The following is a 57,671-nucleotide window of genomic DNA, read 5'->3' as shown; positions in this document are numbered from 1 at the left end:
CGCCGAAAAAGTCCGGCATGTAGCCGATCAGTTTGCGGACTTCCTTCGGGTGACTCGTCACCTCATAGCCGCCCACGTACGCTTTGCCGCTCGTGGGGGCAAGCAAGGTAGCCAAAATGGACATGGTCGTAGATTTTCCTGCCCCATTCGGACCGACGAAACCGAAAACCGTGCCCTTTTCAATGTCCATTGTCAGGCCCTTCAACGCCTGCATTTTCCCGTAGCTCTTTTGCAAATTGCGAATTTGGATCACTGCTGGCTCACCTTCCCTTCCACGCTCACATTCGGAATGCCGATATGGCGTTCATCAGGCAGCTGATGGGCAAACTTGATGCGCATCATGCCTTCTGCCGACACATACAGGGCAGCTTTGTCGCCTGACATGACGGTGTTGTTGAACGCTTTTTCAAACGGCTCGTAAGCTTTTGCCTTCCAGTTGTACACTTCCTTGGAAAATGGCGTGTTGTCATCCGACCAGGTGTACAAATACACGTTTGTGATCTTCAGCTTCTTGTTTTCCTGACTCAGATTGAAGTCAAAGGTAATGTCTCCTGCCGGCAAGCGGTAGCCGTCCCCTTCATCGCCAACCGGAACGGAGCTGCCCGACATCGTGACATCGAATGTACCTGTCGGATAGTAGACATGTCCGTCTTTGGAAGGCTGCACCTTCAGTTCGGAAGTAATTAGTGTAAGGCTCTCCAGCTTGGTGTTTTCGTTTTGCACGACAGCATCGACAACCGACTGATTGGTCCAGCCTGCGATTCTCACGATTTCGTTCTGATTGTTTCTGCGATCAGTCATTTCCAGCATTTCGATCATGACTTGCTCACGCGTCTGCTCTGTTTGAATGGAGCGCAGATGCGCAGGCAGCGCCGTCGTAGCGTACGATTGACGATTGCTCCATCTCGCCTGGGCTGCTGGCTGGAACGGCAGATTGACTTCAATGCTTGCTCCAGGTGCCAGCTCGCTAATTTCCTGCACTTGGTTACCGGAAAAAATCGTCAAATCGCGCAGGGCAAACTTGGTCTTGTTCGTAACCGTTCCTGTTAAGGCTCCTTCTTTGTAAGACAAGTTCGACTCAAAGCTGCCTGCATCGGAAATCGTATGCTCTGTCGCCACTTTGCGCGTCGACCAAAATTCTACGTCGCGGAACTGAATATCCGTTTGAACCGCCTGGGTGGAAGTCCAGATTTTAGGAATCACATCTGTCCGCTCCCGATCTGCAAGCGGTTGGGCTTGTCCTTGCCCTTTTACAGTCAGGCGATACTCACCGTTTCTTGGCACAAAAAAGGAGGTAAGCCCGTTTACTTTTGCCTGTCCATCGTTTTGCAGCTGGACGAAGCTCACTTGATGGACGAGGACGCCCGTACCACGCTGCAAAGCGCCAAACGAGAAAATCCCGATCCCCGTGAGAATCGCCAAAGCTGGCACGATGCCCCACATGTAGCTTTGTTTGCGCCATGCCCGCAAAATGAAAAACAAAATAGGTCCGGCAATCAGGGCATATATCCCGAACAACAGGGCAAACCAGCTTACTTCCGGAATTTTCAGGTCCGGATTCATATCTGATGCTTCGCGCAGCGGCCAAATGCCGTCAAGCGAAGACGACTTGAAGTCGCCGAGCGAGGAACCAAACGCTTTGATTAAAAGGTCAGACCAGAAGCGGCTGTTCCCGGCCCAGCTGGCGACAGGCTCCTCCGCCAGATCGTAGGCTGCGTACAGCACTTTGCCCTCCCCTACGTTATGTACGACAAACAGCGGGATTGTTCCCTCGCTGTACAGCACTTTCCCGGCTTTTACTGTACCGTTGCTGACCGTAAACGGAGCCGTCAGCTCAACGGGCTTCGTTTTATCCGTCTTCAAGTTGGCCAGCGAAGTCACGCTCGTAGTCCCGGTCACTTCCACAGGAGAAAGGTCAGCGAGCGCTCCTGCGGTTTTCTTGTACTGGGCACCACCTGCCAAAACGAGCTTGCCCCCGGCTTTTGTCCAGTCGCGTATCGCCTGAATTTGCTGCTCATTCAACGAATCCAGGGCAAAATTGTTCAGGATCAGCATGTTGAGCATTTGCAGCTGCACGCCCGAAGTCGGAACATTCTCCGGCTTCATCGGCACTGCTTTCGCCGAATTCGGAAACATATCCCGCGGCAGCGCCGAGAGGAAATTCGCGGTATCTGCGTTTTGCCCCAGCACCCCGATCATTACCATATCGTTACTGTAGCTTTGACCATTCAAGGGCGCTTGCGCTACGATCTTGTCGTTTACCATCATGGCTACATACGTACTGTTGTACAGCTCTGAACCAGGCACCATGATCGTTACTTGCTTGGTCACGCCTTTGGCTATCGACACTGGCTGGTAATAGGCGGCGGAATACTGGTTGTTCCCTCTGTTCCCCGTCGCTACCATCAGGTTGCCTTCCGTATCGGCGCCTCCATTTGTTACAGTCACCACAATCGGCACTTGCCCTGCTTCCTTGTACGCGCCATCGATCCCTGCGCTCACCCTCAGCTGGATCGTGCCCTCTGCCAGAGCGACCGCCCCTTGGTGCACAGGTCCCAACACCAGCAGCAACAGGAGCGCGAACATGGAAAGCAGCCATCGCTTGCCCTTCACCATTTTCATTCCCTCAATACCTCCATGGTCAATTCGTTTGCAGTCTATTCGTCTTTTTCATACAAATTAAGACGCGATTGACGGGAAAAAAGCTACAGTTAATTTTGCAAAGGGGAACGATTGGCCTTCATCGCAGGTGGAGTGTATGCAATAAGCTGCCCCGCACGGAAAGGAGGCAGCTTTTCGTCTCATGCTTCGACTCTGGTTGTGTCGTACTCGGAATCGCGAATCCGGGTCGGATCGAACATGTCCGCGATTGCCTGATGCACATGCGCCGGATGCTCGGCAAGCCTGTGGCACAAGTACAAGTACCACTCGGTTCCATACGTCAAATACACCCGCACGGGCAGCCCCTTTTTGCGCAGCTCGCGGGCCAATTCGGGCCGCACGCCGTAGAGCAGTTCCAGTTCCACATTCGGCCGCTGCAAGTAACCTCGCTCACAGAGGGCAGCCACAATCGCCTGGTCATGCGTTGCCAATGCGCACTCGTGACCAGCCTCCACGCACCGCTCAGCCAGTTGCAAATACCGCTCGTTCAGCTCCGGCGACCTCGGCAGCGCCAGTTGTTGCGGCTCCTGGAACGCTCCTTTGACGAGGCGAATTTTTCCCGGCAGATGCAGCAGTCGCTTGAGATCGTCCACGGAGCGGTGCAGATGGGCCTGAAGCGTGATGCCTACGTTAGCGTGGCGCTCTGTCAGGCGCTCGTACATTTGCAAAATCGCCTCGGTCTTCTCTGACTCTTCCATGCTGATCATCAAATACTGCCCGTGCGCTTTGGCGCATTCCGCCATTTCCTTTACGTGTTCCAGCGCGGTCTTCGGCTGAATCAACAGCCCCAGATGCGAGAGATCAAACGAAATGTTGGCAGCGGTGTCCAGCCGGGAACAGTCTTTCGCTACCTGCAAAAATTCCCGCTTGGCAAGCTGTGCCGTTGCTTCGTCCAGCGTATTTTCCCCGATGTACTCGATGGATGTCTGATAGCCCCACTGCTTTAATCTGGCGGCAACATGCATCGCTTCTTCACGAGTCTCGCCTGTTACATAGCGCTTCGCGGCGGATAAAAGCAGCTTGTACAACTGGGGTGTGCTTTGGACAAATTGCTTGATGCTCTCATCCCGGGCGATTGTTTTCAATACGTGGGCAGTCTGCTTTTCCTGGTTGTTCACATGCACTCTCTCCTTTGACTGGGCAATCTTCTCTTCCCTCACCCTAACATGATAAGCTGGAGACGATCAGATCCAGTTTGGGCCTGTTTGGACAGGACCAGTTGGAAAGGAGGCGCATTCGCCATGCTATGGGTGCCCATCGATCGGGACAAGCCGATTCCTTTGACCCGGCAAATTTATACAGAATTTCGCGACAAAATATTGCGCGGCGACTGGGCAGCCGGCTTCAAGCTGCCTTCCACCCGAAAAATGGCGCAAGAGCTGCGCATTTCCCGAAATGTCGCGATCGAAGCCTACGACCAGCTTTTCGCTGAAGGATATATCGAAAGCAGACAAGGCTCGGGCTATTTTGTCGCCGCAGGCATTTATTTGGAGCAGTTCGCTCGCGGACAGGAACGCTCGCTCCCCTCGGCAGGCGATCAGCCGGAGCACCTCATTGATTTTCGTTCAGGCGTTCCCGCGCTCGAACAATTTCCCCGCAGCTTGTGGGGCAAAACCGTACAACAGGTGTGCCACGGTGCCCCCTTGTCGGCTTTCGGCTACAATCGGCCCGAGGGACGCGCTGAGCTACGCGATGTACTGAGCCGCTATCTGTACCGGACGCGCGGCGTGCAATGCACTCCTGAGCAAATCGTCATGACCTCCGGCGCGACTCAGGCGCTTACTTTGATTGCCAAAGTTTTGCTGAACCGCGAAAGCTGCGTGCTCATCGAAGACCCGATCACCCAGGATATCCAGTCGATCTTCACCTCGACAGGAGCCAGACTTTGTCCGGTTCCCGTTGACGAGTACGGCATGAACATGCACAGTCTGCCTTCGCCACTCGCTGGCAGCAGACCCCGTTTTGCCTTTGTGACGCCATCCCACCAGTTTCCGCTCGGCACTACGCTGACGATCCAGCGGCGAATCCAGCTGATCCAATACGCGCGCTCAGTCGATTGCTACATCGTCGAGGACGATTACGACAGCGAATTTCGCTATGAGAGCCCGCCCATCAGCTCGATCCAGGGGTTGGCCCCCGAGCGGGTAATCTACATCGGCTCCTTCAGCAAAATATTGTCGCCTGGCCTGCGCCTCGGCTACCTTGTCCTGCCGGAAACATTGGTCGAGCGGTATCACAAAGCCAAATGGCTGTCCGACCTGCACACGCCTTCGCTCGAACAGCTCGCTCTCGGTCGCTTCATCGAGGAAGGCCATCTGGAAAAGTACATCAGCAAAATGAAAAAGCTGTACAAAAAACGGCGCCAATGCCTGATAGAGGCGCTGCGCCGCACGTTTTCTGATCGCGCCACCATCTGGGGAGAAGCTGCCGGGCTGCACATCGTCGCTGCTTTTGACGGCATCTCTTTTACATCGGATGTCTTGACTGCACTGGAAGCTGCTGGCGTGCGCGTCTACCCTGTGGAGGAACATGCGATTGGGAAAGGCAGGCATGAAGACAAGATTGTGATTGGGTACGGCAATGTTTCCGAGGACGGCATAGAAGAAGGTGTCCGCAGAATGGGAATCGTTCTCAGCCGTTGACCTGCAACGGACCAAGCCATGCAGCCCCGCATTGAAAAAAGCCAATCTCCCGCTAATGTGGAAGATTGGCTCTTTTTAAGAGAGAAATTACCAATGACGACGGCCGCAGCATTGGGGCGGACAGTTGCGGCAACGGTCAGGACATCTGCGTCTGTGGTTCCAGCCTTGCGAGCTTCCTCCGCCGCGATGATCCCAGCCAGGAGGGCGTTGACCATCCCGCTGCCATGGATAATAGGAAGATTGCCCAGTCGAAGAAGAATACGAGGACTGCCATTGCGAACTTTGATAATTCATGCTGTCGCCTTCTTTCCTCTTGTTTTTGGATGACTATATGTATATATGCCAGAGGAGATAAAGCCGCATAGACAACTATCTTTCCCAGAGGAAAAATCAGGTATCTACCTATGTTTTCTACTACCTTTCCCAGCTGCATGCCTAAGACGTCTGTCGCGCCAAAAGGCAAAAAACCGGAACATTCCCCGCTTGGAATGTCCGGCTTTTTGCTGGATTCGCCCTTGTTATCCTATGATTTTGCCCACAGCTCTCTGCGGGAGGTAGTGACAGAGGTCGCACCTGCCTGCAAAGCCCGATCCACGTCTTCCTTCGTACGGATGAAGCCACCTGCGATGATCGGGATACGGGTCCGCTCCATGATCTCCTCGATCAAATGCGGGATGATCCCCGGCAGCACTTCCACGTAATCCGGTTTCGTCCGCTCCAGCTGCGTAAGGCTGCTGTCCAATGCCATCGTATCGATCAGGAAAAGACGCTGGATGGAAATCAGCCCTTTTTTCTTCGCGGCCAAAACCACACTGTTTCTCGTCGTGATGATTCCGTCAGGCTTCACTTCCTGCGCAAGAAATTCCATCGCATACTCATCCGACTTCAATCCGTCGATGAGGTCGGCGTGAATGAGCAGTTTTTTTCCAAACGCTCTCGCCCGCTTGCCCAAAGGCTTTACTTGCGCTACATGGGCGTTCAGCAAAATAATGCGTTCGTAGCACGTCTCCATCAGCTCGTCAAATTCTTTCAGTGTTCGGGCAGCCGGAAGAATAGGCTGATTAATCTGGTTGGCCAATCAGGAGTCACCCCTATTGAAATGTTTTGGCTAGATGGTATTCCTCGGCAAAAGCTTTCAAGTCCCGGTCTTTTTGCTCTGCGTCCGCATGCAGCTTGTTGGCCAGCTCGTCGGCCACCATCGGGTATATGCTTTCCAATGAATCGCGTTCAAAAAACAGTCGGCCTGTGCGACGGATCAAAAAGTCGCTGACAGTCATGACCATTTCTTCTTCCAGTGCGTAGTGCAGCTCAGCCAAAAGCAGCGCTTCCGCCGCCGACTGTGTCTCGTTGTTGGCAATGTATTCAAGACACGCTGTTACTATTTTTTCGCTATTGCTGCCGAACTTTCCTACAAGAACGCGAATTTGCTCTTCCGAGATGCCAAAATCGCGCACCCGCTCTGCTTGCTTTTTCACATAGGCAGGGATCATTTTCCCGGAGGCGAACTCGCCGCCCGACAGCACGATTGTGTCCGTTTGGCACGGCTTGAACGATCTTCCTTCTTCTGCCGTCAACTGTTTGGCGACTACGTCCACGATGCGCTCTGCCATCTTGCGGAATCCGGTCAGCTTGCCGCCCGCAATCGTAATCAGCCCGCTATTCGAATAAAAAATCTCGTCCTTGCGCGACAGCTCGGAAGGCGATTTGCCATCCTCGTGAATCAGCGGTCGCAGCCCTGCCCAACTGGAGCTGACATCCTGCTCGGTCAGTTTGGCAGTCGGGAACATTTCGTTGGCGGCGCGAAGCACGTACTCCATATCTTCACGCGTCACCGTCGGGCGCTCCAGCACTCCCTGGTAGTTCGTGTCTGTCGTGCCGATATACGTGCTGTTATTCCTTGGAATCGCAAACAGCATGCGTCCGTCCGAGACATCGAAGTAAACGGATTGTTTGAGCGGCAGTCGGTTGTACGGAACAACGAGGTGGACGCCTTTGGTCAGGTGCAGTCTTTTGCCGTACAAGGAACGGTCTTTTTCCCTGAGTTGATCGACCCATGGGCCTGCGGCGTTGACGATTTTTTTCGCGTACAGCTCGTATTCGCTGCCGGACAGCAAATCTTTCGCACGAATGCCTGTCACTTTGCCGTTCTCGTAAATAAACTCGGTTGCCTCCGTGTAGTTTGTGCACAAAGCCCCGTGCGCGCGCGCTGTCTTCATGACTTCGACCGTCAGACGGGCATCGTCGGTGCGGTATTCGAAGTACAGTCCGCCGCCTTTTAAAATATCCGTGCGCAAAAGCGGCTCTGCTTCCATCGTCCGCTGTTTGTTCAGCATGATGCGGCGCTCTTTGCGCTCGACGCCCGCCAACACGTCGTAAATGTACAAGCCGACGGACGTAGCCAGCTTGCCGTACGTCCCTTTTTCCACGATCGGCAAGATCATTTTTTCCGGAATGACGATGTGCGGAGCATTGCGATACAAAATGGCGCGCTCTCTGCCCACCTCGCGCACGAGCTGCACATCGCCCTGCTTCAAGTAACGCAATCCTCCGTGGACGAGCTTGGTCGAACGGCTGCTCGTACCTGCGGCAAAGTCTTGCTTTTCTACCAGTCCTACGGTAAGTCCGCGCGAAGCGGCGTCAAGGGCAATCCCCGCTCCGGTGACGCCTCCTCCGATGATTAAAAGATCGAGGCGCTTGCTCGCCATTTCTTCCAGACATGCCTGACGCGTAAATGATGACAATTTTCGTTGAGCGTTCATCGTTGATCTCATCCTTTCTGACGAAAAAACAAAAAACAGCCAATATCCAAAAGAAGCAACGACATTGTCCATTGCCCTTTTGATACTGGCTGTCTCCACGGTCTCCACAGCAAATGATTAACTTATCTTTACTCTATTCCTCTTTGGCGCAAAAATCAATGCCTAATCTTGTAACCCATCGTCGCCTTGACAGCCTGCTTCCAGCCCTCGTACAACTCCTGGCGTTTTTCCTCGGCCAGATCAGGCACAAACGAACGCTCGACGACTTTGTTGTGCACGATGTCTTCCTTGCTGTTCCAGTAGCCGACAGCAAGCCCTGCCAAGTAAGCAGCACCGAGTGCAGTCGTCTCGTTGACGCGCGGGCGCTCTACTTCTGTCGCCAAAATATCGGACTGGAACTGCATCAGGAAGTTGTTGGCTACCGCTCCGCCATCAACAGCCAGCTTTTGCAGCTTGATCCCGGAATCGGCTTCCATCGCTTCCAGCACGTCACGCGTTTGATACGCCAACGATTCCAGGGCAGCGCGAATCAGATGATCCTCGGTCGTACCGCGAGTCAAACCGAAGATCGCTCCTCTTGCCTCCATGTCCCAGTATGGCGCTCCCAAACCGACGAAGGCCGGAACCATGTATACTCCATCCGTGCTGTCTACTGCCATTGCATGCTTTTCCGAGTCGGATGACTTTTCGATCAGCTTCAGCCCGTCGCGCAGCCATTGAATCGCCGCGCCCGCCACGAAAATGCTGCCTTCCAGCGCATACTCGACTTTGCCGTCTACTCCCCAGGCAATCGTCGTCAACAGCCCGTTTTTCGAAGCAACCGCCTTTTCACCTGTGTTCATCAGCATGAAGCAACCTGTGCCGTACGTATTTTTCGCAGCGCCCTCGGAGAAGCACGCCTGCCCGAACAAGGCAGCCTGCTGATCGCCCGCGATTCCGGCAATCGGGATCTGCACCTGGAACACTTTTTCATCGGTGTAGCCGTACAACTCGCTGGATGGGCAGACGCGCGGCAGCATCGCTTTCGGAACGTGCAGCATGGCGAGCAGCTCGTCGTCCCACTCCAGCGTGTGAATGTTGAACATCAATGTGCGCGAAGCATTGGAATAGTCGGTCACGTGCACGTTGCCGTTTGTCAGCTTCCAGATCAGCCACGTATCGATCGTGCCGAACAGCAGGTCGCCGCGCTCTGCTTTTTCTCTCGCACCTTCCACGTGTTCGAGCATCCACGCTACTTTTGTTCCAGAAAAATACGCGTCGATCAACAGTCCGGTTTTTTCCCGCACGGTTTGCTCGTAACCTTGCTCCTTGAGCTGGTTGCAAATATCGATGGTCTGTCTGCTCTGCCAAACAATCGCATTGTAGATCGGCTTTCCGGTGTGACGATCCCAGACAACGGTCGTTTCCCGCTGGTTCGTGATCCCGATGCCCGCGATTTGCTCCGGCTTCACGTGATTTTCCAACAATACCGCTTTCAATACTTCCAATTGCGACTCCCAAATTTCCTCCGCGTTGTGCTCCACCCAACCCGGCTTCGGATAAATTTGCGTGAACTCTTTCTGGGCAACCCCGATGATTGCACCGGATTTATCGAATAAAATAGCGCGAGAGCTTGTCGTTCCTTGGTCGAGCGAAAGCATATATTTGTTGTCCATAGCGGCTATTCCTCCTTATAATAGAAGCATCGGATCTTTTCTATTTAGCTACAGGCAGGGTATTTTCCCTGCTTCTTTTTTTATGGGTGAAAACTTCTATATCGTCAATGCGATTGGGAACGCGCCCGGTCTGTCACCAGACGTTCTTTGCCAGTCGCACTTGCTGCATTCGATTTTTTGCTGGCAGCGCCTACGGCTATGGCGATGACCATAAATACAGCCAAGCCTACAACCCCTGTCAAGCTGTGATCAGTGAACGTCCATTTGTAAAAGAACGCGCCGCCCACTGCTCCGATGATCGGACCGACAACCGGAATCCACGCATATCCCCAGTTGGAATGACCTTTGCCATGAATCGGCAGCAGGGCGTGCGCGATGCGCGGCCCCAGGTCGCGGGCAGGGTTGATCGCGTAACCAGTCGTTCCGCCGAGAGACAAGCCGATTGCCACGATGAGGAAACCGACGACAAACGGATTCAATCCTTCTGCAAATTTATTCGCTCCAATCGCCAGAAGACCAAGCACGAGGAAGAAAGTACCTAAAATTTCGCTAAACAAGTTGGCTACTGTGTTTGGAATCGCTGGACCTGTGGCAAAAATCCCCAATTTGGCTGCTGCGTCATCTGTTTCGCGCCAATGCGGGTAGTAAAAAATCCAGACGAAAGTCGCTCCCATAAATGCCCCGATCAGTTGCGCGATGACGTAGCCCGGCACCTGCTCCCACGGAAATTGACCGATGCTGGCCAGTGCGATCGTAAGCGCCGGATTGAGATGCGCGCCGCTAATGCTGCCTACGGCGTAAGCACCGCATGCGACTGCAAGACCCCAGCCGAGCGTGATGACAATCCAGCCTCCATTTTGCGAGTATGCCTTTTTCAAGCTTTGGCCGGCGCATACACCTGCCCCCAAAATGATCAGGATCATCGTCCCGATCAACTCTCCTACGTAAACAGACATGTCCCTTACCCCCTTATTTGGAAAACACCTTGTTCCAAGAGACTGCACATCGCGTCGCGGGCAACCCAATTTCGAAGCGCTTACATTTCGCCCAACTCCTTTGCGTCGTTTATGGAGAAAACAAAAAAGCCAATACTCGCAAAAATGCAGGGCGCTGCCCTCTTTTTGCAAATATTAGCTGATCTCCCAATCTCCACAGCACTATTAACTTATGTCCTACTATATAGTGGACATATAAAATCTGTCAAGAATCCGTTTTCTTTTCAATCGCAGCTTTTTTGGTTCATGGCTGGCTTTGCGCTTCGCACTGCGGCTTGCAGCCTTTTCGCCCCACGCTTTCCGCCCTTAGAAAGCCCGGCAGAAAAAACAGGGGATAGATCAGCAAAAACAAGTTCGGCAACCACCACGACCAGTCGAAGTCAGCCTTGAACGCCCAAAAGGCGATCGCCTGCAAGCCGGAGCACGATGTGAGCACGAGCGAAACGATGGCGAGCGGCTTCCAGCTGTCGCTCCCCCTCCGGTAGCTGTAGAGGCTCGCGAACCCCGTGAGCGAAACCAGCATATCCAGAGGAAAAAAGGACAAGTTCCACGCCACTAGGTTCGGATCGCGATAATCCTGGTACATGTACTCCGCAGGCAACAGCCCGAAAAACACAATCGCCCAGTAGACGATGAAAGCCACATCCGTCAGCCAGAAAAACCAGAACAGCTTGGGCTTCGCTCTGCTCATTTAGCCGTCAATCCTCCGTCCTGCTGCGCTTTTGCAGGCTCTTGGGCATGTGCGCCGTCACCGAGATTCAGCAGGACGCAGCCCGCAATAATCAACCCGACCGCCACCATCTTTTTCACGGTAAAGGCATCCTTGAAGATGATGACACCGATCAGGGCAATAATCGCCGTGCCCAGCCCGGACCAGATCGCATAGGCAGTGCCCACCTCCATCTCTTTGAGCGCGAGGCTCAACGAGGAAAAGCACAGCACGTAAAAAACAAACATCAACACAGTAGGGATCGGCTTGCTCAGCCCTTCCGACAGCTTCATGGAAGTCGTTCCCGCTACCTCCAGCAAAATCGCCAGCAGCAAATACACCCAACTCATTCTCCCTGATCCCCTTTCTCCGCTGACGAAGCCAGCACACCGCCGAGCAAAATATCGATAATCGCGTCCAACGCTTCCGCGATTGTCATCTGGTAGCTGGCTGACAATTGTTGGTCAATCAACTGTTCGAGCGCACCTGTGTACATCAAAATCAGGATGGGCAGCTGAACGCGGCGGAACACGCCTGCCTCGATGCCTTGCTCCAAAAGCACGCGGACATGCTCCCACTCTTCTTGGTAAACCTCTTCAATCATTTGCCACTGCGCAGGATAATAGCGCTTCAACTCGTACCAGACGCGCAAGTCCGTCCTGGAAAATCCGCCCGGCACCAAAGCCAGCAGCTCGCGCATTTTTTCCTGCAAACCGAGGTTTGGATCGTACAAAATCCGGTCTTCTTCGGCCTTCAATTCCTCGATGCTATCCGCAATGATCCTCTCGATGAGCGCTTCCTTGGAGGGAAAACTTGCGTACAGCGTCTTTGTGCTGATTCCCGCCCGGCGAGCCAAATCGGCCATCGTAAAACGGATGCCTCTCGTTTCGATTTCCTGCTGGGCGCATTGTAAAATTCGCTCTTGCATGTTCAGGAAAGCTCCTCTCGAAAACTCAGGAAAATATTTTGTTTTCTATATTTTCCTGTGACTACAACAAGTAGCATACTTGCCTGCTTCCTTGTTGTCAACTTGTCAACTGTCGCCAAACCACGCCTGGCACAAAGCGGCAATTCCCGATCGAAATGAACTGTCACAGAAAAACATTCCAAATTTCCTACGAAAATGCGCTCTAGCTATTGCTTGAACACTAAGCAAATGATCGAGAGAAGTCTGAACTGATCCGCTAAGTGTAAAGAGTCTTACGAGAAGGCTTACTAAAACACATGTCTCCATTAGCCTAGGAACATATCAACTTCCTTAGAGAGTATGGTTTTGATCCGAAAGAAGTTACTACCTTAGAAACATTGAGACCATTGAACATTCGTATTTTGCAGCTCCCTCATGCGCTAGAAGACTGGAAAAACAAAAAACGCACAGGTACCTAAAGAGGTTTTCGCCCCTAGAACTGTACGCCATAACTGCACTATTGAATTTCCACTTAAAGATGGATCTAAACAGCTCATTACAATGCGCATATTTCGCTGTTTTATTAGTTGGGGTAGTACCAGCGTCGCTGACACCACCCTCAACTTCATCGATTAAACCGGAAATTTGCTACATTTTGATCGAGCCAGGCTTGCATACCACCGTAAAACTTCCAAGCTTAACACTAGAGTCAACTAGAAAAAAAAGTTATTAACGATTCATTACTTATATAGGTAATCATAGTCGACTACAGTACTATAAGTAGTGTCACCTAATTTGACTCTATCAACATCACCACTCCAAGTAGTCACCGGCCCATAAAATTTTCCGTATTTATTCTGCGTTACAGTAAACTTTACAGGACCACGCTCAGATCGATCCCGAATTTCAGTACCAAAATCACTATCGTAAATCGAAGTGAGTACTGCAATACCAGCCATGTACGGCCCCACAGTTGGAATTAAGCCCATGAGATATTCAGCAGCTGCCTCTGCATAGCCTGTATCGTAATTTTTTGCAAATTTACGCGCTTGTGGGGCCATCAAATAAAACTCATAATCTGTTTGCGACCAGTTAGCCTGACTCCATTGAGATTTATGATATATTTGCCTTTTTACTACTACACCAACAACATCTCCTTTTGCTGCTTGAGCAACATTTGAAGAAGCGCCGAATCCTGCAACCCCCACTAACATTAGAGCAAAAGTCATTACCATCGCTAAAAGTCTTTTCATTTTCAACATTTTTACAGTCCCTTCAATTAATTTAGTTTCGAAACAAAAAAGTTGTCATTCCTCCCCTTTCCCGGCAGAAATTAACCTCTTTTTTGTTGCAGTAAAAGGGACTTTTGTTGTTTAATTAAAAGGATGTAGCCCTTTTTCACAACAAGAAAGGGGTTCACGCTAAGCCGCTACCAAGGGTGACTCGCCAAAGTTCTACTTGGTACGGCTTTTTTCTACATTTCTACAGAAATAATTGTAATTCCTTCTAATTTTATCCTTTTTAGTTAATTTTTTGTATTATTTTTATATTTTTAACAATACACATATAATTTTCCATATAAATAAAAAAATGTAAGAGCAAATTAAAATACTCTTACATTTTTTGTCTCCGTTATTCTTTTAAACTTTTTTTATCCTGAAAAATCCAGTTACCCAATGAGTTACTATGTGAACTATTATGGAGATTAAATATATCTTAAGAAAACTATACTCTTTTAACCATTCAATATTTTGACTATACGCAAGAATAAAAAGAATTATCAGACATAATATTGAAGCGCACAAACTAATTAGATATCTTCTTTTCATATGGTTAGACATTAAAGCATACCCCCATAAAATTACTTTTAAGCTTTTGTAAATTCATTAAAAATTACAATTCCCGACTTTACCCTATCACTTAATTTATATCTCCAAAAAAGTGCTATTTCGATGGCGTTGATAAGCGCGTTCTACATTAGTGAGAGGCTTCTCTTTTAATTAGCCTTCAGAACGTTTTTTAAGCCATTCATTTACTAATTGAGGGCCAAACAAGTTTTACGTGCCGACAGTCTATAAACTGGCATACCTTGTTAAATGTACCTCGTCAGTGTTGCTTTAGAAATTCCCAAATAGTCCATGACCTCATTTGATTTGAGATACTTTTTTTCAATCATTTGCTATTTCATTTCCCCCTCCACGCCAAAGGGTTTTACATACACAAAAGGATTAAATTGGTATTGATTTAATTTTATGTGAAGGCTCAGTAAAAATCAACAAAGATCATAAACAATCAATCATTACCTCATTTTCACTCAACTCGTACCTGACGCGCAAATCCGTCCTGGAAAATCTGCCCGGCTGGCCAAATCGACCATCGTATCCCGCTTGCTTGTTGTCAACTGTCGCCAAACCACGCCTGGCACAAAGCTGCAATTCCCGGTTCGATCTGGTCGAGGGCAATGCCTGAGAAGCCGAGGAAAAATTCTTTGGGCATGTCCGCAGGCGGCTTGAGCCATGTAAAAGCCGCAGAAGACGCCCGCACTCCCGCCTGAATCGCCAGCCGTTTCAGCTCTTCTTCCGACCGCTCGCTGTAGACGCGCAGCAATACGTGGAATCCGGCATCTGCTCCGATCACAGCAGCCCGCTCGCCAAAATGCTTCTGAACGGCTGCCAGCAGGGCATCGTGCTTTTTCCGGTACAGGCTGCGCATTTTGCGGACGTGCTTTTCCAGATGGCCGTTTTGCATGAATGCTTCCATCGCGCGTTGATGCAGCCGCGACGCTGACTGCTCCAGCAAAGTGTCGCGCAGCAAGGTGTAGTAGACATCCAGCAAGGAGCTTGGCAAAACGATGTACCAGATGCCGAGCGCAGGCGCCATGACTTGCGCGAAGCCGCCCATGTAGATGACATTATTTTGCGGCAACAGCCCTTGCAGCGCAGGAATCGGCCTGCCGTGGTAGCGAAACTCGCCGTCGTAGTCGTCTTCGATGATGTACCCGTTGACGTTTTGCGCCCACTCCAACAGCTGCAACCGCTTGGAGACAGGCATGATCATCCCGCGCGGATATTGGTGCGAGGGAGAAACGACGGCGAGCCGCACCTGCGACTCGTACAGCTCGGAAACATCGATCCCGTCCTCCGTGAGTGAAATCGGCACCGTCTCATATCCATGCTGGCGGAATGTATTGGCATAGAGCAGGTAGCCCGGATTTTCCACGCCGATGCGCTCCAACTGCGGCTTGAGCATCAGACAGATGAGCGAAAGCAGCCCGAACTGATCGGCTCCAACGACGATTTGATCCGGCGAACAGGTTACTCCGCGATACCTGTGCAAATAATCGGCGATTTGCCGACGCAGCCCCGGCTCGCCCTGCGGATCTCCATAGAACAAATCTTCTTCCCGCGCCGGGCACAGTAGTTGATTGTACAATCGGCGCCAGAGCGTGTACGGAAAAAGAGAAAAATCGTTTTGCGACATATGAAAATCGTATTGGTAGTTTCGTGCATCACGCACAGTCGGTCGGTTCCATCCTAAGTGTTCATGCTGCCTTTTTTCTTTTGGCGAAAATTCGGGATCGGGCAGCTTTTCCACGAAGTAGCCGCTGCGCGGTCTGCTCTGAATGAATCCTTCGGCAAGCAACTGCTGGTAGGCCATTTCTACAGGTGTCGTGCTCAGGCCAAGCGAATCTGCCAGCTTGCGGACGGAAGGAAGGCGAACTTTTTCCGCCAGTCTGCCCGCAATGATTTCGTTTTTGATATACGTGTACAGCTGCACATATTGCGGCTCGTTTGTCGCTTCGTTCCATTTGGGTGTCAACAGCAGCATCGTGTATGCTCCCTCATCTGTCCTTTTGTTTTTTAGCAAACTGTGCATTTTCAAGTATACACTTGTCCACTATGCTGTTAAAAAGCGAATCTGGCAAGGAGGACAGCAAACATGTCTACTCATAACGAATACAGCGCCCCCGTCCGTTTTCTGGTGGGAAAACGCGTCTATCTCCGCCCTCTTGGACAGGACGATGTGGACTTTTACTATCATTCGCTCTACAGCAGCGATACACGCAAATTGACAGGCACGCAAAAGCACTTTACCCGCGAGCAAATCGAGCAATATTTTGAGAGCAAAAGGCACGATTCTACCAGCGTGCTGCTTGCGATCGCCTTGTGCGAAAACGATGAGGTGATTGGCGACGTTCAGCTCGGCGATATCGATCCTTTCAACCGCAACGCCTACATTCGCATTGCCATCCATCAACCCGCCTACCAGAGCAAAGGCTACGGCAGTGAGGCGCTGCTGTTGATGCTCGACTACGGGTTTGGCATTCTCAACCTGCACCGGATCGAGCTGAACGTATTCGCCTACAATGACCGGGCGATCCACACTTATGAAAAGCTCGGCTTCCAGCGCGAAGGCGTGCAGCGTCAAGCGCTCTATTACAACCACGCTTATCACGATTCGATCCTGATGTCCATGCTGGCTGAGGAGTATCGGGGGAGATATGTTAAATAAAACGGCAAGACCCTCCAATCAGAGGGTCTGTTTTTCATTAAACGGTCATGAGCGTTTTTTAGCGGCTGTTTTGTTTTGTGCAGGATTCATCTACTTGCTGTTGAAACGTGAAAAGATCGTAAATATTATAAAATCAAGCGTATCTGGCAGAAAAGGAGCTTTTATGAAAAGGAACTTCCTTGTCTCTATCTTTTTGACGCTGCTTCTTCTGACTCAACTGAGCGGATGCAGCAACGAAGCAGCCTCTTTTCAACAAACCGACAGCGCTGTGACGGAAGTGGGGGAAGCACTAACCTTTGTCTTTGACTCAAAAGAATATGATTTACCCGTCAATCAAATTCAAGGGCTGCAAAATTATTTGAACGAGTACACCCCCGAAGAGCAGAAGATTGAAATGGAACGAATCGTGGTTGAGCCATTCTGGTCTGGAAAAAATGGATTGCTTGCCGATGTGGCCTACGCCTGCGGCACCAAATTATGCAGTCATGTTCTGGTCCACCTGCAAGACGACCATGTCAAAAGTCTTCCGTTAGACCCTTCCAGCATCTTTCAGCAAGCGATTTTATCGCCTGACGAAAAGTACGCAGCGATCCTCCTTGGCAGAAATGAGGGGAATGAAGTGATTCGGCATCATCTGTCGATCATCGATTTGATGAAGCTGGAGCTGCTTCCGATCCACAATGCCGAGGAAAAGCTGCGGCCGCTGCTATCACCGGAGTCTTTTGAGCTGCCCATCACGGATTTGGCATGGGTCGACGCGCACACGCTGGAAATATCGGTACCAGTGCTGACTGATTCTTCGTACGAATCGGTCGCCAAATGGTTCAAGGAAGACGGGCCAGTAACGAAGCTTCGTTTTGACATAGAAGACTGAGAAAATGCCTCACCCGGTTTGGGAAGGAGGCTGTTTTTTTATCGGAAAGCTACACTTTTTAGCTAATGCTTCTGCTGATCCAATAGCTGCTGTTTTACCCAGTAGCTACTGCTTACCGATAGCTGCTGCTTTCCCGACAGAGCCTACCATTATTGCGCTATTTACATTTCTTCCTGCTCATCCGACCAATCCAAAAACCCGGACAAAAGGCTCTCCTGCTCCACCGCATTTCCCTGCATTTTCGCTTGCAGGCGGTGGATCCGTTTTTGGTAGGCGGCTGCTTCTGCTTGGGTACGGTTTCGCAGCAAGGTGCCCCGCTTTTTCCACTGCTCGTAAGCTTGCCGCGTATAGCGCAATGCTTTTTCCGCATCGCCCAGTTGATGCTCGCACAGCTTCGCCGCCTCGATGTACACCTCTTCCGGGACGTAGCCGGACGACGCTATGCACGCTTCCCAGACCGTCAACGCTTGCTGCCAGTTCTTTTGCTTTTTGTACAAATGGCCGATGGCGAGCTTGGCCCGGTTGCTCCAGACATGGTCGCTATCCGCAACCAGGCGGTAGCCCGCCATGGCCGCTTCCTGGTCCCCCAGTGCATCGTACCATCTGGCAATTTCAAATCGTTCCGCAACAGAAATGTCGTTGCCCGGCTGATCTGTCAACAGCCGGGTCATGTGAATGTACAGCGTGATCAGCGAAAGAACGTCTGTCTCGTTGTGCCGCAGCACCCCTTCGATCACGTCAGGGTCTTGCGAATGCAAAAAGTCAAAGTACCGTACAGGAGCCAAAAAGCCTGGCAAATCATCTTCGCGAAAAACGTCCAGCTTTTCCTGCTCGATGATTCCCAAGCGACACGATTCCAGCTCAGCCTTCCACAGCCTTCTGGCTCCGTGCAGCAAGTCGAGATGACCGAACGTCGGCAAGGCGGGAACCTGATCGCGCACCAGCGTATGCCTCGTCCGCACCTGCGGCCAGTCAAACGATTTCCCGTTGAACGTCACCAGATGCGAAGACTTTTGCGCCTGTTCGAGAAACGACTGGTACAGAGTCGCTTCCGCATACGGAGCCGGAAGGAAATGCTGGCGGACAATAACTTCTTCCCCTTCCAGACGACTGTAACCAAGCAAAAAGACGGCATTCCCGGCGCCGCCGGACAGCCCGGTTGTCTCCGTATCAAAAAACAGCAACTCGTCCGCTTTTTTGCCCGCTGCGGACAATGGATGCTCTCTGCCGGAAGCTTCCCAGATAGCGATTGCCTCGTTCAACTGGGAAAAAGTGTACGCCCCGTGGCGTTGCCCGATCGGATAGCGAACCTCGCGAATCATGACATGCTCGTCTTCCCAAAAGTAGGGGAACGCCTGCATTCTGCTCCATTTGTCTGCAAAAGGAATCGGCAGTTTCCCTGCTTGTGCGGGAATGGCAGAAAGTGATTCTGAGTCAGCGGGACTTGATGCGGTAACTTCTTCCTCTGCGGACATCTTAGTCGTTTTTGGTGCTCTGGCTGATTCTTCGGTCGTTTCGAACGCTCCAGCTACTTCAGCCGATGCCTTAGCCGCAACGGACACTCTGGTTGCCTCTGCTGACACCTCGGCTGTTTCGAGCACTCCGTCTGCTTTGGCCGACACCTCGGCTGTTTCGAGCACTCCGTCTGCTTTGGCCGCCAATCCCGCAGCCGACTGCCCCTGCGCTTCCTCAGCTGCCCTCGCTGCGGCGGACGACGCCCTTTTTTCCGAATCCAGCGCCATATGTCCCTTCATCCGTTGCAGCTTGGATTTAAGAGACATATGTGCTTCCTCCCTGAGCGATGCGCAGCAAGGTCATCGCCAGCTCCTTGCTGCCGTCATCAGTCGCCCCTACGCAGGAAGGACAGCCGGATGTACACGGACAAAAGCTGATCAGCTGCTGCGCCTGCGTGAGAATCGTCTCCATTTCCTTGTACACTTGCTCGGATAGCCCGATGCCGCCCGGATAGCGGTCGTACAGGAAAATCGTCGGCTCTTGAGAATGCACAGCCTTGCGCTGGGGAATCACATGCAAGTCCATCGGGTCACACATGACAAAAAGTGGCGCTACGTGCTGCAATACGTGGGCCAGTCCAACCAGCCCCCGCTCCACGTCCTCCGTCCCGATCTCTGCAAGCAGCGAGTCGGAAAAACCGATCCACGCTGCGTTCGTGTGCAGCTCCTCCTCAGGCAAATGAATCGGCCCCGAACCGATATTTTCATGCGTCTCAAACTTGATTTTCTTGAAAATCGTCGCCATGGCGTGCACCGAGACTTCGCCGTAGGCAACGACACTCTGCCCGTGGTGGCGCGTCTGGTCCTGCTCCAGCACTTTCAGCTGCACCGCCAGATTGGCGTCTGTATAATAGTCGACCTGCACTTCCCGGACGTACGCTTTCTTTTCCTCGTAGTCCAGCTTTTCCACCTGGTACTGCGTTCCCTGGTGCAAATAAATCGCTTCGTCATGCAAAAGCGTCATCGAGCTGAACCGGTCCATTTCCCCGATGACCCGCTCGTTGCCGCGTTCGCTAATATCGATGATGACCACGTTTTCCTGGGATGCCGAGCGCAGACTGATGTTGTGTGCTGGGAATGAATCGTTCATCCAGAACCATTTGCCGCGAGAGTAGTGCAGCACTTGCTCCTCAGTCAAAAATTCCAGCACTTCCGTGATTTCCGCGCGACCGAACGTATCCCCTTTGCTAAAAGGCAGCTCGTACGCCGCGCATTTCAGATGATCGACCAAAATAATCAGGTTGTCAGGGTTGATCCGTGCCGTCTCCGGACTCCGATCGAAAAAATACTCGGGGTGGGCGATCACGTATTGATCCAGCGGAGTCGAGCTGCCGACCATAATGACCGCCGACTCTCCTTGCCGTCTGCCTGCCCGTCCCGCCTGCTGCCACGTACTCGCCACCGAGCCTGGATACCCGGTAATGACGCACGCCTGGAGCTGCCCGATGTCCACCCCAAGCTCCAGCGCATTCGTGCTAACAACTCCCATGATGTCGCCATTGCGCAGGCCGCGCTCAATCTCCCTGCGCTGACTAGGCAAATAGCCGCCGCGATATCCTTGAATCGTTTTCGGGCCGAGCTTGCGCTTGATCAGCTCCTGCAAATACGTCAGCAAAATTTCCACCCGGACACGGCTGCGCGCAAACAAAATCGTCTGGATGCCATTGGTCAAAAACTGCTCGGTAATATCCCGCGCCTCCAATGTGGCGCTTCGCCGGATGTTCAGCTGACGGTTGACCACTGGCGGATTGTAGAACACAAAATGCTTGATTCCCGACGGCGCGCCGTTGTTATCGACCAGCTCTACCTGCTCCTCTGTCAACGCTTCCGCCAGCTCTCGCGGATTGGCGATCGTAGCCGACGTGCAGATGAATTGCGGCGTGCTGCCGTAAAAGGCGCAAATCCGTTTCAGGCGGCGAATCACGTTGGCGACGTGGCTTCCAAAGACGCCGCGGTATGTATGCAGTTCGTCGATGACGATGTATTTCAAATGCTCGAAAAAAGAAACCCATTTGGTGTGATGGGGCAAAATGGCTGAATGCAGCATGTCCGGGTTGGTGATGACGATGTTGCCCGCTTTGCGCACCATTTGCCGGATGTTGGCAGGAGTGTCGCCATCGTACGTCTCCGACTTGATGGCCAGCCCCATTTCGCCAATCAGCTCGTGCAGCTCCGCTTTCTGGTCCTGGGCGAGCGCTTTGGTCGGAAACAGGTAAAGCGCGCGGGCTTGTGTGTCTTCGGCCAGCGTCTGCAAAATCGGCAGATGGTAGCACATGCTTTTCCCCGATGCAGTCGGCGTGACAGCCACGATATGCTTGCCTCCGCGCACATGGCGAAACGACGTCTCCTGGTGCGTGTACAAAGAACTGATCCCTCTTCGCGTCAGCGCATCCTGAATACGCGCATCCATCTCCTGCGGAAACGGAACCGCTTTGGCCTCGCGTGCCGGAATCACCCGCCAGTGGGCGATATTGTCCCGAAAACGCTCGTCTGTTTTCAACTGCTCCAAAATACTTGCCATATCTTTTTTCATCTTCACCAGGCTCACCTTCTTGCCCTTATTCTACGAATGGACGTTCGGGATGTAAACCCCTATAGCTGTTTTGGCCGAAGCGACTTTCGCGAGAAACATGCAGGCAGGACGGGATGCTCTCCCCCTTGGCCCGCGCAAAAGAAAAAGCTGCCAGATAAGCCTGGCAGCTTCTGTTCTTGCATCCTTATTTCTTCGCCTTGCCGAGAATCTCGAAAATGACTTCGGCGTTGTGCGTATTGTCGATCAGTCCGGCAAATTGCTCTTTGCCTGGGCCGTAAGCGTATACGTTGACATCTTCTCCCGTATGTCCGCCTGTTGTCCAGCCAGTGAAGGTGCGCTTGTCAAAAATCGCTTCGATGGCGTTGTCGATATCCACCTGCTTTTTGGTGGCAGCCGCTTTGTTCACGGAAGCAATTTCTTCCGGAGTCAGTTGCAAATCAATGTACTTTTTCAGCGTTTCTTCTACGTTTGCGCCTTTGGCGATTTCGGCAGAAATGAAATCTGGGGTGCGCTTCGCCGCTTTGATCGGTCCTACCAGGAAGTTGTACTCCTCTTTCGCCCCTACAGACAAGCCGCCTGTGGAGTGGTCTGCCGTTGCGACAACCAGTGTGTTGCCGTCTTTTTTCGCGAAATCGATCGCTGCTTTGAACGCTTTTTCAAAGTCTTCCATCTCGCTCATCGCGGCAACGATGTCGTTGTCGTGACCAGCCCAGTCAATCTGGCTTCCTTCTACCATCAGGAAGAAGCCGTCCTTGTTTTTGTTCAGTCGCTCGATTGCCGCTTTCGTCATGTCCTCCAGCGAAGGAGACTTCTCCGTGCGGTCGATCATTTTGTCCATTCCGCCTGTTGCGAACAAGCCGAGAATTTTGTCATTTTTGTCGCTCAAAAGCTCTTGTTTGGTCGTGACGTAGCTGTAGCCGTCTTTCTTAAACTCTTCCGTCAAGTTGCGATCTTTGCGTACAAAGTTGTTCAGACCGCCGCCGAGCAACACGTCGACGGAATGCTTGCCGTCGATTCGCAGATCGTAGTAGTCGTTTGCGATCGCGTCCATGTTTTTGCGGCTCTCATCGTGCGCACCAAAAGCCGCAGGGGTCGCATGCGTAATCTCCGAGGTAGCTACCAGTCCAGTAGATTTCCCTACTTTTTTGGCCCGTTCCAGCACCGTCTCTACTTCCGATTTGTCGTTGTCGACCGCAATCGCGTTGTTGTACGTCTTCACGCCGGAAGACATGGCAGTCGCCGCAGAAGCCGAGTCGGTGATGTTTTGCTTTTCGTCCTCGGCATAAGTCATTTGCGCCCCGACCAAATATTTGTCAAACTCGGTCGGCTCCATCACAGTAGTCTTCGGGTCGTCTTTCATGTAGCGGTAAGCAGTTGTATAGGACGTACCCATGCCGTCACCGATCAGGAAGATAATGTTTTTAACTTGGGCGTTGCCCGCTTTATTTTCTGCCGCCTTGACCAGACCGGGAGTGCCGCCAAACAGCGCCGTCGTCAGGGCCAGAGAAGAGATGACAGCTACTGGGACAAGCTTTTTCGGGAATGTACGAAACATTTTGTACCTCCTGCAAATAGGAATGTTCATAAGCATGTCACCAATCATAGTCTTCTTCTATTGAGATAGGACGGGCTTTGTGTAAAGAAATGTAAGGGATTGGTAAAGGCTGCGTTAACAAATGGGTAGCGCCTGGCCTTGGCGAAAACGCCGCTGTTGTCCAGTCTGTCGGCAGACCCACGGCTTCCCGCGCCCCTTTTTATGCGTGGTCTACGGCAGCGAAAAAGCCTCCTCGAATGCCCGCTCGACCTGCCCGGACTCCCGGGAGACGGCGAACAGCGCGAATCTGTCTTTTGTTTTCCACACATGCTCTTCCACGAGAGTCGCCTCGTCCGGACGATAGTCTCTGAATTTGACCAGTTGCGCCTCGATGCGTTTTTGCACGTTTTCCTTGATCGCCCCGAGATCAGCCGCGTCCTTCACCTGCAAGACGAGAATTTCGTCTGCCCGCACATTCGACTGTGACGTTAGCAGCATAAAGCCCTCGACCTCCTCTGGCGCGATGTGGTAAAGCTTTTGCAGCTTGGCCGCATCGCCTTGCTTCAACTCGGATACGTTCACGGCTTGGCTGATATGTTCGGCGATTTCCTCTATCGTCGGGGCAGCTTCCTCGCGCTCCGCATCGGAGCATCCGGCAGTTGCCATCACCAGCGCGGCGCAGGCAAACAGTGCCGCCAGCCACTTCCGGGCGCCTTTGCCCCAGATCAAACTTGTCATTGCTTTTCCCTCCCGTTTATTGCCCTTGTCCTGCCAAAGCGAGGATGGACGGATCTTCCGCAAACGTCTGCACATTGTAGAGCAGCAGCATGTCGCTGTACTGCTGCTCGCGGGCGAGCCGGGAAACATCTCCCTCGTAATAGCGCAGGTCGACGACGGCGATTTCCGCAAAGTGCGGCACGAGAAACGGCAGCAGGCTGTTGGCATACGAGTCTTTGACGACGAGCAGCTTCCTTTTCGCCTGATTGTCCGAGCGAATGTGGAGCAGGCCGTGGTTGCCGCCGAGAAAGACGGCGTACTTGTCTTTGCGCTTGAGCTGATCCAGCTCGTACAACGAATGGGACTGCCGCTGTTCGTCCACGAACTCGACGCTGTACGTTTGCGCCGCGCGCGGAACATACAGTTCGATGCTGTCCGGCTGCACATGTCTGTAGCCGCTTTTGGAATAGAGCGAGCCGTAAAACGCGTCCGACCCTGTCTCTATCCGAAAGTCTTCCTCGTCCTGCGGTTCCAGGCCCATTTGCCTTGCCAACGTCTGGTAGGCATAAAAAGCGCCCTTCGTCGTCCAGTGATGGTCTGTCTTGTAAAAAATCGCCTGTTTTCGCTGCGCAGTCAGCGCCGGATACACATCTACAAACGCAATTCTTTCGTCCAGAAGCTGCCTGATCTCGTCCCGATAGGCAAGCTCTCCGCTGCCAGAGACGTAAGGCGGCAGCTTGTCGGTCAGCACGCTTTGCGCTGTCGGGACGAGCATCACGTATGTGCGCAGGCTGGGCACTGCATCAGCAAACGCCTGGATCGCCGCGGCTTTCGCCTCTGCGTCGCCGGGCGCGGGCGGCGTGAATTTTTGCAGCAAAAATCCGTCCCGCCCCAGGTAAACGCCATGCCGCTCCACTTTGCCCAGCGCGCTCTCCACTTCCGAGCGCAGCCCGACCCAAAACTCACGGGCCGCAAACTGGTCGGCGACGTACTTCTCCACCTCGGTCGCGAGCTTTCCTGTGACCAGACTGTGCACGGAAAACGCCGGGAGCTGCTTCAAGCTGCGATTTTCCGCTTCGGAAAACGACTGGTCGGGCGCGAGCAAGTTCCAGCCGAGAATCCCGCCGGTAAAAACGACCAATAGCAGGGCGACCAGAGGCCCTTCCCACGGATTGGCTTTGTTCACAATCACCACATCCTTCAAAAACGAAAATATAAGAAAGGATTGTACGTCTCATCGACCAAAAAAGCCGTAGACAGCAGCAACAGCCCGACATGCACAGCCGCCGCCACAGCCCCGCCCAGCAAGTGCCGCCTGTCTCTGAGCAGCGCTGCTGCCTTTTCTGGAAGCGGCGTCGAGCAAATTGCCAGCACAAGCAGCAAGAGCCAACTCGTCGACCAGTAGTAGAGCGCCTGGTCGTCCATGAAGCCTTGTCCCGCAAAGCCGAACATCGCCCGCAGGAACTGCCAGGCCACAGGCAGGCTCGCGCATTCGAAAAATACCCAGCCGATCAGCACGACCACAAGCGTGTAGACGTGCCCGACAGCGGCATGCGCCTTTTGCAGCAAGCGCAGGAGCAGCCATTTTTCCAGGATGATGAACAGCCCGAAATACAACCCCCAGATGACAAAGTTCCAGCTTGCTCCATGCCAAAGTCCGGTCAAAAACCAGACGGCCAGCAAATTCGCAGACTGCCGCAACAGCCCCGCGCGGTTGCCGCCAAGCGGAATGTACACGTACTCCCGGAACCAGCTCCCTAGCGAAATGTGCCATCTTCGCCAAAACTCCGAAATGCTTTTGGACATGTACGGATAGCGAAAGTTTTCCATAAAGTCAAAGCCGAACATTTTCCCCAGTCCGCGCGCCATATCCGAGTAGCCGCTGAAGTCAAAGTAAATCTGGAAGGCAAAGGCGACGATGCCGAGCCAGGCGAGAAAAGTCGTCAGCTCGTCGGGCGGCGTCACTTTCACGTCAGACCACAACAGCCCGATGTTATTGGCGAGCAGCACTTTTTTCGCCAGTCCTCTGACCAACAGCGCTGCCCCTTCGCCGAATTGCCCGAATGTCACCGTGCGGGCGACAAGCTGCCTGGCGATATCGCCGTATTGAATGATCGGTCCCGCCACGAGCTGCGGAAACATCGCCACGTACAGCCCGAAGGACAGCATGTTTTTTTGCGCGGCTACCTTGCCCCGGTACACGTCCACGATGTAGGACATTGTCTGAAACGTATAAAAGGAAATACCGACAGGCAGCGGCAGCTCTGGCACAGACAACGAAAGCCCCAGCCACTGGTTGAGGTTGTCTGCGACAAACCCGGCGTACTTGAAAAACCCGAGCACCCCCAAGCTCCCGGCGAGCGAGAACAAGAGAATCGCCCTGGCTACTCCCCTTCGCTCCCTGAACTTGTCGAGCAATAAACCATTGGCATAATCAAACGCCGTGGAAGCGAGCATGAGAAACACGTACACAGGCTCGCCCCACGCGTAAAACACCAGGCTTGCCACGAACAACACCGCATTTTTCAGCCGCGCAGGCGCTATATAATAAAGCAGCAATGTAAGCGGCAAAAAGTAAAAGAAAAACAACAGACTGCTAAAAACCAACGCTCGTTCCCTCCCTGCCCGCAACGCTCGGCAGACGCGCCTGTCAGTTCAGGCGGTCTTTCAAGTAATCGAGCAGCAGCCTGTAGTATTTGCCCTTGAAGTGAATCCCGTCTGTATCGTACAAGTCTTCGTTGCCAGCAACCAGCGGAGACACGTCGACGAACTCCACGCCGTACTTGGCCGCCAGCTCCTGCAACCCTTTGTTGTACGCTGCAATGTTGCGATAGCGCGGCTCCTGTTTCTCTGCCTCCGCCGTTACGGGAGTCACGGACAAGATCGTCAGCTTCGCCTGGGGCAGCTTTTCCTTGAGACTGTCGATCAGCTTGGCGTAATGCTTGTACGAATAGCTCACGGGATCGTCTGTCGGCCAGAGGATGTCATCTGATCCCAATTGGATGAAAATACGCTCAGGCTTGCGCTTGGCGATCTCCTCGACATCCTCCAGCGCAAATTCAGCCGTTTTGCCTGCCCCTGCCGCTACATTCGCCTCATCCAAAACATCGTGGAAGGACAAGCCTTCCGTGATCGAATCGCCGAGAAATACGCTTGTTTGAAACAACGACCGATACGTCGGCTCCGCTGTCTGCCCTGCGGCTGTTCCCGCGCTTCCTCGCTCGGCAGGCTTGGGCTGCTCTGCCTGTTGATTTCCGCATGCGGCAAGCGACAACCCGATGCTCCCTGCCAGCAACATGACCAAAGCTTGTTTTTTCATGATTCTCTCCCTCTCTTTTTGAAAATGACGCGCAATGCGCAATGCAATGCTTGCCTTGTCTACCCAAAGAGCGTACAGGGCCGAGATCAAGATCAGATGCAGAACAAATCGACGCGGCGTAAAAAATGGATAAAAACGACCAGAACAAAAAAGCGCAGAAACGTGTTCTGCGCTTGAATGCTATTCGTTTTTCGGGAGCAGGAAGAAAAACTCGACGCCTTCCTCCGTATTGCACACGCCGAACGGCACGTCATGCAGCTCCAATATTTTTTTGCAAATAGCCAGCCCGAGTCCGGTTCCTCCCGTGGAACGCTGGCGGGACGGCTCTCCGCGGTAAAAGCGATCCCAGATTTTTTCCAGTTGTTCCTCGGGAATACGGCTGCCTTTGTTTTCGATGCTGACCCGTGCCATCCTGCCCTCGTCGCGGATGGACACGACGACGACTTCCCCTTCCGGCGTATAGCGAATGGCATTGGTCAAAAAATTGACGACGACTTGCTCGATGCGCAGTTGATTGGCGACTGCCACAACAGGCACAAGCTGTTTGTGCAGATGCAGTTGTTTGCCCTCGATGTCCGGGCGCAGCTTGTCGCAAACCTGCTCGATCACCTCGTGCAGCGCAAACGGCTCCCGCTGCATCTTGTACGTTCCTGATTCGTACTTCGCCAGTTCCAGCATGTCGATGATCAGCAAGTCCATCCTGTTCACTTCTTTTTCCATCGCCTCGAAGTAGTAGTCTTTTTTATGGCTCGCGACCCCGTCCTTGACGATTGACAAACAGCTCTGGATTACCGACAATGGCGTTTTCAGCTCATGCGATACGCCTGCGATAAATTCCTTGCGCGTATGCTCCAGCTGCTTTTCTTTTTCGATATCCTGTTGAAGCTGCTCGATGTAGGCGTGCAGCCGCTCCGAGAGCTGGTTGATGCTGCGCGAGAGGTCGCCGATCTCGTCATGGGAGACGACGGGAATTTTCTCGGAGAAATCAAGGCTGGCCATCTTTTTCGTCGTCTGGTTGATCGCAAGCAGCGGACGGGCAATTTGCTTCGAATAGTAGAAGGAACTGAGCAGAATGAGCAGGAGCACAAACAGGATGAGATACACGTAGTAATCCTCGATCATGCTGATCGCCTCATCCACAGGCTGCAACGATGTCATGGCAAAAAGGTAAATCGGCTGCTCGTTCGCGTATTGCACAGGCTGGACGAACAATTGGTACGAGATCGCGTTTTCTGCGACCTGATACGTCAGCGGCCCTGCTGGCTTCGCCTTTTCCGGATTCACCAGCAAGTCCGCCTGAAACTGCTTGATCCGGTCGACAAAGGCCGGATTGCTGTACAAAAAGCGCGGCGTTTCCCCCTGGTCCGGGAGGTGCGCCTGCGTGATGGTCCCGTAGAGCAGCCTATTTGGAAATTCTTCGCTCTTCTCGGCTGGATTGGGGTTTTTCGAGATGATCTCGTGCTCTTTTTTCACAAAATATTTATTCTCGAACCAGACTTTGTCGTACTCCACTTCGAGCCGATACGGAACCAGCTCCTCGCCGCTCTGAAACACATCGATGGCGACCATCTCGCCCGGACGCAGGAAGCGGCTACGCTGGTACAGGTCTTCTGCGTTCAAGAGGCCGTACAGCGGAAGGACCAATGTCCGATTGGCAAAAGGGTTGCCCTTTTCCGGGAACAGCCTGACTTCGACGGAAAAATCGGCCGCATCGCGAATGTTGCCGAGCTGATCGAGCGTGGTGACCCATGTGTTGTGCTGGCGGTAAAACTGTTGCTCCAGTTGCCGGACAGCTTCGAGATCGTTGCGCTTTTGGGCGTACTCCTGCTCAAACGCCTGCAAGCTTGCCTGCACGTCCGCGACTTTTTGGTTGATGTAAAACTGCTTGAAAAAAACGGTCTGTCCCACGTAAATCACGGCGAGGATCAGGACGCACAAAGCAGTCGTCCAGATGAACAGCTTGGTGACAACACTGCTTTTCATGCCCGCTCCTCGAACTTGTACCCGGACCGGACAACGGTGACGATACAGGACGCCTTCTCTTCCAGCTTGGCGCGCAAATTGCGAATGTGGCTGTTCACGGTGCGATCGTCTCCGGCAAAGTCGTACCCCCATATTTTCGTAATCAACTGCTCCCGGGACACAATCATGCCTTTATGCTTCAGCAAATAAGCGAGGATTTCAAACTCCGTGTGCGTCAAATCAACCTGCTTCTCCCCGATTGCCACTGTGCGCGAAGAAAAGTCGATCGTGATGCCGCTGCCAGACAGGCGCTCGCCCGCCGGAGCCAAAAAAGCCTCTCTCTCCAGCAGCCGTTTGGCCCGCGCCAGCAAAACAGGCGGGCTGTACGGTTTGGTGACGTAATCGTCAGCGCCCAGCTCAAACCCGAAGAGCGTGTCATCCTCGTCAGCGCGAGCCGTCAGCATAATAATCGGCACACGGGATATTTTGCGGATGCGCTGGCAGACCGACCAGCCGTCCAGCTCCGGCAGCATGATGTCCAAAATTATCAGGTGGACGTCGTGCGTCTGAAACAGCGCCAGCGCTTCTTTGCCGTCTGCCGCTTCCAGCACCGCATAGCCTTCGTTTTCGAAGTAATCCTTCATGATTTCCCGCAAAATCGGTTCGTCTTCGACTATCAGGATGTTTTTGTTCATGTCTGTTCTCCCCGTGTCATGTTTACCTGACATGGCTCAACCTTCCGCTGCCATCAGCGCTGACAAGTGATGAATCAGCACGCGCTCTACCTTCGGCCCGTCCAGGCGCTGCGGTTCGAGATAGGCGTGCAGCGCAAGCCCGTCGACCAAGGCGTAGAGCCGCTCTGTCTCCATTTCCTTGTCGATGTTCGCAGGCAGCAGTCCGGACTGCTCAGCATAGTCCATAAGCTTTTGCAAGCCGGGGTAAATGCCGTCATACTGCGCGTCCAATCCGCCCGGCTTATGGCGAAAATAGGCGGTAAAGGCGAACCAGACCTCCATTTCCGCCATCTTTTCCTGATTGGTAGGCACAAGCTCCAGAATCGTTTTGATAAACTTCTCTCTCGGCGGCAAATCAAGCGAAATAATCTCGCGGATGCGAGCTGTCGCCCTCTCCTTCACGAGCTTCATCGAATACGCCAGCAGCTCGTCCTGCGTGCTGAAATAATGCCGCAGCGCACCTAGCGACAGCCCTGCCTCTGCCGCGATATTGCGAACCGTCGCTCCCTCCATTCCCCGCTCGCTGATGACCCGCCAGGTCGCTTCGGCTATTTGTTCTCTTCGTTTTTCGTGATCGATTTGTTTTGGCATAGCTGTATTTTACCAAGCCCGAACAGGACGAGCAATTAAACAATACACTTGTATTAAATAAAAACAGGTGATAAAATCTTTTTACAATACATCTGTATTAAAAAGGAGAGCGTGAACGTGAACTGGATCGCGTGGATGATCGTTGCCTGTGAAATTGGTTTTTGGGTCGTGATTGCCCTCGGATTGGCCGTGCGGTATGGCTTGGGAAAAGAGCGGCTGGGGCTTTTCATCCTGGCGCTGACTCCCGTGGTCGACCTCGTTTTGCTGGCCGTGACCAGCGTGGACTTGTACCGGGGCGCGACTCCGACCATGGCTCATGCGCTGGCTGCTGTCTATATCGGCGTGTCGATCGCTTTTGGCAAAGGCATGATTCGCTGGGCGGACGACAAGTTTTTGTCCTATGTAAAAAAGCAGCCACTGGCGAAAAAGCCGAAGCTGTACGGGATGGCTTACGCCAGGTCGTATGCCAAAGGCTGGTTCAAGCACGTCTTCGCCTACCTCATCGGGGCGGGGCTGCTGCTCGCGATGATCTTTTTTGTCGGGGATGCCTCGCGGACCGGAGCTTTGGAGCGGGCGATACTGCAATGGGCGGTCGTGCTCGGCATTGACCTTTTGATTACCGTCAGCTTTTTCGTCTGGCCCAAACGGAGCAAAAGCGCCAGCTCGTGACGGTAAAGGTATAACCGTCCACGCCCAGGCAAAAGCCAAAACCGGGCTGGCACAAATACGATGATGCAGGGACAGCGAAACCAGTGTGCGCGCGGCACTGAGACGCTGTTCCTTTTTGACATAAAAGCCACGCCAATGTCCGGCCGGAGCTTTTGAATGCGCCGCGCAAGCAAAAATGGCCTGTCGGCAAATACCCCGGATACGGCTACGCTCCGGACAGAAGATAGAAAACCAGCTTCCCTTACCAGATGCCAAACGATTCAGGCTCCACCTTGCCGATCTTGTCCACGCTGGTTTTATCCAGTTCCATCATCAGTTTGGCGAATGTTTCGATTTGCTCGTACATCAGCTCTCCGTCGATTTTGTCTGCCTCGGCATGATCCGGGGCCGTGCACAAATAATCGGGGCCAGGGATGAGCGACACTGTCGGAATCCCTTCCTGAAAAAGCGGCTGGCCTTCGCCAAAATAAATGCGATTGCGCGGGCGCAACAAGACTGTCCGCACCTTTTTCCGTCCCTGCAAAGCTTGCAGTCAGCCCTGCCACCGCAAGGGCGTGGCCCTCTTTGCCGTCCCACAGCTCAGGATGATCGCGCAACCAGCGGGATGTCGCCTGACGATGGTTCAGTCCGAATTGCTCAAGCTGGAAGTGACCCGTCACGAATACAAACAACATCGTTCGTTCGGGCTTCTCCGCTTGATTCCGCAAAAAATGCATCATAGCCAGCATGCCCAGGCCGCCATTTTCCTCGATTCCATTCGGCCCATCCGTATGCGTGTTGACCAGGATGACCTCCTTGTCCGTTTTTCCGGGAACGACTGCATAAATCGTCTCGCTCGCAGCCTGTTCCTGCAAACTGGCGGACAACGTCAACCTCGCTCTCTTCTTTTTCGAGATGCCTTCCAGTAGAGCTTCTCTCGCTTCGCGATCGACCCACACGCCGGGAAGCCCCTGATAGTCATTGCCAAAAGGCAAGTATTGGTCACGCGCATTTGCCATGGATATATTTCGCCAAACGCCAATCACTGCCAAGGCGCCTGCTTCTTTCGCTTTTTTCAAATCCGGCACGCCAAGAAACGACTGCAAGACCGGATTTTGCAGGAAAAAAGACAGCTTCGCGTCGTCGGGAAACACGTCGCGCTGTTTCATCAAAAGTGTCGTGGGCAAAGGCCACACCGCTACCTCGACGACTGCAATCTTTCCCCGCGCATGCTTGTAGCTGCCTTTTCCTTTGCCGCAATAAACAAGCTCTCCTTCTATTCCTTGCGAAGAAGTCATGCCTGAATACGGATAAATCGAGGCGACGCGGATTTCTTGCTCCGTTCCGTCAGCCGCCAACAGGTGCAGATTTGCTTGCTCTGCCTCCCACTTTTGAAAGTAGTGTCGATCTGTTTCAACTTGATAGCCGATGGCCGTGATTTGTTCCCGCAAAAATTCGATAAAACGCTGATGCGCAGCCGTCCCCGTCAACCTCGGCCCGAGCTGGTTCATGTACGCTTGCCAACCTGCGATTGTCGCGCGATCAGGCAATCCTGCCAAAGACTTGTTCACAAGCACTTCCTCCTTTATGCGCTCTCCGCAAGGTCAGGCTTCAAACAAGCTCTTTGACACGGGCAATGGAAATCCCTTCCACAAAACAAAAAATCCGCCGATGATTGGCGGATGAAAGTGGGCTGTGTACGTGCACGAATCAGTTGAATCTGGACTATCCGTTGAGAATGCCCATGGATTGGATATGCTGCTTCGTTTCCTCTGTCCCGCATTCGTAAATGGCGCGGTATATTTGCGTCAAACAATCGTCGTACAGATCGTTTTCCGCGTCAAAATGATACGGGACAGCCAGGGCATGCCCGCGGATGAACGTGTCAAATTCCGTTTCTGTCCTTTGCTCAAACAAGCTTTTCAAAGCGTGTACTTGCAGGTCTGTCGCCTCGATTTCGAACTCGTAGGCAGAATCGCCCTGATTTTCCATGATTGTCCCTGCCTGAACCGAGACGTAATATCTTTTTTTGTCCATTGTTACTCTCGCCTCCCGAACGCTAGTATACGAGTACGGAAATCAGCAATATCGCGAGCAGCACCGCAAACGCTCCCAGGTAAAACAGCATCCCGACATTCCCGAGTACCTTGTGCTTGACGGTTGTTTCGCTGATGTTGTTGTCCAGTTCTTTCGTCTCCTGACGTTTGGCGTAGCGTATGGTCCAAAACAGCCCGATCAAAAAAAGCAGGCCAAAAATAGCATAGTAAATCCCTGGGTAGTGGAGCATTCCTTCCCCCCGCTTCCTCTTCTGATGATTATCTATAGTTTGCGGGGTAAGGCTTTTTTTATTCACCGGAATCCGGGTATGCTCCGCGTCGATTCAGCTTGCGCCTACACGCCGATCATTTCTGGAGATTCAGACTTCTTTTCGCGCTCGCACCATTTGCGCAATCCCTTGGGCCAACCGCCGGATTTCTTCTTCCGTATTGTAAGGAGCAATCCCGGCCCGAATCCACCCGCCCTTGTCGGCAAGTCCGGCCAGCTCAGCGAGACGCGAGGCGTAAAAATCGCCGCTCGCGATAAACACGCTATGTTCCTCTGCCATTCGCAAGCACGCTTCTTCCGGGTCGATCCCTTCCAAGCGAAAGGCAATCGTCGGTGTTTTTGGCACATGCGCACCAGCCTGGAACAGCTTCACGCCTGCTGTTTGTTGCAGTTCGCTTCGCAAGACGTCAGCCAGATGGTTTTCATACTTTTCCAGCCGGGAAAAAGCGTCCGCCAGCCGTTCGCGGCGGTTGGCACCTGTTCCGAGCGAAGCAATAAAGTCAATCGCCGGGGCGATGCCCGCGATTCCTTCGTGGTTTTGCGTTCCCGTCTCCAGCTTGTCAGGAATGTAGCCCGGCGCTGGAGCGAGTTTGTACGTTTTCAATGACTCGAACAGCGATTGGCGAATGACGGCCATGCCCACATGCGGGCCAAAAAATTTGTAGGCGGAGCACAGCAAAATGTCTGCGCCGAGCTGCTTGCAACTGATCGCCATATGCGGCGCGGCGTGGACGGCATCCACCGCGACGACAGCGCCGACTCTTCGCGCAGCGCGAGCGATCCGCGCCACGTCGTTGATCGTGCCGACCGCATTGGATGCCAATCCGACTGCGACGAGTCGGGTTTTTTCGGTCAAAAGCGTATCCAGCTCCTCGGTGGCAAGCGTCAACGTCTCTGGATCGGCTTTGAGCCACCGGACGAGCACCCCACGGTCCAACGCAGCGGTCAGCCACGGATCGACATTCGCCCGGTGGTCCAGCTCGGAAAGGATGATCTCATCTCCTGGCTGCCAGAAACGGGAAAGCGCACGCGCAATGGCAAAAGCCAAGGTCGTCATGTTCGCGCCAAAAGCGACTTCCTCCGGTGCGGCGTCCAGCAAATCGGCAACCGCTTGCCTGGCGTCGGCAATGATCGCTTCTGTTTCCCGGCTGGTAGGAAACGCTCCGTGCAGATTGGCTCCGCCGTTCTCCATATACCGGAAGACGGCTTGCATGGACGCTGCCACAACTTGCGAGCCGCCCGGCCCATCGAGATAGGCGACGGGCTTGGCCTGGTACGTGCGCTGCAAGGCGGGAAACTGCTCGCGAATTTCTTGCACAGGAAAAGCAGAGGTACGTGTCACTGGCTTTGTCCCCTTTCCAGTCTGCAAATTATTTCCGCCACTTTTGTCTCGGAGGCATGTAGGTCAGCCTGCTTTGCTTGACGCCCATGGCGATCAGGCTTTCCAGCATTTTCGCCGAGGCAAACGACGGATCGATGACAGGCACTTCGTAGCCGTGTTGTTTCAGCCGTTCCTGGAGCGAGGCGGCGACGCCAAGCATTCCCGTGCAGCCAAGCACGAGTCCGTGCGCCTTGTCATCCTCAATCGCCCGCACCATTTCCGCGAACAAGGCGTCTTCCATTTTCGCCTTGTCCACCAAATCCAGCACCGGAATGTCCACATAGCGGACAGATGCGAGCTTGCTGTTGACCCCTGTCGTTTTGCTGACGTTTTCGATCATGTGAATCACATGCGGGAGTACGGTTACAACCGAAAAGCTTTTTCCCAGCATGCTGGCGATGAGCATGGACGACTCCCCTGCTCCCACGACCGGGATGTTTACGACCTCGCGCGCAGCCTTCACGCCCGGATCGGCAAAGCACAAGCTGATGACGCCGGAGCAGCCCTCCTGTTCCGCAGCAATCGCCTTTTCCAGCAGATTCGGGATGCAGAGAGCCTCGTCGTACTCGCCTTCTACGGACGCCGGCCCGTAGTCCAGGTGGCACACGTCTACTTCGACCTGTTTCCCCACATATTGCGCAAACTCCTGCTGCACCTCCTGGTTAAACGTATCCATAATCGTGGGCAATATCACTCTGATCTTCATCCGTCATCCCTCTTTTTTAGTGATGTAGGTTGTTCAGAAGCTTAGTTGCTGTCGCTCGTTTGCAAAACCCCGGCCAGTGTGCCCGCCGCTTTTACCCGGATGCGTGTGGCATTGCCGAGATAAGCGAGCGGAATATCTTCAAATTCCACAATCTCCACCGTCGCTGGATCGGCGCCAGCGGCAATCGCTTCCTCTACGGCAATGCTTTTTGCCTGCTCCAACGTCTCTGCCCGGCCTTTTTCATCCAGGGAAAAGACGCGATCAATCTGTCCGCTGATCTGGGCGATAGCCGCTCCAATCGCGTTGGCAACGCCAGAGTTTTCCGGGCGGATGATCTGCGAAGCGCCTTTGAGCGTATCCGGCAACAAAATGCTGCCGCCCCCGACGAGAATGACCGGCACTGGCTCGCTGCTCGTCTTCATCTTGTCGATCGCTTCCTCGACCATCTCGACCATGCGGCTGTACACCTGTTCAAGCAATGTCCGATCCAGATGCGCTACCTTTTGGGCATCTCCGAGGTTTGCTTTGCCCAGGGCAATGACGACATCTGTCGTCGTCAGCGTATCGCCGCCAAACGCCAGCCCTTTTTGCGGCAGCCGATACCCGACACTGTCAGGCCCGACTGAAAATTGCCCGTCAGCCTGCACGCGGACAATCGTCCCGCCGCCGAGGCCAATCGAGATCAGGTCAGGCATGCGGAAATTCGTCCGTGCGCCGCCGATTTCGACCGCCAGCGAGGACTCGCGCGGAAAAGAATTGACCAGGACGCCGATGTCTGTCGTCGTTCCGCCCACATCCACGACCAGCGCGTTTTCCAGCCCGGACAAGTAGGAAGCGCCGCGAATGCTGTTCGTCGGCCCGCAGCCAATCGTCAGGATCGGGTACTTCATCGCGTACTCGATGCTCATCAATGTTCCGTCGTTCTGCCCGAAAAAGACGCGGGCCTCCACCTGCTCTGCCTTGAGCGCACTCAAAAAGCCCAAAGCCGTTGATTTTGCCACGTTCACAATCGCCGCGTTCAGGATAGTCGCATTTTCCCGCTCCAACAAGCCGACGCTGCCGATTTCATAGGAAAGCGAGATCGGCACGTCATCCCCGAGTACATCGCGGAAAATTTCCGCTGCACGCAGCTCGTGTTCTTTCGATACTGGCGAAAAGACGGAGGTCACCGCTACCGAATCGACTTTGCCTTTGATTTCGCCCGCGATTGCATACAAACGGGCTTCATCCAGCTTGACGATCTCTCTGCCGTCAAATTCATGCCCGCCTGCCACGATGTAGACCCGTTTGCCCAAGTGTCCGCGCAGGTCATCCGGCACGCCTACCAGCGGCTTGATCGCCAGCGTCGCCGGTGCTCCGATGCGAATGACGGCAATCTCGTTCAAATGCTTCCGCTCCACAATCGCGTTGGTGCAATGGGTCGTGCCGAGCATCGCGTACGTGATCTGCTCGCGCGGAACGCCCGAGAGCGCGATCACTTCGCGCATCGCCGCGTAAATCCCGGAACTGACGTCTTCTGTCGTCGAGCATTTCGTCTGGGCCAACACCTGGTAATCTTTGTCCAAAAGAACAGCGTCTGTATGGGTTCCGCCTACGTCGATTCCAATCCGGTACGTCATTTTGCAACACTTCCTTTCCCGACCAGCTCTTCCACCGGAACGTAGTCCGTGTCATAGCGGAAGTAGCGCGGCCCCACTGTTTGAATACCTTTTTCCGTGCGCCATTTCGGGTGGCATGGCATGCCGATGACGACGACACGCGCCCCGTAGCGCAAGCCTTCTGTCGTGATTGGCAAACCTGTCTCCGAGTCGACGACCGCGATCAGGTCGGGAGTGACACAAAGCAGACGCTCTCCCGATTTCGCCAGCAAATGTTCGTTTTGGAAGCGCAGCTCGACCGTCTGGCCTTTGTATTCGCGCAAGCCTTCGATATGGGCTGTGCCAAGCGCCCAACCGCCCTCTGTTTTGCGGTGGACGTCCACGACTTTTCCGGCGAACAACTCAAAGCCGTTCGTCAGCTTCAAAACTTCTTGCACCGGGTCAAGATTGGCTTCCTTGGACAAGCGGATGGCGCGGCCGATTTGTTCTTCCAGGCTCAAAATGTCGTGGATGCCGCTATCCTTCAAATTTTTTCCTGACATCGGATAAATCGCGGAGGTCGCCGCGCCGCCTTTTTGCACCGTAACGCTTCTGGCAATCCGCTCTGTCCACGCATTGTCGATCGTGTCCATAATCGTCACATTGCCCTTCTCGTCCGCCAGCACCATCGGCGTAGCAGAGATGCCATCGAGATAAAAGGTCGTCATTTGCAGCTCCGGGAAGGCGCGGCCCATTCCGTCCGCATCAATGACAGGCAAGCCGAGCTGAGCGGCCAAAGCCAGCGGAAGCATCGAGTTAATGCCCCCCGCTTCAATCGGATAAGTCGCGAATACTTCTTTTCCGATGTACTTTTCCAGCGCTTTGAATGTTTGGGAAATCTCGTGCCCGGAAGGTATTTTCTCAACCAAAACGGTCGGCGCGCCCATCCCCCCTGACGCCACCACCAGCGCATCGTCCGGGACTTCATCAATAGACAGTAGCGTAATCGGCCCGTATTCCTCTACAGCTTGCAGGGCCATCAGCTTGCCGATGTACGGATCGCCGCCCCCTCCTGTGCCCAATAAAGCTGCACCGACAGCGATGTCTTCAATTTCTTGCTTACCGATTTTTCTCACGATAATCTCTCCTTTTCTGCAAATGTCAGCCAGCGCGGTTCAAATCTGATTTCGTCAGCTTGGCGTCTGGTGCGGAGCCAAACAGCTTCATGCCCAAGTAGTAGACGATCCCGCTGGCAACGAGCGAATTGATTGACGGGATGCCCCAGTCAAACAAGTAGCCTGTGAAAAAGCCAAGCGCCCACGCCGCAAGCGCAACTGGATTCATCGATTCGCAAGTGTCAGGCAAGGCGCCTCGCTTGCGGCTCTCCTCCAAGACGGCCCGGCTGCGCTTCAAAATGAAGTAGTCGACGACCATGATCCCCGCAATCGGCGGCACCCACACCCCGAGGAAAATCAGGAAGTTGACGAACTGATCCAAAATGCCAAGCACAGACAGCACAGTCCCTACGACACCGACGACCAACGTAATGAAGCCGCGATTGACGTTTTTGCCAAAAATCGAGTCGATAAAATTGGTGATCCCGAGCGATGCCGAGTACAAGTTGATATCGTTGATCTTGACCGTGGCAAACACGACTGTGGCTGCGCCGAGCCAGCCGGACGTCTGCAAAGCAATCGTCACGACGTCGCTGCTTTGGACCGCATGCGCCATGAGCACGGCAATCAGGTTGATTCCGATTTCCCCGATCACAACCGAGATCAAGGTGGACCAGAGGACATCCTTGCCGCTTCGGCAATACCGCGTCATATCGGGAGTGAGTACCGCACCGACCATGAAGCTGCCAGCCACCATCGTCGCCGCTGTGCCCAATGTCAAGGCTGGTCCCGGAGCAGCCGACGCGATCAACTCGCTGAGCGAGTGATTTTCAAACACGTTGTAAATCCCGTAGGCAACCGCGAGCAAAAAGCCTGGCACCGCGATTTTGGCTGTCAACCCGAGCCATTTGAAGCCGAAAACGACGATTGCGGTCACGAACAGCCCCGTCAACGTGGCTGACAGCGGAAAGCCAAGCGCTCCACCAAGCGCATCGTTCAGCCCTTGACCGAAGATCGAGTTTTGCACCCCGAACCAGCCAATCGTCGCCACGGCGATCACCAGACCGATCATGCTGGAGCCGTACTTGCCGAATCCGGTCCATCTGGTCAGCATGCTCGTGGACAGCCCTTCCCGCATGCCCGCGATCCCGATCAAAAACGTAATGACCTCCAGCAAAATACATCCCAGCAAACTCGCCAGTGCCGCATCCCAGAACGTCATTCCGTATCCGAGCGCCGCCCCCAAAATAAACTGACTCAACGATGTAAAAGCCCCGATGCGAATGACCAGAATTTCCCACATCGGCACCCGCGCCTCTTTTGGCACGCGCGTGAGCGAGAAATCGTCTGCCATCTTGGAATGACCCGCCATCACATTCACCCTCCTTCATCTTGTTTGTGTGCCTATCCATCTAATAAGGGAATAAGTGCGAAAAAAGTGTTGCCCGTTGTCCAAAAGTCTTTGTCAGCCTTGCTTCATGCAGCCCTCGCTTTCCTCGATAATGTTGCGGCAGCTCCTTTGACGAATCAGGGATAGATTTTTGTATTATCTGAAAATTTTATAAAAGCAAATCCCATGCCAACCCGTTTTCGCTTATACGCACAAAAAAACAGATGCGAGCTACATTCGCTGCATCTGTTTTTATCATATTTGTAAAAATATAGTTGAAAATTTCGGGAGCAGTCTGGAAAAGCAGCGAAGCTCTCCTTGATGACAAACCGTTATTTCTCTTCATTTCTCATACTTTCTCACGGTTTCGCAGTTTTATCACTTTGAGAAAATGGCTTGTGCGAAAAAACGGGGAAACGGCCAAGCCCCGCCAGCCGCTTCCTGTCAGCGTCTTATCGCTCTCTCCGCTTTTACCGCCTCTGCCCGATCGCCTTCACCCTCATGCGCAAAGCGCGCGTCGGCATATACGAAAGCGGGATCGTCTCTGCCGACTGCACAAACACCGTCTCCGGCACAGCCCCTGCCTGGATCGCAGATTGGATCGCCTCCGCTTTTGCCACCTCGATGATCTGTTCCCGCTTTCCTTCCTCCACCAGCCAGTAAATCCGGTCGACGCTGCCGCTGACGGGCGCTATACATGCGCCAATCGCGCTGGCATGAGGATAAGCAGGCGGGTGAACCACCTCAGACCACGGGTATTTGAAAAAGGCAGCCAAGGCTTCGCTCTCTTGCCCGACGAACACGATCGGAAGCGGCTCGAAGCGCGGCTGAAAACGCTGGATCGCGTGATAGACCGCATCCAGCAAATCATCGTCGACCGCCTCATGCCCGTCGCGCACAATCAGCGCCGTATCCGGCATCTGCAAATTGAGCCGGATTCCCGCCAGCTTTTGATTGCGCCTGCTTTCTTTGGGAAAGCCGCCTTCCAGCACACCGACGCAAACCTTTTCCCGGCTCACATCGACGACGATACAGTCATTCATCCGGGTCAAAAGCGCGGCGCCGCGGAAGCTGTCCGAGATTCTGGCGCCAAACGTGCGGATCGGGTGGCGCAAAGCCGATTCGTACGTAAGCAATGAGCCGTCGCTCTGCGTCAAAAAGATCTCCGCCGCAAGCTTTTGCCTGTCGAGCAGCTCCCGCAAGCCTGACAGCGAGTCGTGCGTAAGCTTTGACAGAGCGGCATTGAGAATCGTCGCGTTTTCCCTTTCCAAAAAGCCGATGCTGCCCAGTTCATGCGACAGAGCCACAGGCCGCTCCTCGCCGCAAATCTCCCTGACCCACTCTGCCACCTGGATTTCATGCGCATGACTGACAGGGGAAAAAGTTCCTGTTATGGCAAAAGCTTCTGCCTGTCCAGCATCCAGGTCGCGCAGCTCCCGCTCGACTTCCGCCCGCGTCAGTTGGCGCAAAGAAACACTTCCATCCAGCTCATGGCCGCCGTATACGTGACAAGAGCTCAGACCGATTGCCTCCTGCAACCGGACAGGGGCACCGTACAGCGGGGGAATCATGCTTTTCGCCTGGCCGATGCGTATGGAGCAGACTTTTGCCAGCTTCTTTCCTTCGCGCAGCGCATTTTCAAAGTAGTCCGTCCCGATAATGACATCCGCGATCTGGCTGCTCCGCGCTTTGTTTTCCCGCAAGATGGCCTGCAAAACTTCCGCGATGCCCGACAGCATGTCCGGTGAGGTGCGCACCTTGGCAGTCGCGACAATCGCTGCATTTTCATCCATCAGCACGGCATCTGTGTGCAAGCCGCTGACGTCAATTCCCAAGCGCAGCATCGCTCACCCGCTCCCTTCCTCGGAAAACCGCTGTTCCACCGGCACGTAGCTGTCTCCTACCCCGAAGTTCCACGGCCCCACGAAATCGAGCATCTTGGGGTGGCGGAGGATGATCGGGCACGGGATGGCGATCACCCAGACTTTCATCTGCTTTTCCAATTCGTCGATCATGAGCGGAAGACCGCTGTCTGCTTCCAAAATGCAAATCAGGTCGGGCACAGTGGCAACAATCCGCTCTCCTTGTCTCGCCAGCAAGTATTCACTCTGAAACTCGATCTCGACCTGTTCCGTATGGTGAAAGCCGCTTCCTTCCACCAGCAGCTCTCCGCGCAAAAAGCCGTCCTGCAAATAACGTTGCAGCTCGACGATCCTGCCTTCGATCAGCTTGCAAGGCTTGCCGTAGATCGAGTTTTGCAGTTCCGCCGCCAGACTGCTGTAGACGCGCTGCACGCTGCTTCCTGCCGCCAGTACGCTTTCGCCAATTCGCTTGCACACGGAAAACGTATGATGGATCGCGGCTTCCTGCAACAGCTTGCCTGTCATGGGAAAGCTCGCCAAGGCTACCGAACCGCCCATGTTCGTCATGGAAATCCGCGCCGCCCGCTCGATTTCAATCGTGGACGGATGCAAGTAGCGCTGGCACTTGCCGTTGTCGGCACAGATGATGAACGGCCTGGCTTCGGCTCCAAAAGCGTGAAACGTCGTCATCTGGCACTCGGGAAAAGCCCGGCCCATCCCGTCTGCATCGACCAGCGGCAAGCCCGTCAGCGCTGCCGCCAGTATCGGCGTGATCGCATTGATGCCCCCGATTTCCAGAGCGATCAGCGCCCTTGCCTTGATCTGCTTCTCTTCTTCCAGCAGCCGAAGCGCCATGATCAGCTCATGCCCTGACATCATTTTTTCGTAATGGACAGCGGGCGAGCCCATCATCGACATCGAGACGACCCATGCATCGTCTTGCAGCTCGAAAGGAGAGAGCAGCCGGACCGGGCCGTTGTCGTGAATGGCCTGCTTCGCCATGATTTGCAAAACGGTCGTGTCGCCAGCTCCTCCAGAGCCGAGAAACATCGCTCCGCACGCGATCGAGTCCACGTCTTTTTCCTCCAGATACATGCCACTCTCCACTCCCTCTCGTTGAATATCCTCATGCCCTTGTCAGCGTGGGAGAAGCCTACTTGCGATTGATTTTTTGCAGGCGTCTGTACAGGGTAGCGACGCTAATGCCCAAAAACTCCGCAGCCTTCCGCTTCCCTTCGGTGCTTTTGCCAAATTGCTGGATCGCTTGCAACAGAAGCTGTACCTCCGCTTGCTCGCTTGAATCGCCCAGTCGGATGGGTACAGCGTCTGGCGGGACAGACGCATGCGCAGACGCAGCCACGGACGGCGCTTGCGGCAGGACAGCAAGCGCTTCTTCACTGGTGCGATTCCCGCGAATGATCGCAGGCAAACTGCTGATCGTCACCAGGTCGCCGATCTCCAGGTTTACGATGTATTCCAGCGTGTTTTCCAACTCGCGAATGTTTCCCGGCCAGTGGTAGTCGATCAAACATTTCAACGCCTGGGCGGAAAAGCGCTTCGATTCCTTGCCCAGCTTGTCCGCAAACAGCTTCAAATAGTAGTGGATCAGGTCGTACAGGTCGTCTTTTCGCTCGCGCAACGGCGGTACGTGCAGCGGGATGACGTGCAAGCGGTAGTACAAGTCCTCGCGAAACTGACCGCTGACGATCATCGCGTCGAGATCCTTGTGCGTGGCTGCGATCAACCGGACATCGACAGGGATGCTTTCTGAGCCGCCCACCCGCTCGATTCGCCGCTCCTGCAGGACGCGAAGCAGCTTGGCCTGCAAAAACGGCGGCATATCGCCGATCTCATCGAGAAACAGCGTCCCGTGCAAAGCCAGCTCGAACCGCCCTGCCTTGCCGCCTTTTTTCGCTCCGGTAAAAGCCCCTTCCTCGTAGCCGAACAATTCGCTTTCCAACAAGGCTTCCGGTATCGCCGCGCAGTTGATGGCGACAAACGGCCCGCTGCGGCGCGAGCTGGCATCGTGAATCGACTGGGCGAGCACTTCCTTGCCCGTCCCGCTCTCTCCGCGAATCAGAACCGTCGAATCGCTTTTGGCAATTTTGGCTGCCGAGTCTTTCAGCGCCCGGATCGCCTCGCTGTTTCCGCGAATGTCGGCAAACGTATAGCGCGTGACATACCGCCGATTTTTTTCCTGCTCCGACTCCTTGCGCTGCTCTGTGAACTGCAAGATCGCTCCTTCCGGCTGTTGCCCGATGTACAACGGATGCAGTCGGCAGAGGCAAGGCAGGCGTTTTCCGCTCCCGTCGACAATCTCCACGGGAAAATCGCGCAGCGGCTTGCCCTTTTTCACAAAGTCGAGCAGCTTGGCAGAAGGCGCGAAAGCTTGCAAGTTTTTCGTCAAAAGGACAGCCAGGGAACGTTGCCATACGTGCTCGGCCGCATGATTGGCATGCATGACGCGACCGTTTGCATCCACAACCAGCACCGGCTGGCCGATGAACGTCAACAGCCCTTCGACTTCTTGCAGCAGCAGTTTTCTGTCCTTGCTCTCCTGTCCTGTCATCCCTGCACTCCCCGTTTGCGATATTTTCAGATTTATTATACAGAATAGCTCATGCCACTCCCGTGTTCCAGCAAAAGCCTGCACCAAGTTTTTTCCACGCAAAAAAGCACCGCCATTACGGTGCTTCAATGCTGCTTCCTTATTCCATCCGAAAAATCGGGCCTTTCGCCACAAAAGGCAGATGACTTCCTTTTGGCAGCATGAACGCATGGCTGCGCGTAATCCGCAACCGATCGCACTCCCCGTCTGTAATGATGAGAATCGGACCATCCTTGGGAAAATCGTCGGCCTTCTCCAGCAGGTCGATGCCCGGCTGCAAAACCGTACCGCCGCGCCCCTTGACACTTACGCGATCCGCGATATCGTCGGGCGAAAGATACCCGGCATCGTACGCTTGCGCATCGCAAAAGACGACACGGGCATACGGAACATCGCGCGCCTCGCTGTAGCTCGCAATCGCTCCCAACGCTTTTCCCAAAAGCTTCGTTCCCATCGATCCGGACGTGTCGATCACGACTCCGAACGTACGCGCCAACTGCTCCGTCTCCATATGCGCCCAGGCCGGGCGGGCAATATCCGGCGTGGAGGATTGCCTGCGGCTGGCGCGAGCGTACGTGCGTCTCTTTTCCAATGGCGGAAAATGCTCGTCGAACCAGCGTGCCAGCTGCACATCCCACGGGATCGGCGGTTGACCCAGGGCGCGGATTTCTTCCACCAATCCTGCCGGCAAAAGCCCCCTGCCCCGCTCCTGGTGATAGATCAGACCTTGCGACATGGCACTGCGGTAAAAGTCATCCAGCGTCGTGCCCGGCCCCATTTCCCAAAAGCGCGGATCATCTCCGTCCAAAATATCGCCCATGCCAATTCCTCTGAGCGTGTACAGCTTGCGGTACGTCCGCATATCCGTGACGATGCGATCGTAGATGGCTTCGGCCGACAGCCCTTTCAAATCGGGATCGTACAGCCCGCCAATCTGCGGAAACCGCCCCACTCCAAGCTCCATCAGCCATTGATTGATCACGTAGTCGCAGCTTACATTCCAGAAGTACGGGTCCCTGCCCTGACAACGCTCATGGTGGCGCAAGCCCGCGTGCAGCAGTTCATGCGCCATCACGAACTTGCATTCTTCCTCGTCCAGCCCTGCCGCCGGATTGATGAAAATCTCTCCGGCGTTCACATCGATGGCAGCCACCGATATTTGCAGGCGCTGACAGATCAGGGAGTCCTCGATAATCGTGAAATGGCTGGCCAACGAAGCAAGCAACGGGTAGTGATTGATGAACCAGCGCTTGGCTTTTTGCGCATCCGTCAGCTTGACCGCTTCGCTGCCCAGCGCATCGGCATATCCTCCCGCCACGCTCACAGCGCTCTGGACGGCTTGGGATAGCCCGATGCCGAGAAGCCGCTCCCACTTCACGTCCCGGTTGTAGTTGTACCGCACGTATTTATCCGTGAACAGCATATCCGGCTGTCTTTCCCCGCCTGTTCCGAACAGCTTCAAATGCTCGGGAACGCCGTGCTCGACAAACCATTCGTACAGCTCTTCCTCGCTCTTGCCGGACAGCTCCAGCTCGTAGGACATCTCGGCAGGAGGCTTCCCCAGCTTCATGTCCTTCAAAAAGCGGGTGACGTAACAATCGCAAGCGATGTTCCACAGAGCAGGATGCTTTTTTTCTACAAAGTGCCCAAACCCAAGGTGCAGCAGAGCATGGGCGAGGACGTAAATCCATTCCTCAACCTCTCCCCTGCGCTTCGCATGGACGTGTATGCTCCCGTGCTTGGTCACGACTGCCCAGCCGTTGTCCGGGCATAAATTGTGCTCCCTGCGAAACAGGTCGGCGCGGGAGAACAGCGGCCCGAACATCGGATGATGCGCCAAAAACTGGACGGCTTGCTGATAGTTTTGCGTCGCGGGATCGGTGTTTGCTCTCGCTCCTTTTCCCATCGGCTACTTGCCCTTTCTGTCCAGAGCCAGGCGCGGCAAATCGCGGATGACTTCAACGACAAACCAGTCCGGCAGCCCATCCCCGTCGTCGTGGCGGGCGACGACCATCTGCGCCATCTCCAGCGAGATCGCCGAAAGATCCTTGAGCAAAGCTTTGGCCCGGTGAGCAAACCGCTTGTGCAAATCGCTTACGGAAGCTTTGTCTTGCGGCAGCTCTTTTTTGATCTGGGCGCGGAACGAATCGGCCAAAAAGTACAGCACATCCCGATCCTCAGGCGCACTCGGGAAAGAAGTCTCTCCTTCCAAAATGCGATGAAGCTGGTACTTCCCTTGCAGGTTCTTGTGAAAAGCCTTGAACTGCGCGGCATGCTGCGGCGTCAGGCAACCGTACGCGAGCACACCGACCATTTCGCTAGTCAGGCCATCGCCAAACTCATGCAGCGCGTCCGACAGCATATGCCAGGAACGCGGGGTGGAAAACGGTTCTTCCGTCTTCGGCGGCTGCGACCACAAATAATCGGGACGCACCTCCAAAAATTGCAGAACGTACGAGTGAATCCCGTTTGTATACGCCCAATTCAGCCATTGCTCGTGGGAAACCAGCAGCTGCACGTGAAACATCCGGTTGATCAGCGCCGACGACATCGGCTTGACAATCGCGCTGTCCTGGGCACGGTTTCCCGCCCCGATCACAATCGACCCTTCCGGCAGGTGGTAATCCCCGATTCTGCGCTCGTGAATCAGACTGTAAAACGCTTTTTGCACCTCTTGCGAACACGCATTCAGCTCGTCGAGAAAGAGGCAGTACGGCTCTTCCCGCGCGATTTGGGCAGGCGGGCAAAAGCGGCTTTTGCCGTCCACAATTTGCGGGACGCCGATAATATCTTCCGGTGCCAACTGACTTCCCAAAAGGGAGACGCAGGGCAAGCCTACCTGCTGGGCAAACGCCTCAACAAGGGCGGACTTCCCGATCCCCGGCGCTCCCCAAATAAAGACGGGACGGGCCACAGCTACATTGAGCAGCACGTCCATCAGTTGATTTTGCGTTACGTTGATGGCTAGATTCATTCCAATACCTCTCTTGTTCGAATAATGTTAGCGGCAATCGACCTCTTTCCTTCGTGTATTCCATTGGCTTTAGCGACCGTCACACCACAAATATTTCCTAATTTTACAAGATGTCTGGACAGCAGGCAAGGAAAAAAGCTCGCAGCAGCGTTTATTGCCTTCACGCTGCTGCGAGCTTTCTTCGTACCTTTCGCGACTTCCTTCCGATGCGATCAAAGCGAGACGACCCCTGTCATGCCTGAGCGCAGGTTGCCTTTTGCGTTGCTCACGACAATTTTCACCGTGTACATGTTCGTTCCCGGGTCTGCTTTCGGGCTGATTCGCGCCACTTTCCCCTGGACGTGCTGCCCGATCGCCTCAATCGCCACATCGACTTGTTGCTCAGGGGAAAAGCGGGCAATGTCTGTCTCGGAAACGCCGATGACGACATACAGCCGATCCGTGTTGACCACGCTCATAACGGCTGTGTTTGCATTCGCCATTTCGCCTGCCTGCACATTTTTCGTACTGATGTAGCCGCTGATCGGACTTTTCAGCGTAGCGTTATCCAACTGGTACTGGGCATTGGCTACCGCTGCTTGCGCCTTCTGCACGCTGGCCTCGTATTGGGCAATCTGCTCCTTGGTCGCCCCGTTCTTCGTTTTGTCGTACATCGCCTTCATCTGGTCGACATTGGAGGCAAGCGATTGCAGCGCCGGCTTCGTTACCCCTTGTTTGGCCAGCCTTACCTCTTCCTCGGCTCGCACGTACTGCGCTTCTGCCTGCGCCAAAGCGGTCTGCGCATCGTCCAGCCCCTGACTGGAAAGGCCGCCTTGCTCGTATAAAGCTTTGGCCCGCGCATACTTGGCTTTGGCAGATTCGTAGACGGATTTCGCCGACTGTTCGGACGCTGCAAGCTGGGAAAGCTCCTCGGGCCGCTTGCCGTTTTTCACTTCTTCATACTTGCTTGCAGCCTGTTGCCAGCCCGCTTTTGCGTACTGCAAGTCTTCCGCCCTCGGCCCTTTTTTCGCTTCCTCCCACTTCGCCTGTGCCATGGCAAGCTCCGCTTTGGCCATGCTCAAACTCGCCGCAAGCTCGACTGTCTCCATCTCCACAAGCGGAGCACCTGCTTCTACCCGGTCGCCTGTATCGTGAAGAACGGCTTTCACTCTGCCCGCTGTCTTGGGGAAAATCGTCACCTCTTCAATCCCGACCATTTTTCCGCTGAACACACGCGTACCCGCTTCTTTCGCTGTCGCCTGCGCCCCTTGGGCAATGTCTGTCGACAATGCCACAGGCTGCACCGATCCGCAACCAGCCAGGCAGATCATTGCGACGCTTCCTGCCAATACAGCCAGCCGCTGTTTATACTTTTTCATGGGAAACCCTCCTGATAAGTGATGGGGAAAAATCGATCAATCTACGATCGCCGAACGACTCGCTTCCTGGCCTGCTTGCAGCGCGGCCTTGTTTTCTTTCACAATCAGCATGGTCAAAAACGCCGCTACCAGCACGAGAACCGCCACGAACAAACTGTCTTGCAGCGCAGCGATTGCCGCGTATTTTCGCACGAGTTGACCGAGCAATCCGACAGCCGACGAATAGGCTTCCGAAAGCGACATGCCTTTTGCCACGTACATTTGCTGCCATTGGGACAGCGTCTCCACGACGGATTGCCGCGTGGTCGTGACCTGCTCGCCCATTTGTGCCGCGTGCACCGCGCCTCTTCTGGTAAACAAGGAAATCAATCCGGCAATGCCGATCGAGGTAGCCACTTGCCGGGAAATATTCGTGATCACCGAAGCTGCGGGCACTCGTTCCGGCTCAGATACAGCCACCAGCGGAATTTGCATGGAAGTCATCAGGCACATGCCGAGTCCGATCCCGCGCAAGGCAAGCAGCCAGTGAATCGTCGACATGCTGGTGTTCAAATCGACTTGGGTTAAAAAATATCCGGGCACGATGCATAAAGCGAGACCGACGACAATCAAAGGCTTCAAACCGATGCGCGTCGCCAGCATGCCGCATATCGGCGTGACGATCCCGGAGGCAATCGCTTGCGGCAGCATCATCAGCCCGGTATCCATCGCCGTGCGACCGAGCATGTTCTCCGAGTAGATCGGCAGCAGGTAAATGACGCCGAAATTGCCGACCATAATCAGACTGTTTACCAAAAGACCGAGCGTAAACTGCCGATTGGCGAACAACCGTACATCGACCAGCGGATGAGCCGTCGACAGCTCTCGCATCACGAACATGTACCCGCAGATCAAGGCACTCATCAGCAACGATACGATCGTAAAAGAGTCCCAGCCGTACTCCTCGCCTTTCGTCACGGCGAGCAGAAGACTCACCAGCGCAACGGCCGACCAGACAAACCCTTGCAGATCAAAAGGCTGTTTGCGATTCGCTTCGCTTTCCTGCAAGCAGCGCCACACCAGAAACATCGCCAAAATGCCAAACGGAATGTTCACCGTGAAAATGAATCGCCAGTCGAGATGCTCGACGAAATAGCCGCTTAACGTCGGCCCGACAGCGGGAGCGACAAAGACCGAGATGCCGAATACTCCCATGGCTGGGCCGATTTTTTCGCGCGGGACGACGAATTGAATCATCGATTGCCCGATCGTCATCATCAGTCCGCCGCCTGCCGCCTGAATGATTCGCGCCGCGATCATCGTCCCGTTGCTGACAGCCAGACCGCACAGCAGCGAACCGAGTGTGAACAGGAACAGGCTGGCGAGATAGCTTTTTTTGATGCCGAACCGGATACCCAAAAACCCGGCCAGCGGAATGACAGCAGCCATCGTCAATGTATAGCTGGTCACGACCCATTGAATTTCCTCCGTCGACGCCCCGAACACATTCATCATTTCCGGAATCGCCACATTGACGATGCTCGTATCGAGCACAGCCATGAACGTACCAAGCACGATCGCAAACACACCCGGCCAAAAATTTTCTTGAGGACTCATCGCTACACATCCTTATCGCACGTGGATGGACACATTGGCATTCAAACCTGGCTGAAAGTCGTACGGCCCCTCGTCAAACGTAATTTTTACAGCGATACGCTGGGTTACTTTGGTGAAGTTTCCGCTCGCATTCACTGACGGCAGCAAGGAAAATGTCGACTGGGTAGCTTCGCCGATGCGATTGACCGTTCCGCGGAACGTTTGCCCCGGGTATTTATCCAGCACGATATCGACCGGCTGCCCGACCTGGATATAGCCCGCTTCTGCTTCCTCCACATGTGCTTCCACGTACAGCTTCCGCTTGTCGACGACCAGCGCCAACGTGTTGCCTGCCCCAATGACCTCGCCTTCCTTGGCGGCTCTTTGCAAAATCACGCCGTCGATCGGGGAACGGACCATCAAGCTGTCCACCTGGGTCGGACTTGCCGCGTTGACTTGCTCCTGTTCAGCCACGATCTCGTCTTTTTGCACCTGACTGCCGACATCGACCCTCACATGTGTCAGCTTTCCCGCCACCTTGGGCGCAATTTTGTATATCTCGCCCGTCACGACAGCATCTTCCGTTTTGACGTAAAAATAGCTCTGGTAACCGTAGTAGCTGACTACAGCGACGACCAGCAGAAAAACGGTGGCCAAAATCAGCTTCGGATTGCGTTTTTTCTTTTCCATAACCGGCGATTGCCCCCTTGTTCCCATCCACAAACCGACTGTCGGTTTGTGGATGGGTAAAATATCAGGCTCGCACATTCATGCGATGCCACGTCTCAGCCTTGCCTTTTCAAAAAGTAACGCTTCACTACAGGACGCACGAGGATGGTAGCGGCGATCCCAACGATGTTCCAAATATTGACCAGCAAAACGCCTGTTTCACCGGAAATCATCGCGAGCGCAAACAGTACGGAGCAAACGAGCGAGAGTGCGAACACAACAGCCCAGATAAGTGTCAGCCAAAAATTTGAGGCGAGAAACAGCGGGTGCGTAGTGAAGCTCTCCGGCACTACTTTTTTTGCGTATTGAAGCGTGAACGGCTTTTTGATGCACAGCGACCAGATGGCTGCTAGGGCAAGAATCGCGTACATGAACAACTGGGTAAAGTCGAACAGATGAAACGCCGGGAAGAACAAGGCAATCCAGAAGCCGCAAAAGAAATAAAATACTTTGATCGCGATAATCGTCGTTACTTCCCCGAATCGCTTTTTCTGGAACAAGTAGATCAGCAGGGCGAGAACGAAGCCGATGGCAAAGCCAAGTGTCGGCGGCTGCACTTGAAACGCTACGATAAATGGGATCAAATCGATAAAGATCCAGAACAAAGTCATGATCACGGTACAACTCTCCTCGTCACATTTTTTATGAATGATGGAATCAGTCATTGCTTTCTGATCTAATAATATAAACCGACCGTCGGTTTGTAAAGCCCCTTTTCAACATTTTTTTCCTGTCATGTCTTCAAGCTTTGTCTGTACTTCACCAACAAGTACCACGCAATGGCAATCGCCCCGCCAATCAGCAAAAACGTCAAGCCGTAATGCCTGACATAGACAGTGACTTTGAACCATTCTTTTTCCAGCGCTCTGCCCAAAAGCAAGAAAGTGATGCTCCACAAAAAAGCTCCCGTATAGGCAAATACGGCGAAGACGCGATACTTCATCCCCGACATCCCTGCCAAATAAGCCGTGATGTGGCGGACACCCGGCAAAAAGTAGCCGACAATCAACAAAAAGGTGCCGTACTTGGCGAACAGCTTTTGTGTAGACTCGACTTTTTTCGGATTCAAATGCAAATATGGCCCCACTTTGAGCAAAAGCGGCAACCCCCATTTGGACGCGATCAAGTAGCTGACGGTGATGCCTGCCGCCGCTCCCAAAAAAGCGCTCAGCACGGCAAACGGCATCTGCAAAACCCCGCGCGACACAGCGTATCCGGTATACGTCATCAAGACTTCATCGGGAATCGGCAGCCCGATCACCCCAAGCGCAAGCGAAAAAAACACGCCCACATATCCGTATTTCATCACAAAAAAGTCCAGGTGCTGTTCCACGGCTACCTCCAAAAAACGTTTTCCTCTTCCATTGTATTCCCTCCTGCCTGCTTGTCATTCTTGATTTTTTTTGCGAGATTCGCCCCTTTCCGCTCTCCCTTTCCGCATGAAAAAGACAGCCTCGTTCTCGCCCAAAGCGAAAAATCCGGCTGTCTTTTTGGCAATCGTTCTTTGTTTTGTCGAGCTTTTACGCGGACGGTTTTTCCTCGTCCGAATCGGTCGGTGCAGCGTTGTTTTTCTTTTTGTTGAACAGCTTTTTCACGAAGCCGCCAATCGCGCCCAACAGCACGACGATAATAATCCAGCCTTTTTTGGCAAAGGCGAGAATCAGGGCGAGGAAGCCCAGCTTCTTCGCAGCGGCAACGCCCAAGCCTCCGAGAATCAAGCCAGTCAGTCCGTATTCAGCGACTTTGTCTGTCTTGGCGTCAAAATCGCTGTAGCGCTGGCCTTCTTTTACAACGAAGTTTTTCAAGATTTTTTCCCGCAATGTCTGCTTGTCCTTCGCGAGCGCTGGAACGTCCGTCACAAGAATGAAAGAAACATGGCCGGTACGCGTCAAAACTTGCAGCTTGTAGTTTAAAAACTGGGTTTTCTGCGCGGTTTCCGCAAGCATGGAGTATTCCAGTTCATGCGTCGCCGCGTTATAGGACGGCTTTACATTCCAGCCGATCACATGAAACTGCTCCTCCGGCTGTCTTTGCTTGTTCGCTTCCTCGGTGCCGTCCTTGTAGCTTTGCAGCAGTTCTTCGGCATTGATTTCGTTTTGCTCGTCGTCGCTAATATGTCCGGTGTCTTCGTATTCGATAAACAACGCCCAATTTTCGCTGTCTTCGATCGGATGGACGCTCCCGATTTCGTTCATGGTCGGGATGTCGCCATTTTCTTTCTCCATTTTGATCGTGTCGTCTTTATTGAGAAAGATCATATTTTCCGGGACTGTGAAGGAGAACTTCCCTTCCATTTCTACTTTCGTTCCGCTCTCGACAACGTTGTAGTTCCCTGCCGCACTCGCAGGCAGGACACTTCCGAACACAAACATGCTTACAACTAAAAATGATAGCCAACTTCGTCTTTTCATGCCTGACCCCTCAATCCTGTTTATTCAAGAACCTCCTCATCTTACCGGGATCATTTTCCTATTTCAAAGAGAATTTAGAAATTACAGGGAAAATTGATTCAAATTAACTGGATATAATTGGTTATTTATTTGTTTTTCCGTTACTTATTCCTCATTATCTCTAGGGCGTTTTTCACACGAAAACCCGGCTGCATTTATGCTGTTCTCCATGTGAACCACGGACGAGTCGGGTGAAGCCATGAATGATGGGAGAACAGTGGGTCGTCACCATGGCGAGCGGCTTTTAGGCGGCTGTTCGATTTGGTATAAAAACGCAGCGCGGTGCAGAAAAATAGCACTATTCCCCAGACTACTCGCTTGATGACAGGAGGAGAAGCATGCTTTGTCCCGCCCGAAAAACCGTTGCCCTGATTCTCTCTCTTCTTTTTGTATGGCTGACCTTGCCGGGTGCCGCTGGCGCACAGTCCGATCAAAAGACTCCGGTGACGAAACCGCCTTTTGCCCGCCAGCTCGGGCCTTTTCTCAGCGCACAGGAAAACCTCGCTTACTCGCTCGGCGTGCAAGCTTATATTTACGGCTATCCGCTCGTCGCCTCTGCCAAAACGATGACGGAGATGACGCAGCAGCGCGCCCCGTTCAACCAGTTTTATTATGCGGACTCGCTTGCGACTCCCGCCTACCGGGATATCGTCACGCCCAACTCCTATACGCTGTACATGAGCGCCTGTCTTGCTGAGCGTGCCCGCGAATCCGCAAAACCGTTACTTTACCGTGCAAATGCTGGACGTGTACACGAATACGTTTCGCAACGTCTCCAACCGCTCAACTGAGCAGCAGGCGGCGCGCTATTTGGTAGTCGGCCCGCACTGGAAGGGACAGGCTCCGGCGAATACGCCCGTGATTGCTGCGCCTGCGAATACCGTTTGGCTCATCGGACGCGTCGAAGTGAAGGGCGAAGCAGACTTGCCGCAAGCTGTCGCCTTTGAAAAACAGATCGCGCTGACGCCAGCGGACGCAACCAAGCAACCGCCTGCTACAAGCTGCATTTTGCCAAAGCAGAGCTTCCGCCGACTTCTGCTTTCTGGTCGATCAACGTCTACGACGCCCAGCTTTTTCTCGCGGAGACAGCAGGTAAACGCGCCTCTGTAAGAAGCAACACGGGAACGCTCCAGTACAACCCGGACGGCTCGCTTGACCTGTACATCCAGAGGGAGGCACCGAAAGGCAAGGAAAGCAACTGGCTGCCTACTCCCGCAGGCGACTTCAATCTCGTGCTGCGCGTCTTCGCTCCCGATCCGTCCATGCTGAACAAACAGCACTCGTGGCCGGCAGTAGAAGAAACAAAGCCGTTCCAGGCGCGGTAGACAGAAGTTGAGGCACAGCAAAAAGGCACCGCCGGGTCGTTGGCGATGCCTTTCTTCTATTATATGATTTACTTCTATATAGAGGAGCTTCCTTTTACTTTTTCAAATCTTCAATGGACGTAATATCCATGTAAGTCGGAACAGCCAGACCCAGCTTGGTTCCTTCCAGATTCGGGCCGAGGTCTTCTACGTCTTTTCCGAGCTTCTCCATGTAGTCAGCATGTGTTGTTGGCAGCCAAGCTGCAACCATGCCGTCCACGTCGCCGTTGGATACGCCTACCCACATCGGGCCAGCTTCTACTTGGCTCAGTTCAACCTTGTAGTTCAGCTTTTGCTCCAGAACAGTTTTCACCACATTCGTGCTGGCAATCTCGGAATCCCAGGCGACATAGGCAAGCGTCAGCTTTTGACCATTGGCTGGCTGTACGCCTTCCACCCATTTGCTCACAGTAGCTTCGTTTGCTTTCACCCACTCTGCTGCTGCCTCTTCCGGTTTTTTGCCGCCTTCGATGTCCAGCATCACTTTCTCCATGTCGGCTGGCGTCCAGGAAAATTTATCGAGGAAAGCGTACGCGCTTGGCTGTTCTTCCTTCAAGCCTTTGCGCACGACCGTATGAATTTGCTCATCTTTTCCGTAAACTCCTTTTGGGTCCTCCAAGTATTTCATTTCAAACTTGGAAAACATCCAGTGCGGCGTCCAGCCCGTCACGATAATCGGCTTCTTGTCTTTATAGGCTTGGGTCAAAGCCGCCGTCATCGCGGCACTGGAGCCTTCGACCAGCTCCCAGTCTTTTAGCTCGTAGTCTTTGAGCACTTTCTCGGTCGCTTTCATCAAGCCTGCCCCTGGGTCGATCCCGATGATTTTATGATCGACTGCGGCGCTTACACCGTTGGATGCAGCCGAACCGTTGTTGCTGCTGGTTGATCCGTTGCCCTCGGAGCTGCCCGCACTTGAGCAGCCTGCCATGACCAATCCAAGTCCCAGTGCGACAGCCAAACCTTTCCACGTTGCTTTTTTCATGAAAACCCCTCCTACGCTTTTTTTCTCTTTCCTACTCCTTGCGTGATGCGGTCCAGCAAAATCGCCATAATGACGATGGCAAGTCCCGCTTCGAAGCCTTCCCCGATCTTGATCTGCGTCACGGCGCGGTATACGTCGGCACCCAGTCCTTTCGCCCCAATCATCGAGGCGATGACGACCATGGACAGCGCCAGCATGATGCTCTGGTTGATCCCTGCCATGATCGTCGTTTTGGCGATCGGCAGCTGCACCTTCGTCAGCTTTTGCCAATAAGTCGAACCAAACGCCTCCGTAGCCTCGATCAAGTCCGCCGGCACCTGGCGAATCCCCAGATTGGTCAGACGAATCGTCGGCGGCATCGCGAAAATGACGGAAGCGATTACGCCCGGCACTTTCCCCAGTCCGAAGAAAAAGATCGCAGGAATCAAATACACAAACGCGGGCATCGTCTGCATGAAATCAAGCAGCGGCGTTACGACCTTTTGCACGGAATCACTTTTCGCGCACCAGATTCCCACGGGAATCCCGATAATGACGGAAATGAGCCCGGCTGTCAGCACCAGCGCAAGTGTTTCCATTGAATGCTCCCAATAACCCAAGTTTTGAATCAAAAGAAGTCCAATGAAAGTAAAAAGAGCGATAGACAGCTTGCCAGCCCGATACGCCAGCAGTGTAAGCAAGATGATAATCACCCAGAACGGCAGTCCGGTCAAAATCAGATTGAAAAAGTCGACCGTCCCGCCAATGCATGTCGAAATGAAATCGAACAAAAAGCCCAAATGTTCGTCCAGTCCATCTACAATCGTTTCTACCCAACTATCGAGGGGCAGCTTCGGAAAAAATTGATCCATCATTCATCCACCTGCCCTTCTTCATTTGCCGGCAGTGGCGTTTCCTGGTTTACTTTTCCCGCCAATCCGCCCAAAACGGCACCTTTTACGATGACACCCAGGAGGCGGTCATGCTCGCCTGTCACTGCCACCGGAATATCCGAAAAAGCGACCAAGTCAAACAGTTCATTCAGGAGCGTTTGCGGCCCTACCTTCGGAACTTCGGTACGAAGCACCCACTCCAACGATTGGCCCTGTTCTTTTGCCTGGCTGACCGCATCTGCGGTCAAAACGCCGAGGAGCGTCTTCTTCTTGTCTACTACATACAAGCTGGATACACCGCGATCCCTCATCAACTGCAAGGCAACGCGCGGCCCTTTATCCAACGTAATCGTCTCGGCCCGCTTCATGACGTTCTCTGCGGAGAGCACCTTGGAACGATCCACGTCCTCCACGAAGCGCTCCACGTACTCGTTGGCCGGATTGGTCATAATTTCTTCCGGTGTGCCGATCTGGACGATCGCTCCGTCCTTCATCAAGGCAATCCGGTCACCGATTTTCAGCGCCTCATCGAGATCGTGCGTAATGAAAATGATCGTCTTTTGCATGGTGCTTTGCAGCTCCAGCAGTTCGTCCTGCATGTCCTTGCGAATGAGCGGGTCAAGTGCGCTGAATGCTTCGTCCATCAACAGCACATCCGGCTCATTGGCAAGTGCACGCGCCAGGCCGACGCGCTGCTGCATTCCTCCGCTAAGCTGGTCAGGATAGCTCGCTTCCCAGCCGCCCAGTCCGACCAGTTCCAGCGATTGCTTCGCCTTGGCCTCGCGCTCTGCTTTGGCCATTCCTTGAATCTCCAGGCCATATGCTGCGTTTTCCAGGACGGTCCTGTGCGGAAACAGGGCAAACTTTTGAAATACCATCCCGAGCTTCTTTCTTCTGACCTGTTGCAACTGTTCTGTGTTCATCCTGACGATATCCGTACCGTCGATCAGGATTTTGCCTTCCGTCGGTTCGATCAGTCGGTTCAAGAGTCGAACCAATGTCGATTTCCCGCTACCCGAAAGCCCCATGATGACGAAAATTTCGCCGGCGTGCACCTCAAAACTCGCTTGGTTAACCCCAAGGGTAAGACCCGTTTCCTTCAATATATCTGTCTTGGCCTTCCCTTGTTTCACGAGG

General features: G+C 53.7%; 49 protein-coding genes and 1 pseudogene (2 of these 50 running past the window's edge). 6 read left to right on the top strand and 44 right to left on the bottom strand.

Translation table 11 applies throughout. The features are described 5' to 3' along the window. The 3 genes from IRJ17_RS08560 to IRJ17_RS08550 all read right to left on the bottom strand — a co-directional run. Positions 1–253, bottom strand: the start of a protein-coding gene (locus IRJ17_RS08560) for an ABC transporter ATP-binding protein (protein WP_122966384.1). The gene continues 674 nt to the left of window position 1, outside the view; only the first 253 of its 927 coding nucleotides appear in the window; its start codon is at positions 251–253; its stop codon lies beyond the left edge, outside the window. After that, positions 250–2,622 carry a DUF7408 domain-containing protein gene (locus IRJ17_RS08555; protein ID WP_242774293.1) on the bottom strand — a complete coding sequence of 791 codons (2,373 nt, stop codon included), beginning with the start codon at positions 2,620–2,622 and terminating at the stop codon, positions 250–252. The genes IRJ17_RS08560 and IRJ17_RS08555 overlap by 4 nt, the downstream gene beginning before the upstream one ends. 179 nt (positions 2,623–2,801) lie before the next feature. Further along, positions 2,802–3,779 (bottom strand): proline dehydrogenase family protein, encoded by a 978-nt coding sequence (locus IRJ17_RS08550; protein WP_217022180.1) that lies wholly within the window; start codon positions 3,777–3,779, stop codon positions 2,802–2,804. A 123-nt stretch (positions 3,780–3,902) separates the two neighbouring features. Between IRJ17_RS08550 and pdxR (IRJ17_RS08545) the strand changes: the two genes are divergently transcribed. Then, on the top strand, positions 3,903–5,303 hold the full coding sequence (gene pdxR / locus IRJ17_RS08545; RefSeq protein WP_242774290.1) for a MocR-like pyridoxine biosynthesis transcription factor PdxR: 1,401 nt from the start codon (positions 3,903–3,905) through the stop codon (positions 5,301–5,303). 523 nt (positions 5,304–5,826) lie between these two features. Here pdxR (IRJ17_RS08545) and IRJ17_RS08540 read toward each other — a convergent pair. The 9 genes from IRJ17_RS08540 to pdxR (IRJ17_RS08500) all read right to left on the bottom strand — a co-directional run bounded on the left by IRJ17_RS08540 (position 5,827) and on the right by pdxR (IRJ17_RS08500) (position 16,153). Continuing rightward, complete coding sequence (locus IRJ17_RS08540) at positions 5,827–6,381, bottom strand: glycerol-3-phosphate responsive antiterminator (protein WP_122966389.1); 555 nt, start codon at positions 6,379–6,381, stop codon at positions 5,827–5,829. 13 nt (positions 6,382–6,394) lie between these two features. Then, on the bottom strand, positions 6,395–8,062 hold the full coding sequence (locus tag IRJ17_RS08535) for a glycerol-3-phosphate dehydrogenase/oxidase (protein ID WP_173596642.1): 1,668 nt from the start codon (positions 8,060–8,062) through the stop codon (positions 6,395–6,397). 155 nt (positions 8,063–8,217) lie between these two features. Continuing rightward, positions 8,218–9,717 (bottom strand): glycerol kinase GlpK, encoded by a 1,500-nt coding sequence (gene glpK / locus IRJ17_RS08530; RefSeq protein WP_122966391.1) that lies wholly within the window; start codon positions 9,715–9,717, stop codon positions 8,218–8,220. Positions 9,718–9,821: 104 nt separating this feature from the next. Further along, a complete protein-coding gene (locus IRJ17_RS08525) occupies positions 9,822–10,673 on the bottom strand; it encodes an MIP/aquaporin family protein (RefSeq protein ID WP_122966392.1) in 852 nt (283 codons plus the stop codon). 283 nt (positions 10,674–10,956) lie between these two features. Next, a complete protein-coding gene (locus tag IRJ17_RS08520) occupies positions 10,957–11,403 on the bottom strand; it encodes a YvaD family protein (protein WP_173596641.1) in 447 nt (148 codons plus the stop codon). Beyond that, positions 11,400–11,771 carry a DMT family transporter gene (locus IRJ17_RS08515; RefSeq protein ID WP_173596640.1) on the bottom strand — a complete coding sequence of 124 codons (372 nt, stop codon included), beginning with the start codon at positions 11,769–11,771 and terminating at the stop codon, positions 11,400–11,402. The genes IRJ17_RS08520 and IRJ17_RS08515 overlap by 4 nt, the downstream gene beginning before the upstream one ends. Beyond that, positions 11,768–12,349: a TetR/AcrR family transcriptional regulator gene (locus IRJ17_RS08510; protein WP_173596639.1), complete on the bottom strand. Its 582-nt coding sequence runs from the start codon at positions 12,347–12,349 to the stop codon at positions 11,768–11,770. The genes IRJ17_RS08515 and IRJ17_RS08510 overlap by 4 nt, the downstream gene beginning before the upstream one ends. A 719-nt stretch (positions 12,350–13,068) precedes the next feature. Continuing rightward, positions 13,069–13,590 (bottom strand): hypothetical protein, encoded by a 522-nt coding sequence (locus IRJ17_RS08505; protein WP_063231731.1) that lies wholly within the window; start codon positions 13,588–13,590, stop codon positions 13,069–13,071. A 1,135-nt stretch (positions 13,591–14,725) separates the two neighbouring features. Beyond that, on the bottom strand, positions 14,726–16,153 hold the full coding sequence (gene pdxR / locus IRJ17_RS08500) for a MocR-like pyridoxine biosynthesis transcription factor PdxR (protein WP_063231729.1): 1,428 nt from the start codon (positions 16,151–16,153) through the stop codon (positions 14,726–14,728). Positions 16,154–16,267: 114 nt separating this feature from the next. Between pdxR (IRJ17_RS08500) and IRJ17_RS08495 the strand changes: the two genes are divergently transcribed. After that, a complete protein-coding gene (locus IRJ17_RS08495; protein ID WP_242774289.1) occupies positions 16,268–16,840 on the top strand; it encodes a GNAT family N-acetyltransferase in 573 nt (190 codons plus the stop codon). Between the two features lie 163 nt (positions 16,841–17,003). After that, positions 17,004–17,714: a hypothetical protein gene (locus IRJ17_RS08490; protein ID WP_242774285.1), complete on the top strand. Its 711-nt coding sequence runs from the start codon at positions 17,004–17,006 to the stop codon at positions 17,712–17,714. Between the two features lie 161 nt (positions 17,715–17,875). Here the strand turns inward: IRJ17_RS08490 and IRJ17_RS08485 are convergent, their stop codons facing one another. The 10 genes from IRJ17_RS08485 to IRJ17_RS08440 form a co-directional block, all read right to left on the bottom strand. Continuing rightward, positions 17,876–19,495 (bottom strand): ribonuclease H-like domain-containing protein, encoded by a 1,620-nt coding sequence (locus IRJ17_RS08485; RefSeq protein ID WP_415858090.1) that lies wholly within the window; start codon positions 19,493–19,495, stop codon positions 17,876–17,878. Further along, on the bottom strand, positions 19,485–21,767 hold the full coding sequence (locus IRJ17_RS08480; RefSeq protein WP_217022177.1) for a DEAD/DEAH box helicase: 2,283 nt from the start codon (positions 21,765–21,767) through the stop codon (positions 19,485–19,487). The genes IRJ17_RS08485 and IRJ17_RS08480 overlap by 11 nt, the downstream gene beginning before the upstream one ends. 178 nt (positions 21,768–21,945) lie before the next feature. Further along, the gene (locus tag IRJ17_RS08475; RefSeq protein WP_217022176.1) at positions 21,946–23,316 is read right to left on the bottom strand and encodes an alkaline phosphatase; all 1,371 of its coding nucleotides are present in this window, start codon (positions 23,314–23,316) and stop codon (positions 21,946–21,948) included. Positions 23,317–23,526: 210 nt separating this feature from the next. Next, positions 23,527–24,033, bottom strand: coding sequence for a DUF4358 domain-containing protein (locus IRJ17_RS08470; RefSeq protein WP_242774282.1), 507 nt, complete (start codon positions 24,031–24,033; stop codon positions 23,527–23,529). 16 nt (positions 24,034–24,049) lie between these two features. After that, on the bottom strand, positions 24,050–25,198 hold the full coding sequence (locus tag IRJ17_RS08465) for a DHHW family protein (protein ID WP_242774279.1): 1,149 nt from the start codon (positions 25,196–25,198) through the stop codon (positions 24,050–24,052). 14 nt (positions 25,199–25,212) lie between these two features. Further along, positions 25,213–26,619, bottom strand: coding sequence for an MBOAT family O-acyltransferase (locus tag IRJ17_RS08460; protein WP_242774276.1), 1,407 nt, complete (start codon positions 26,617–26,619; stop codon positions 25,213–25,215). Between the two features lie 43 nt (positions 26,620–26,662). Continuing rightward, complete coding sequence (locus IRJ17_RS08455; protein ID WP_242774273.1) at positions 26,663–27,331, bottom strand: GDSL-type esterase/lipase family protein; 669 nt, start codon at positions 27,329–27,331, stop codon at positions 26,663–26,665. Positions 27,332–27,511: 180 nt separating this feature from the next. Then, entirely contained in the window at positions 27,512–29,314 is a 1,803-nt protein-coding gene (locus tag IRJ17_RS08450; RefSeq protein WP_217022175.1) for a sensor histidine kinase, read from the bottom strand. After that, a complete protein-coding gene (locus tag IRJ17_RS08445) occupies positions 29,311–29,988 on the bottom strand; it encodes a response regulator transcription factor (protein WP_242774270.1) in 678 nt (225 codons plus the stop codon). Before IRJ17_RS08445 ends, IRJ17_RS08450 begins: the two co-directional genes overlap by 4 nt. A gap of 36 nt (positions 29,989–30,024) precedes the next feature. After that, positions 30,025–30,618: a TetR/AcrR family transcriptional regulator gene (locus IRJ17_RS08440; RefSeq protein ID WP_242774264.1), complete on the bottom strand. Its 594-nt coding sequence runs from the start codon at positions 30,616–30,618 to the stop codon at positions 30,025–30,027. A gap of 117 nt (positions 30,619–30,735) precedes the next feature. Here IRJ17_RS08440 and IRJ17_RS08435 point away from each other — a divergent pair, with 117 nt between their 5' ends. Continuing rightward, on the top strand, positions 30,736–31,287 hold the full coding sequence (locus tag IRJ17_RS08435) for a hypothetical protein (RefSeq protein ID WP_242774261.1): 552 nt from the start codon (positions 30,736–30,738) through the stop codon (positions 31,285–31,287). A gap of 296 nt (positions 31,288–31,583) precedes the next feature. Here the strand turns inward: IRJ17_RS08435 and IRJ17_RS08430 are convergent, their stop codons facing one another. From IRJ17_RS08430 to IRJ17_RS08340, 19 genes are all read right to left on the bottom strand, one after another. Beyond that, positions 31,584–32,837, bottom strand: a complete 1,254-nt coding sequence (locus tag IRJ17_RS08430; RefSeq protein ID WP_242774258.1) for a zinc-binding metallopeptidase family protein — start codon at positions 32,835–32,837, stop codon at positions 31,584–31,586. 154 nt (positions 32,838–32,991) lie between these two features. Then, complete coding sequence (locus tag IRJ17_RS08425; protein ID WP_122966774.1) at positions 32,992–33,303, bottom strand: hypothetical protein; 312 nt, start codon at positions 33,301–33,303, stop codon at positions 32,992–32,994. Positions 33,304–33,325: 22 nt separating this feature from the next. After that, a complete protein-coding gene (locus IRJ17_RS08420; RefSeq protein ID WP_122966773.1) occupies positions 33,326–33,553 on the bottom strand; it encodes a hypothetical protein in 228 nt (75 codons plus the stop codon). Between the two features lie 129 nt (positions 33,554–33,682). Next, positions 33,683–34,933, bottom strand: a complete 1,251-nt coding sequence (locus IRJ17_RS08415; RefSeq protein WP_242774256.1) for a cysteine desulfurase-like protein — start codon at positions 34,931–34,933, stop codon at positions 33,683–33,685. 28 nt (positions 34,934–34,961) lie between these two features. After that, positions 34,962–35,678, bottom strand: a complete 717-nt coding sequence (locus IRJ17_RS08410; protein ID WP_122966771.1) for an aspartate/glutamate racemase family protein — start codon at positions 35,676–35,678, stop codon at positions 34,962–34,964. Between the two features lie 41 nt (positions 35,679–35,719). Then, a complete protein-coding gene (locus tag IRJ17_RS08405; RefSeq protein ID WP_122966770.1) occupies positions 35,720–37,297 on the bottom strand; it encodes a hydantoinase/oxoprolinase N-terminal domain-containing protein in 1,578 nt (525 codons plus the stop codon). Beyond that, positions 37,294–38,391, bottom strand: coding sequence for an S-methyl thiohydantoin desulfurase family protein (locus tag IRJ17_RS08400; RefSeq protein ID WP_173598563.1), 1,098 nt, complete (start codon positions 38,389–38,391; stop codon positions 37,294–37,296). The genes IRJ17_RS08405 and IRJ17_RS08400 overlap by 4 nt, the downstream gene beginning before the upstream one ends. A 25-nt stretch (positions 38,392–38,416) precedes the next feature. Further along, complete coding sequence (locus IRJ17_RS08395) at positions 38,417–39,742, bottom strand: purine-cytosine permease family protein (protein ID WP_122966768.1); 1,326 nt, start codon at positions 39,740–39,742, stop codon at positions 38,417–38,419. A gap of 488 nt (positions 39,743–40,230) precedes the next feature. Next, entirely contained in the window at positions 40,231–41,604 is a 1,374-nt protein-coding gene (locus IRJ17_RS08390; protein WP_242774247.1) for a hydantoinase/oxoprolinase N-terminal domain-containing protein, read from the bottom strand. Positions 41,605–41,607: 3 nt separating this feature from the next. Continuing rightward, positions 41,608–42,717, bottom strand: coding sequence for an S-methyl thiohydantoin desulfurase family protein (locus IRJ17_RS08385; protein WP_122966766.1), 1,110 nt, complete (start codon positions 42,715–42,717; stop codon positions 41,608–41,610). Between the two features lie 58 nt (positions 42,718–42,775). After that, positions 42,776–44,191, bottom strand: coding sequence for a sigma-54 interaction domain-containing protein (locus IRJ17_RS08380; RefSeq protein WP_122966765.1), 1,416 nt, complete (start codon positions 44,189–44,191; stop codon positions 42,776–42,778). 139 nt (positions 44,192–44,330) lie between these two features. Continuing rightward, positions 44,331–46,136 (bottom strand): DUF2201 family putative metallopeptidase, encoded by a 1,806-nt coding sequence (locus tag IRJ17_RS08375; protein WP_173596625.1) that lies wholly within the window; start codon positions 46,134–46,136, stop codon positions 44,331–44,333. A gap of 3 nt (positions 46,137–46,139) precedes the next feature. Continuing rightward, the gene (locus IRJ17_RS08370; RefSeq protein WP_122966553.1) at positions 46,140–47,204 is read right to left on the bottom strand and encodes an AAA family ATPase; all 1,065 of its coding nucleotides are present in this window, start codon (positions 47,202–47,204) and stop codon (positions 46,140–46,142) included. A 212-nt stretch (positions 47,205–47,416) separates the two neighbouring features. Next, entirely contained in the window at positions 47,417–48,562 is a 1,146-nt protein-coding gene (locus IRJ17_RS08365) for an HlyD family secretion protein (RefSeq protein WP_242774244.1), read from the bottom strand. Between the two features lie 36 nt (positions 48,563–48,598). Next, positions 48,599–50,158: a DHA2 family efflux MFS transporter permease subunit gene (locus IRJ17_RS08360; RefSeq protein ID WP_173598566.1), complete on the bottom strand. Its 1,560-nt coding sequence runs from the start codon at positions 50,156–50,158 to the stop codon at positions 48,599–48,601. A 12-nt stretch (positions 50,159–50,170) separates the two neighbouring features. After that, a complete protein-coding gene (locus tag IRJ17_RS08355) occupies positions 50,171–50,827 on the bottom strand; it encodes an HlyD family secretion protein (protein ID WP_242774241.1) in 657 nt (218 codons plus the stop codon). A 95-nt stretch (positions 50,828–50,922) separates the two neighbouring features. Then, on the bottom strand, positions 50,923–51,477 hold the full coding sequence (locus tag IRJ17_RS08350; protein WP_232322211.1) for an amine oxidase: 555 nt from the start codon (positions 51,475–51,477) through the stop codon (positions 50,923–50,925). 122 nt (positions 51,478–51,599) lie between these two features. Next, positions 51,600–52,211, bottom strand: coding sequence for a DedA family protein (locus tag IRJ17_RS08345; RefSeq protein ID WP_373926264.1), 612 nt, complete (start codon positions 52,209–52,211; stop codon positions 51,600–51,602). A gap of 175 nt (positions 52,212–52,386) precedes the next feature. Beyond that, entirely contained in the window at positions 52,387–53,277 is an 891-nt protein-coding gene (locus IRJ17_RS08340) for a DUF2167 domain-containing protein (RefSeq protein ID WP_229049752.1), read from the bottom strand. 377 nt (positions 53,278–53,654) lie between these two features. Between IRJ17_RS08340 and IRJ17_RS08335 the strand changes: the two are divergent. Together IRJ17_RS08335 and IRJ17_RS08330 are read left to right on the top strand one after the other, a co-directional pair. After that, positions 53,655–54,426, top strand: a pseudogene (locus IRJ17_RS08335) (DUF1254 domain-containing protein). Next, positions 54,318–54,641 carry a DUF1214 domain-containing protein gene (locus tag IRJ17_RS08330; protein ID WP_242775247.1) on the top strand — a complete coding sequence of 108 codons (324 nt, stop codon included), beginning with the start codon at positions 54,318–54,320 and terminating at the stop codon, positions 54,639–54,641. Before IRJ17_RS08335 ends, IRJ17_RS08330 begins: the two are co-directional and overlap by 109 nt. A gap of 94 nt (positions 54,642–54,735) precedes the next feature. On the opposite strand, the gene IRJ17_RS08325 is transcribed toward IRJ17_RS08330, so the two are convergent. The 3 genes in view from IRJ17_RS08325 to proV are tightly spaced (at most 11 nt apart) and all read right to left on the bottom strand, a layout consistent with a single transcriptional unit that may run on beyond the window. Beyond that, a complete protein-coding gene (locus IRJ17_RS08325; protein ID WP_242774237.1) occupies positions 54,736–55,662 on the bottom strand; it encodes a glycine betaine ABC transporter substrate-binding protein in 927 nt (308 codons plus the stop codon). An 11-nt stretch (positions 55,663–55,673) separates the two neighbouring features. Then, entirely contained in the window at positions 55,674–56,513 is an 840-nt protein-coding gene (locus IRJ17_RS08320; protein ID WP_122966541.1) for an ABC transporter permease, read from the bottom strand. Continuing rightward, a protein-coding gene (gene proV / locus IRJ17_RS08315) for a glycine betaine/L-proline ABC transporter ATP-binding protein ProV (RefSeq protein ID WP_217022167.1) crosses the window boundary here: on the bottom strand, positions 56,513–57,671 show its 3' portion. Its footprint extends 65 nt past the window's final position; 1,159 of the gene's 1,224 nt are visible here — the last part of the coding sequence; its start codon lies off the right edge, out of view; it ends in the stop codon at positions 56,513–56,515. Before proV ends, IRJ17_RS08320 begins: the two co-directional genes overlap by 1 nt.

Origin of the sequence: Brevibacillus parabrevis (genome assembly GCF_022701015.1) — a bacterium.
In the GTDB taxonomy this organism is placed as follows: Bacteria; Bacillota; Bacilli; order Brevibacillales; family Brevibacillaceae; genus Brevibacillus; species Brevibacillus parabrevis.
The sequence above is the reverse complement of the archived record's forward strand: the minus strand, read 5'-3'. Positions and strand labels throughout refer to the sequence as shown.

Excerpts from the sequence above, each read along its gene's own strand:
- pdxR (WP_242774290.1), top strand. The coding sequence starts at position 3,903 with ATGCTATGGGTGCCCATCGATCGGGACAAGCCGATTCCTTTGACCCGG.
- IRJ17_RS08535 (WP_173596642.1), bottom strand. The coding sequence starts at position 8,062 with ATGAACGCTCAACGAAAATTGTCATCATTTACGCGTCAGGCATGTCTG.
- IRJ17_RS08475 (WP_217022176.1), bottom strand. The coding sequence starts at position 23,316 with ATGTTTCGTACATTCCCGAAAAAGCTTGTCCCAGTAGCTGTCATCTCT.
- IRJ17_RS08440 (WP_242774264.1), bottom strand. The coding sequence starts at position 30,618 with ATGCCAAAACAAATCGATCACGAAAAACGAAGAGAACAAATAGCCGAA.
- IRJ17_RS08410 (WP_122966771.1), bottom strand. The coding sequence starts at position 35,678 with ATGAAGATCAGAGTGATATTGCCCACGATTATGGATACGTTTAACCAG.
- IRJ17_RS08405 (WP_122966770.1), bottom strand. The coding sequence starts at position 37,297 with ATGACGTACCGGATTGGAATCGACGTAGGCGGAACCCATACAGACGCT.
- IRJ17_RS08340 (WP_229049752.1), bottom strand. The coding sequence starts at position 53,277 with ATGAAAAGACGAAGTTGGCTATCATTTTTAGTTGTAAGCATGTTTGTG.
- IRJ17_RS08485 (WP_415858090.1), bottom strand. The coding sequence starts at position 19,495 with ATGTCTCTTAAATCCAAGCTGCAACGGATGAAGGGACATATGGCGCTG.
- IRJ17_RS08395 (WP_122966768.1), bottom strand. The coding sequence starts at position 39,742 with ATGGCGGGTCATTCCAAGATGGCAGACGATTTCTCGCTCACGCGCGTG.
- IRJ17_RS08515 (WP_173596640.1), bottom strand. The coding sequence starts at position 11,771 with ATGAGTTGGGTGTATTTGCTGCTGGCGATTTTGCTGGAGGTAGCGGGA.
- IRJ17_RS08510 (WP_173596639.1), bottom strand. The coding sequence starts at position 12,349 with ATGCAAGAGCGAATTTTACAATGCGCCCAGCAGGAAATCGAAACGAGA.
- IRJ17_RS08490 (WP_242774285.1), top strand. The coding sequence starts at position 17,004 with ATGAAAAGGAACTTCCTTGTCTCTATCTTTTTGACGCTGCTTCTTCTG.
- IRJ17_RS08495 (WP_242774289.1), top strand. The coding sequence starts at position 16,268 with ATGTCTACTCATAACGAATACAGCGCCCCCGTCCGTTTTCTGGTGGGA.
- IRJ17_RS08555 (WP_242774293.1), bottom strand. The coding sequence starts at position 2,622 with ATGAAAATGGTGAAGGGCAAGCGATGGCTGCTTTCCATGTTCGCGCTC.
- IRJ17_RS08385 (WP_122966766.1), bottom strand. The coding sequence starts at position 42,717 with ATGTATCTGGAGGAAAAAGACGTGGACTCGATCGCGTGCGGAGCGATG.
- IRJ17_RS08325 (WP_242774237.1), bottom strand. The coding sequence starts at position 55,662 with ATGAAAAAAGCAACGTGGAAAGGTTTGGCTGTCGCACTGGGACTTGGA.
- IRJ17_RS08365 (WP_242774244.1), bottom strand. The coding sequence starts at position 48,562 with ATGAAAAAGTATAAACAGCGGCTGGCTGTATTGGCAGGAAGCGTCGCA.
- IRJ17_RS08350 (WP_232322211.1), bottom strand. The coding sequence starts at position 51,477 with ATGACTTTGTTCTGGATCTTTATCGATTTGATCCCATTTATCGTAGCG.
- IRJ17_RS08380 (WP_122966765.1), bottom strand. The coding sequence starts at position 44,191 with ATGACAGGACAGGAGAGCAAGGACAGAAAACTGCTGCTGCAAGAAGTC.
- IRJ17_RS08505 (WP_063231731.1), bottom strand. The coding sequence starts at position 13,590 with ATGTTGAAAATGAAAAGACTTTTAGCGATGGTAATGACTTTTGCTCTA.
- IRJ17_RS08375 (WP_173596625.1), bottom strand. The coding sequence starts at position 46,136 with ATGGGAAAAGGAGCGAGAGCAAACACCGATCCCGCGACGCAAAACTAT.
- IRJ17_RS08320 (WP_122966541.1), bottom strand. The coding sequence starts at position 56,513 with ATGGATCAATTTTTTCCGAAGCTGCCCCTCGATAGTTGGGTAGAAACG.
- IRJ17_RS08420 (WP_122966773.1), bottom strand. The coding sequence starts at position 33,553 with ATGCTCCACTACCCAGGGATTTACTATGCTATTTTTGGCCTGCTTTTT.
- IRJ17_RS08355 (WP_242774241.1), bottom strand. The coding sequence starts at position 50,827 with ATGGAAAAGAAAAAACGCAATCCGAAGCTGATTTTGGCCACCGTTTTT.
- IRJ17_RS08360 (WP_173598566.1), bottom strand. The coding sequence starts at position 50,158 with ATGAGTCCTCAAGAAAATTTTTGGCCGGGTGTGTTTGCGATCGTGCTT.
- IRJ17_RS08390 (WP_242774247.1), bottom strand. The coding sequence starts at position 41,604 with ATGCTGCGCTTGGGAATTGACGTCAGCGGCTTGCACACAGATGCCGTG.
- IRJ17_RS08425 (WP_122966774.1), bottom strand. The coding sequence starts at position 33,303 with ATGGACAAAAAAAGATATTACGTCTCGGTTCAGGCAGGGACAATCATG.
- IRJ17_RS08370 (WP_122966553.1), bottom strand. The coding sequence starts at position 47,204 with ATGAATCTAGCCATCAACGTAACGCAAAATCAACTGATGGACGTGCTG.
- glpK (WP_122966391.1), bottom strand. The coding sequence starts at position 9,717 with ATGGACAACAAATATATGCTTTCGCTCGACCAAGGAACGACAAGCTCT.
- IRJ17_RS08525 (WP_122966392.1), bottom strand. The coding sequence starts at position 10,673 with ATGTCTGTTTACGTAGGAGAGTTGATCGGGACGATGATCCTGATCATT.
- IRJ17_RS08455 (WP_242774273.1), bottom strand. The coding sequence starts at position 27,331 with ATGAAAAAACAAGCTTTGGTCATGTTGCTGGCAGGGAGCATCGGGTTG.
- IRJ17_RS08520 (WP_173596641.1), bottom strand. The coding sequence starts at position 11,403 with ATGAGCAGAGCGAAGCCCAAGCTGTTCTGGTTTTTCTGGCTGACGGAT.
- IRJ17_RS08470 (WP_242774282.1), bottom strand. The coding sequence starts at position 24,033 with ATGACAAGTTTGATCTGGGGCAAAGGCGCCCGGAAGTGGCTGGCGGCA.
- IRJ17_RS08445 (WP_242774270.1), bottom strand. The coding sequence starts at position 29,988 with ATGAACAAAAACATCCTGATAGTCGAAGACGAACCGATTTTGCGGGAA.
- IRJ17_RS08450 (WP_217022175.1), bottom strand. The coding sequence starts at position 29,314 with ATGAAAAGCAGTGTTGTCACCAAGCTGTTCATCTGGACGACTGCTTTG.